This is a genomic window from Companilactobacillus hulinensis (assembly GCF_003946555.1).
GTDB lineage: Bacteria > Bacillota > Bacilli > Lactobacillales > Lactobacillaceae > Companilactobacillus > Companilactobacillus hulinensis.
The window spans coordinates 56,745-114,415 of the sequence record NZ_RHOO01000005.1; the positions used below are offsets into that span (position 1 = coordinate 56,745).

Annotated in this window: 50 protein-coding genes (1 of these 50 only partly in view); 37 read left to right on the forward strand and 13 right to left on the reverse strand. The window is 37.6% G+C overall.

Translation table 11 applies throughout. The annotated features are described in order from the left end of the window. Positions 1-245: the 3' portion of an MFS transporter gene (locus tag EKM66_RS04470; protein WP_125762216.1), read on the forward strand. 928 nt of this gene lie to the left of the window's left edge; the window shows 245 of its 1,173 coding nt (coding positions 929-1,173); its start codon lies off the left edge, out of view; the stop codon is at positions 243-245. Positions 246-300: 55 nt separating this feature from the next. On the opposite strand, the gene EKM66_RS04475 is transcribed toward EKM66_RS04470, so the two are convergent. Further along, complete coding sequence (locus EKM66_RS04475) at positions 301-960, reverse strand: histidine phosphatase family protein (RefSeq protein WP_125762107.1); 660 nt, start codon at positions 958-960, stop codon at positions 301-303. A 47-nt stretch (positions 961-1,007) separates the two neighbouring features. Next, the gene (locus tag EKM66_RS04480) at positions 1,008-1,661 is read right to left on the reverse strand and encodes a histidine phosphatase family protein (RefSeq protein ID WP_125762109.1); all 654 of its coding nucleotides are present in this window, start codon (positions 1,659-1,661) and stop codon (positions 1,008-1,010) included. A 105-nt stretch (positions 1,662-1,766) separates the two neighbouring features. Here EKM66_RS04480 and EKM66_RS04485 point away from each other — a divergent pair, with 105 nt between their 5' ends. The 7 genes from EKM66_RS04485 (at position 1,767) to EKM66_RS04515 (ending at position 8,816) form a co-directional block, all read left to right on the forward strand. Then, complete coding sequence (locus EKM66_RS04485) at positions 1,767-2,387, forward strand: NAD(P)-dependent oxidoreductase (protein WP_125762111.1); 621 nt, start codon at positions 1,767-1,769, stop codon at positions 2,385-2,387. Positions 2,388-2,391: 4 nt separating this feature from the next. After that, on the forward strand, positions 2,392-2,829 hold the full coding sequence (locus EKM66_RS04490) for a flavodoxin domain-containing protein (protein ID WP_125762113.1): 438 nt from the start codon (positions 2,392-2,394) through the stop codon (positions 2,827-2,829). Positions 2,830-2,934: 105 nt separating this feature from the next. Next, on the forward strand, positions 2,935-4,311 hold the full coding sequence (locus EKM66_RS04495; protein ID WP_125762115.1) for a class II fumarate hydratase: 1,377 nt from the start codon (positions 2,935-2,937) through the stop codon (positions 4,309-4,311). Between the two features lie 27 nt (positions 4,312-4,338). After that, positions 4,339-5,739 carry a flavocytochrome c gene (locus EKM66_RS04500; protein WP_125762117.1) on the forward strand — a complete coding sequence of 467 codons (1,401 nt, stop codon included), beginning with the start codon at positions 4,339-4,341 and terminating at the stop codon, positions 5,737-5,739. A 123-nt stretch (positions 5,740-5,862) separates the two neighbouring features. Beyond that, complete coding sequence (locus EKM66_RS04505) at positions 5,863-7,155, forward strand: L-cysteine desulfidase family protein (protein ID WP_125762119.1); 1,293 nt, start codon at positions 5,863-5,865, stop codon at positions 7,153-7,155. A 215-nt stretch (positions 7,156-7,370) separates the two neighbouring features. Further along, complete coding sequence (locus EKM66_RS04510) at positions 7,371-7,958, forward strand: sunset domain-containing protein (protein ID WP_125762121.1); 588 nt, start codon at positions 7,371-7,373, stop codon at positions 7,956-7,958. A gap of 3 nt (positions 7,959-7,961) precedes the next feature. Then, positions 7,962-8,816 (forward strand): DNA/RNA non-specific endonuclease, encoded by an 855-nt coding sequence (locus tag EKM66_RS04515; protein WP_125762123.1) that lies wholly within the window; start codon positions 7,962-7,964, stop codon positions 8,814-8,816. A 556-nt stretch (positions 8,817-9,372) separates the two neighbouring features. Here EKM66_RS04515 and lacD read toward each other — a convergent pair. The 5 genes from lacD to EKM66_RS04540 all read right to left on the reverse strand — a co-directional run bounded on the left by lacD (position 9,373) and on the right by EKM66_RS04540 (position 13,251). After that, positions 9,373-10,353: a tagatose-bisphosphate aldolase gene (gene lacD / locus EKM66_RS04520; protein WP_125762125.1), complete on the reverse strand. Its 981-nt coding sequence runs from the start codon at positions 10,351-10,353 to the stop codon at positions 9,373-9,375. Positions 10,354-10,384: 31 nt separating this feature from the next. Then, a complete protein-coding gene (locus tag EKM66_RS04525) occupies positions 10,385-11,329 on the reverse strand; it encodes a hexose kinase (protein ID WP_125762127.1) in 945 nt (314 codons plus the stop codon). Positions 11,330-11,486: 157 nt separating this feature from the next. Then, the gene (lacB, locus tag EKM66_RS04530) at positions 11,487-11,999 is read right to left on the reverse strand and encodes a galactose-6-phosphate isomerase subunit LacB (RefSeq protein ID WP_125762129.1); all 513 of its coding nucleotides are present in this window, start codon (positions 11,997-11,999) and stop codon (positions 11,487-11,489) included. A 40-nt stretch (positions 12,000-12,039) separates the two neighbouring features. Then, a complete protein-coding gene (gene lacA / locus EKM66_RS04535; RefSeq protein WP_125762131.1) occupies positions 12,040-12,474 on the reverse strand; it encodes a galactose-6-phosphate isomerase subunit LacA in 435 nt (144 codons plus the stop codon). 3 nt (positions 12,475-12,477) lie between these two features. After that, positions 12,478-13,251 carry a DeoR/GlpR family DNA-binding transcription regulator gene (locus tag EKM66_RS04540; protein WP_125762133.1) on the reverse strand — a complete coding sequence of 258 codons (774 nt, stop codon included), beginning with the start codon at positions 13,249-13,251 and terminating at the stop codon, positions 12,478-12,480. Between the two features lie 498 nt (positions 13,252-13,749). Between EKM66_RS04540 and agaB the strand changes: the two genes are divergently transcribed. The 16 genes from agaB (at position 13,750) to EKM66_RS04615 (ending at position 34,221) form a co-directional block, all read left to right on the forward strand. Continuing rightward, positions 13,750-14,244: a PTS galactosamine transporter subunit IIB gene (gene agaB, locus EKM66_RS04545; protein ID WP_125762135.1), complete on the forward strand. Its 495-nt coding sequence runs from the start codon at positions 13,750-13,752 to the stop codon at positions 14,242-14,244. A gap of 36 nt (positions 14,245-14,280) precedes the next feature. After that, complete coding sequence (gene agaC / locus EKM66_RS04550; protein WP_125762137.1) at positions 14,281-15,081, forward strand: PTS galactosamine transporter subunit IIC; 801 nt, start codon at positions 14,281-14,283, stop codon at positions 15,079-15,081. Next, positions 15,059-15,904: a PTS galactosamine transporter subunit IID gene (agaD, locus tag EKM66_RS04555; RefSeq protein ID WP_225426555.1), complete on the forward strand. Its 846-nt coding sequence runs from the start codon at positions 15,059-15,061 to the stop codon at positions 15,902-15,904. The genes agaC and agaD overlap by 23 nt, the downstream gene beginning before the upstream one ends. Before the next feature lie 17 nt (positions 15,905-15,921). Continuing rightward, entirely contained in the window at positions 15,922-16,359 is a 438-nt protein-coding gene (locus EKM66_RS04560; protein ID WP_125762139.1) for a PTS sugar transporter subunit IIA domain-containing protein, read from the forward strand. 526 nt (positions 16,360-16,885) lie between these two features. After that, positions 16,886-17,623, forward strand: a complete 738-nt coding sequence (locus tag EKM66_RS04565) for a metal ABC transporter ATP-binding protein (RefSeq protein WP_125762141.1) — start codon at positions 16,886-16,888, stop codon at positions 17,621-17,623. Continuing rightward, positions 17,623-18,516, forward strand: a complete 894-nt coding sequence (locus EKM66_RS04570) for a metal ABC transporter permease (protein ID WP_125762143.1) — start codon at positions 17,623-17,625, stop codon at positions 18,514-18,516. The genes EKM66_RS04565 and EKM66_RS04570 overlap by 1 nt, the downstream gene beginning before the upstream one ends. Next, complete coding sequence (locus EKM66_RS04575; RefSeq protein WP_125762145.1) at positions 18,497-19,441, forward strand: metal ABC transporter substrate-binding protein; 945 nt, start codon at positions 18,497-18,499, stop codon at positions 19,439-19,441. Before EKM66_RS04570 ends, EKM66_RS04575 begins: the two co-directional genes overlap by 20 nt. Positions 19,442-19,669: 228 nt before the next feature. Then, the gene (locus tag EKM66_RS12850; protein WP_263854125.1) at positions 19,670-19,798 is read left to right on the forward strand and encodes a hypothetical protein; all 129 of its coding nucleotides are present in this window, start codon (positions 19,670-19,672) and stop codon (positions 19,796-19,798) included. Then, positions 19,799-21,982 (forward strand): hypothetical protein, encoded by a 2,184-nt coding sequence (locus EKM66_RS04580; protein WP_125762147.1) that lies wholly within the window; start codon positions 19,799-19,801, stop codon positions 21,980-21,982. 155 nt (positions 21,983-22,137) lie between these two features. After that, a complete protein-coding gene (locus tag EKM66_RS04585; RefSeq protein WP_125762149.1) occupies positions 22,138-23,817 on the forward strand; it encodes a hypothetical protein in 1,680 nt (559 codons plus the stop codon). Between the two features lie 498 nt (positions 23,818-24,315). Further along, the gene (gene glgB, locus EKM66_RS04590; RefSeq protein WP_164505041.1) at positions 24,316-26,199 is read left to right on the forward strand and encodes a 1,4-alpha-glucan branching protein GlgB; all 1,884 of its coding nucleotides are present in this window, start codon (positions 24,316-24,318) and stop codon (positions 26,197-26,199) included. A 30-nt stretch (positions 26,200-26,229) separates the two neighbouring features. Continuing rightward, positions 26,230-27,357 (forward strand): glucose-1-phosphate adenylyltransferase, encoded by a 1,128-nt coding sequence (locus EKM66_RS04595; protein ID WP_164505042.1) that lies wholly within the window; start codon positions 26,230-26,232, stop codon positions 27,355-27,357. After that, complete coding sequence (gene glgD / locus EKM66_RS04600) at positions 27,354-28,526, forward strand: glucose-1-phosphate adenylyltransferase subunit GlgD (RefSeq protein ID WP_125762153.1); 1,173 nt, start codon at positions 27,354-27,356, stop codon at positions 28,524-28,526. The genes EKM66_RS04595 and glgD overlap by 4 nt, the downstream gene beginning before the upstream one ends. After that, complete coding sequence (glgA, locus tag EKM66_RS04605) at positions 28,519-29,958, forward strand: glycogen synthase GlgA (RefSeq protein WP_125762155.1); 1,440 nt, start codon at positions 28,519-28,521, stop codon at positions 29,956-29,958. Before glgD ends, glgA begins: the two co-directional genes overlap by 8 nt. 27 nt (positions 29,959-29,985) lie before the next feature. Next, complete coding sequence (locus EKM66_RS04610; RefSeq protein ID WP_125762157.1) at positions 29,986-32,391, forward strand: glycogen/starch/alpha-glucan phosphorylase; 2,406 nt, start codon at positions 29,986-29,988, stop codon at positions 32,389-32,391. Between the two features lie 12 nt (positions 32,392-32,403). Continuing rightward, positions 32,404-34,221: a glycoside hydrolase family 13 protein gene (locus EKM66_RS04615; protein ID WP_164505039.1), complete on the forward strand. Its 1,818-nt coding sequence runs from the start codon at positions 32,404-32,406 to the stop codon at positions 34,219-34,221. A gap of 287 nt (positions 34,222-34,508) precedes the next feature. On the opposite strand, the gene EKM66_RS04620 is transcribed toward EKM66_RS04615, so the two are convergent. After that, positions 34,509-35,414 (reverse strand): proline-specific peptidase family protein, encoded by a 906-nt coding sequence (locus tag EKM66_RS04620; protein WP_125762159.1) that lies wholly within the window; start codon positions 35,412-35,414, stop codon positions 34,509-34,511. A gap of 700 nt (positions 35,415-36,114) precedes the next feature. Here EKM66_RS04620 and EKM66_RS04625 point away from each other — a divergent pair. After that, positions 36,115-37,422: an LPXTG cell wall anchor domain-containing protein gene (locus tag EKM66_RS04625; protein WP_125762161.1), complete on the forward strand. Its 1,308-nt coding sequence runs from the start codon at positions 36,115-36,117 to the stop codon at positions 37,420-37,422. Positions 37,423-37,476: 54 nt separating this feature from the next. Here the strand turns inward: EKM66_RS04625 and EKM66_RS04630 are convergent, their stop codons facing one another. Further along, positions 37,477-38,691, reverse strand: coding sequence for an MFS transporter (locus tag EKM66_RS04630; RefSeq protein WP_125762163.1), 1,215 nt, complete (start codon positions 38,689-38,691; stop codon positions 37,477-37,479). A gap of 103 nt (positions 38,692-38,794) precedes the next feature. Between EKM66_RS04630 and EKM66_RS04635 the strand changes: the two genes are divergently transcribed. From EKM66_RS04635 to EKM66_RS04655, 5 genes are all read left to right on the forward strand, one after another. After that, a complete protein-coding gene (locus EKM66_RS04635; protein WP_125762165.1) occupies positions 38,795-39,667 on the forward strand; it encodes a LysR family transcriptional regulator in 873 nt (290 codons plus the stop codon). Positions 39,668-39,809: 142 nt separating this feature from the next. Continuing rightward, entirely contained in the window at positions 39,810-41,705 is a 1,896-nt protein-coding gene (locus EKM66_RS04640) for a heavy metal translocating P-type ATPase (RefSeq protein ID WP_125762167.1), read from the forward strand. 56 nt (positions 41,706-41,761) lie between these two features. Next, complete coding sequence (locus tag EKM66_RS04645; protein WP_125762169.1) at positions 41,762-41,992, forward strand: heavy-metal-associated domain-containing protein; 231 nt, start codon at positions 41,762-41,764, stop codon at positions 41,990-41,992. Then, the gene (locus EKM66_RS04650) at positions 41,992-42,549 is read left to right on the forward strand and encodes a ferritin-like domain-containing protein (RefSeq protein WP_125762171.1); all 558 of its coding nucleotides are present in this window, start codon (positions 41,992-41,994) and stop codon (positions 42,547-42,549) included. The genes EKM66_RS04645 and EKM66_RS04650 overlap by 1 nt, the downstream gene beginning before the upstream one ends. Positions 42,550-42,892: 343 nt before the next feature. Beyond that, entirely contained in the window at positions 42,893-43,579 is a 687-nt protein-coding gene (locus tag EKM66_RS04655; protein ID WP_125762173.1) for a Crp/Fnr family transcriptional regulator, read from the forward strand. 124 nt (positions 43,580-43,703) lie between these two features. Here EKM66_RS04655 and EKM66_RS04660 read toward each other — a convergent pair whose 3' ends face one another. Then, a complete protein-coding gene (locus EKM66_RS04660) occupies positions 43,704-44,165 on the reverse strand; it encodes a VOC family protein (protein WP_125762175.1) in 462 nt (153 codons plus the stop codon). A gap of 193 nt (positions 44,166-44,358) precedes the next feature. Here EKM66_RS04660 and helD point away from each other — a divergent pair, with 193 nt between their 5' ends. Next, complete coding sequence (helD, locus tag EKM66_RS04665) at positions 44,359-46,665, forward strand: RNA polymerase recycling motor HelD (protein ID WP_125762176.1); 2,307 nt, start codon at positions 44,359-44,361, stop codon at positions 46,663-46,665. Between the two features lie 231 nt (positions 46,666-46,896). Here helD and EKM66_RS04670 read toward each other — a convergent pair whose 3' ends face one another. The 3 genes from EKM66_RS04670 to EKM66_RS04680 form a co-directional block, all read right to left on the reverse strand. Beyond that, positions 46,897-47,310, reverse strand: coding sequence for a hypothetical protein (locus EKM66_RS04670; RefSeq protein WP_125762178.1), 414 nt, complete (start codon positions 47,308-47,310; stop codon positions 46,897-46,899). 584 nt (positions 47,311-47,894) lie between these two features. Beyond that, positions 47,895-48,533: a GPP34 family phosphoprotein gene (locus EKM66_RS04675; RefSeq protein WP_125762180.1), complete on the reverse strand. Its 639-nt coding sequence runs from the start codon at positions 48,531-48,533 to the stop codon at positions 47,895-47,897. Positions 48,534-48,544: 11 nt separating this feature from the next. Beyond that, entirely contained in the window at positions 48,545-49,129 is a 585-nt protein-coding gene (locus EKM66_RS04680; RefSeq protein ID WP_125762182.1) for an SGNH/GDSL hydrolase family protein, read from the reverse strand. Between the two features lie 71 nt (positions 49,130-49,200). On the opposite strand from EKM66_RS04680, the gene coaA reads away from it, so the two are divergent. The 6 genes from coaA to EKM66_RS12960 all read left to right on the forward strand — a co-directional run bounded on the left by coaA (position 49,201) and on the right by EKM66_RS12960 (position 57,535). After that, positions 49,201-50,127, forward strand: a complete 927-nt coding sequence (coaA, locus tag EKM66_RS04685; protein ID WP_125762184.1) for a type I pantothenate kinase — start codon at positions 49,201-49,203, stop codon at positions 50,125-50,127. 70 nt (positions 50,128-50,197) lie between these two features. After that, positions 50,198-51,754, forward strand: a complete 1,557-nt coding sequence (guaA, locus tag EKM66_RS04690) for a glutamine-hydrolyzing GMP synthase (RefSeq protein WP_125762186.1) — start codon at positions 50,198-50,200, stop codon at positions 51,752-51,754. A gap of 285 nt (positions 51,755-52,039) precedes the next feature. Continuing rightward, positions 52,040-52,264, forward strand: a complete 225-nt coding sequence (locus tag EKM66_RS04695) for an SIR2 family protein (protein ID WP_125762188.1) — start codon at positions 52,040-52,042, stop codon at positions 52,262-52,264. A gap of 126 nt (positions 52,265-52,390) precedes the next feature. Then, the gene (locus EKM66_RS04700) at positions 52,391-53,608 is read left to right on the forward strand and encodes an SIR2 family protein (protein ID WP_125762190.1); all 1,218 of its coding nucleotides are present in this window, start codon (positions 52,391-52,393) and stop codon (positions 53,606-53,608) included. Positions 53,609-53,938: 330 nt separating this feature from the next. Further along, the gene (locus EKM66_RS12955) at positions 53,939-55,270 is read left to right on the forward strand and encodes a type IIG restriction enzyme/methyltransferase (RefSeq protein ID WP_449720063.1); all 1,332 of its coding nucleotides are present in this window, start codon (positions 53,939-53,941) and stop codon (positions 55,268-55,270) included. A gap of 120 nt (positions 55,271-55,390) precedes the next feature. After that, positions 55,391-57,535, forward strand: coding sequence for an Eco57I restriction-modification methylase domain-containing protein (locus EKM66_RS12960; RefSeq protein ID WP_449720064.1), 2,145 nt, complete (start codon positions 55,391-55,393; stop codon positions 57,533-57,535). Positions 57,536-57,671: the final 136 nt, after the last annotated feature.

Consider the following 57,671-nt stretch of genomic DNA (forward strand, 5'->3'; position numbering starts at 1 on the left):
TCTTCAACTTGGGTGCTTGGGGAGCATTGATTGCCTTCACACCAAGTCATTTCTCACAAGAATTCCGTGGTATGGGAGTAGGATTCTCACAATCTATTGGTCGTATTGGAGCTACACTTGGACCTTACTTGATCGGTATGCTTATCGGTATGGGATTCGGTATTCCAGTAGTATTCGGTATGTTCGTAGTAGCATTGATCCTTGGGGTTATTGTCTTGATCTTCGGAACTTCAGAGACTTATTAAATTTAAAAGATTCAACCAAAAAAGCCGCAATTTGCGGCTTTTTGTGTATTCATAATTAGCTGAGCATTTGGTTATAACTAGTAACGCGATTGAAACCATCATCACGTTCGAGCATTGTTAGACTTGAGTTCTTAGGACTCTTAGTGACATCGAAATTACCAGCGTTATAGCGGTCAGTAATTGAACGGATGGTTGTTCCATGTGAAACCAGAAGAATCTTGTCACCATCGTGGGCAACTTTGTCGATCTGTTCGAATCCACGGTTGATACGTGTCCAATATTCTTCAGCATTTTCAGCATCGTGGAATGGATCAGCTTCTTTCATGAAGTCTTTGGTAGCATCAAGTCCATGTTTTGCAATGATTTCACTAAAGGTTGAAGCACCATGTGGTTGTCCGACCATGAACCAAGCTTCTGGTGAATTCATTCCTTCGAAGTAGCCATAGAATTGTTCTCTGAATTCCATTAATTTTTGAGGTGTCAGTTTGTCGTGATTAATATTTGCGTCAGTGATCAACTTACAAGTATCGATTGCACGTCTAGCATCGGATGAAAATGCAGCACTAAAATCTACATCTTTGAGTGCTTGAGCTGCCTGTTTTGCAACCTCAACACCATCAGGAGCTAGTGGTGTATCTGACCAGCCCTGCATTTTGTTGTAACGGTTGAACCAGGTTCTACCATGACGAACCATATATATTTGATATTTTGCCATAAGTTCCTCCTCAAATTTACTATCATAAGTTTACTACATCTATAATCTTAATGAAGCTTTTGATTATAACTGGTAACACGATTAATTCCATTTTCACGTTCAAGAATTGTTAGACTGGAATTTCCAGGTAATTGATTCAATTCGTAGTCACCCGCTTTGTATTTGAAAGCTAGTGAAAGAATGGTTGTACTGTGTGTTACTAATAAGATCTTGTCACCATCATGTGCAATATCGTCAATTTTGTTGAAGCCTTTATCTAAGCGGAACCAATATTCAGTTGCGTTCTCAGCGTCGTGGAAGGGGTCTGATTCTTTGACGAAGTCCATGGTAGCGTCGAATCCATGTTTGTAGACGATCTCTTGATAGTCTTTAGCGTTGTGTGATCCAGCAATTTTGCCCCAAGCATCAGCGATACTGTCGCCTTCAAAAGAACCATAAAACTGTTCTCTGAATTCAGGCATTTTTTGTGGTAGAGGGTGGTTGATATTTGCGGAAGCAATTATCTCGGCTGTATCCATTGCACGTCTGGTATCTGAAGAGAATGCGGCTGCAAAGTCTACATCTTTTAAGGCCTTTGCGGCGCTGTGTGCGACTTCAATACCGTCAGTGGTCAAAGGTGTGTCTGACCATCCTTGGATTTTTTGGTAGCGATTGAACCAGGTTTTACCGTGACGCACTAGGTAGATTTGATATTTTGACATATTGTCCTCCTCAATTTTCATATAACTATTCTACTATATCGAGCCATAATTTTAGAACTTTCAACTTTCTTTGTGTAAAGTTAGAGATAATGGGAGGTATTTGATATGAGGATTGCAATTATTGGTGCTAATGGTAAGGAAGGTTCTTTGATTGCTAAAGAAGCTGAGAAGCGTGGAATTGAAGTTACTTCAATTGTCAGAAGCGAGAAGAAGTCTGTGACGAATGATTATTTAGTGCGTGATGTCTATGATATTACGTCTGATGACCTGAAATCTTTTGATGCGGTCGTTGACGCATTGGGATTCTTTGGTGATATGGTAAAGGAGTATGTTCCTTCAACACAGCATTTGATCGATATTTTGAAGGACAGTGCAACAAGATTGTTAGTCGTTGGCGGTGCAGGGTCATTATACTTGGATCCACAACATACTAAGCAACTGTACCAACAAGCTGATTTTCCAACTGCTGTGAAGCCTTTGAGTGAACAAATGGGTAAGGCTTTGGACTTGTTAAAACAAAGTGATATTAATTGGACCTATATAAGTCCAGCAGCTGATTTCGATCACAATGGTGATCTCACTGGCAAATATGTCTTGGCTGGTGAAGAATTAACCGTGGATGATAATGGTCAAAGCAAGATCAGTTATGCTGATTACGCAATTGCCATGGTTGATGAAATTGAGAATGAAAAATATAAGAATCAAAGAATTAGTGTAAGGTGGTAATTTAATGAAGATATTAGTAACTTATCTCAGTATGAGTGGACGTAATGAAAAAATAGCTAAGCATCTGGCAGAATATTTGAAGAAGTCAGCTGATGTTGACTTGGAACAAATAGTTGACACGGATGCCTATGGTATTACTGATTATGACGCCGTTATAGTTGAGACCTATACGTATGGAGACGGTCAAGTTCCAGACGAAGCTCAGGATTTTTATGAGGATTTGGCCGATGTTGATCTTGAACGGACTAAATTTGCCGTTCTTGGCTCAAGCTCTAAGACTCACATTCATTTCGGTCGTGCGGTCGACTATTTCACAATGCAATTGAATTCAAGTAACGGTGAACAAGTCGCTGACTCAGTCAAAATCGATCAAGATCCTGATGAAGACGATATGAAGCGAGTTGAACGATTAGGTGACTATGTTATTAAAAGTTTGAAATAGTAATAATGAGAGAATACGGTTGGACGTGTTGTGTCACGTTCAATTTTTTTGTCTATAATTATGTTAAAATCAAGTCCTGTTATCAAATAAATGGAGGTCAATCATATGACAGATTTCAGAATCGAATCAGATACTTTAGGAGAAGTTAAGATCCCAGCTGATGCTTTGTGGGGTGCCCAAACGGAGCGTTCAAGAAATAACTTTGTAGCGGGTGAAAAGATGCCCTTGTCAATTATCAAAGCACTGTTGCAGATCAAAAAAGCTGCGGCAATCTCTAATAAGGAACTAGATGCTATTGATCCTAAAAAAGCTGATTTAATTGTGGAAGCTATCGACAAGTTGTTGTCACTGAGTGATGAAGATCTAAGAAAAGACTTCCCATTAGTTGTGTACCAAACAGGTTCTGGTACCCAGACTAATATGAATACTAATGAAGTGGTTGCTCATATGGCAGCCAAAATAAATTCTGACATCGAAATTCTACCTAACGATGATGTTAATAAAGGCCAAAGTTCCAACGATATTTTCCCAACAGCTATGAGTATTGTTGCTTCAGTAGCCGTCAATAATTTGGAAGATTCATTGCAGCATTTAATCGATGAATTGAAGGTTAAACAAGAAAAATATTGGGATGTTGTTAAAATTGGTCGGACTCATTTGCAAGATGCTACTCCATTAACATTTGGTCAAGAGGTTAGCGGATGGGTAAGTATGCTTGAACATGACCTTTCTTACTTAAAGAGTCTTGATCATACACTTGGGGAGTTTGCTATGGGCGGAACTGCTGTTGGTACCGGATTGAATGCTGCACCTGGCTTTGCGGATATTATCACCAAGAGAATGACTGAAGTTTATGGTATCGAATTTACTGCCGATACAAACAAGTTCTACGGATTAGCTGCACATTCTGGATTGAATGTCGTTCACGGTGCCATTAAGACTTTGGCAGCTGATTTAATGAAAATCGGTAATGATGTGAGATTCCTAGCCAGTGGTCCTCGTTCAGGATACGGCGAATTGCATATTCCCGCCAATGAACCGGGATCATCGATCATGCCTGGTAAGGTTAATCCAACACAAGCTGAGGCATTAACAATGTCTGCGATACGGGTTATGGGGAATGATGTTGTTGTTGATATGGCATCTAGTCAGGGTAACTTTGAATTGAATGTTTACAAGCCAGTGATCATCAGTGCATTTTTGGAATCAGCTGAATTGCTTACAGGAACAATGACTGGGTTCGCTGATAAGATGATCCATGGATTGACAGTTAACGCTGACAGAATGGAAGAACTAGTTGATCAATCATTAATGACTGTCACAGCTCTATCACCACATATCGGCTATCATGAGAGTGCAACAATTGCTCAAACTGCTGAAAAAGAAGGAACAACGTTAAAGGTTGCGGCAATTAAGTCAGGTTTAGTGACTGAAGAACAATTCGATAAATGGGTCGATCCACTTAAGATGACGAATATTTAGTAAAGACAAGAAAAGGCAGAGATTATAATGGCGGAAAAGTTTAGATTTGAACCAACAGATATAGAAGAACTCAAAGATAGTTATGACTTGATCATCATAGGTTCTGGTGGAGCTGGATTGACTAGTGCGATTCAAGCGCATGAACTAGGATTGTCACCAGTTATTTTAGAGAAGATGCCATCTATTGGTGGCAATACAACTCGTGCCTCTTCAGGGATGAATGCCAGTGAGACCTCAGTCCAATTGGATCACAAAATTGTCGATAGTATGGACGCTTTTTATCACGATACCTTTGTTGGTGGTGGTAAGAAAAATAATCCGGAACTTTTGAAGTATTTCACTACCCATGGTGCCTTAGCAATTGATTGGTTGGCACAACATGGCATTGAATTAACTGACCTAACAACAGCCGGTGGCATGAGTGTTGAGCGGACGCATCGTCCTAGTTCAATGGCACCAATTGGCGGATTCTTAGTGACGGAACTTCTCAAACAAGTTGCGGCTGAGAAGATTCCCTTGTTTACCAACGTATTAGTGAAGAAGCTACTGCAAGATGATGACAAAGTTACTGGTGTTGAGATTGAAGTTGGCACTAGTAGATCCACTATCAAGGGCAAGGCAGTTATTTTGGCTACTGGTGGATTTGGGGCTAATCCTAAGTTACTTACAAAATATCGTCCTGATTTAAAGGGCTATAAGACGACTAATCAACCGGGTGCAACTGGTGATGGGATTACACTAGCAGAAGCTGTTGGTGCTAAGTTAGTTGATATGGATCAAGTCCAAGTACATCCAACTGTTCAACAAGATACTGATCATCCATTCTTGATTGGTGAGGCAGTGCGTGGAGAAGGTGCTATCTTGGTTAATAAGTCAGCACAGAGATTCGTTAATGAACTGGATACACGTAAGAATGTTACTGCGGCCATTGATGATTTGAATGAGAACGGAGCTTACTTGATCCTTGACCAGACTATTCGTGATCGTGTTAAGGCAATCGAGTTTTACGATAAGGTTGGCTTGGTTGTAACTGGTCAATCTGTTGAAGAGCTGGCGAAAAAGGACGTCCTTGACGCTGAAAAGCTTATTATTACAGTTGATAAGTGGAACCAGTCAGTTGCTGATCATAACGATGCTGACTTTGGAAGAACAACTGGTATGGAAAGAAATATCAGTCAAGGACCGTTTTTCTCGATCCATATTGCGCCAGCTGTCCATTATACAATGGGTGGCGTGGCCATTAATGATAAGACAGAGGTTCTCAAAGAGAATGGACAATCGATTATGGGATTGTTCGCTGCCGGGGAGATTGCTGGTGGTCTCCATGGTAATAATCGTATCGGTGGTAATTCTATCGCCGAAACAGTTATCTTTGGTCGCCAGGCTGGACAACAAGCATTCAAGTTCATTCAGGATTCTAAAAAATAGCTATTTGAGCAACAATAGGCGATCACTTCGAAAAGTGGTCGTCTTTTTTTGTTATTTGTGTTATGTTTAGGCAGGATTGGGTTGGAAACGCTTTCGTTCGAGGGCAAGAAAGGACGCGTTCTCATGAATTTAGAAGAAAATACTCGAAAAATGTTGTTAACATCCTTACGTGTTGGGGTCGTAGCTGCGACTGGTTGTACAGAACCTATTGCTGTAGCATATGCGGCCGCTAATTGTATGGCTTATTTGCATAATAGAGATATTCAAAAGGTTGAAGTGGCGGTATCTCAAAATGTTATGAAGAATGCACTGGCTGTCATTGTTCCTGGTACCGGAAGACCAGGATTGGTGATTGCTGCAGCAACAGGAATTGTTGCCGGTGATGCTAGCGCAGGTTTGAGTGTCATTGCTGATTTAAAGGATTCAGATTTACCAGATATTTATGATTTGACTGATTCTGGAAATGTTAAGGTCAAAGTTGCTGATGTGGACGATGACTTGTACGTTGAGGTTAGTGTTACTGACAAAGAAGATACGGTCAGAGTATGTATTGCCGGAAGTCATACTAATATTTTCCTAGTCCAAAAAAATGGCGAGAATGTATTTGCTAAAGAACGTCCAGCAGCACATGAAGTATCAGCTACGAAGCAGTTCTTGCAGACAATCAAATTAGCTGATATCTGGGAGTTCTGCCAAACAGAACCGTTAGAGAATATCGAATTTATGAAGAAGTCCGCTGATCTGAATATGGCATTGGTGGAAGATGGACTCAAGAATGATTATGGCTTGAAGCTTGGCAAGTCGTTGAATAACCAAACTTTGAATGCTGTAACGGATGACTTATCCAGCAAGATGGTTTCATATACAGCCGCTGCTTCAGATGCTAGGATGGGTGGTTCACAATTGCCAGCCATGTCTAATTCGGGTTCTGGGAATCAAGGTATCAGCGCTACAGTACCAGTTTGTGTTGTGGCTGATTACGTGAAAGCAGATGATGAGAGACTGATCAAGGCCCTGACATTATCACATTTGACGGCATTATATATCCATGCATTTTTACCAGTTCTATCAGCTTTTTGTGCAACTGATTCAGCTGCCATGGGAGCTGCTGCTGGCTCAATATATTTATTGAAAAATGACTATCAAATGGCAATATCAGCCATTCAGAATATGATAGGTGATTCTGCCGGTATGGTCTGTGATGGTGCAGGCTGTTCATGTGCTATGAAGGTCGCAACATCGATCTCATCAATGTATCGTTCTGTTAACCTAGCTATTCAAGGCATTACGATTCCTGCCAGTAATGGATTGATCTATCAAAATGTAGATGATTCGATTCGAGGATTAGGAACTATGGTAACTAAAGGATTCAAGCAAACAGACCCTACTATTTTGGAAGTAATGATGAACAAGTAATTAAATAATAGCGACTCAAGGATTGTTTCCAATTGAGCCGCTATTTTTGATATTATGTGATTGTGGTGGTGTGGTTGACGCTTGCGGTTACGAAATACTTCAGCTGATTTTGTTTAGTAGATGATCGTATTGATTAAATTCTACGATATAAATAATTATCATAGTTGAAGGATAATTAGTATTAATCTGAAATCTTAGAAAGTGGGGAAATGGGGATGCATTCATTCAGTAGACGTTTTAAGTTTATTTTGGCAAGTTTAATTATTGTTATGTCATTTGTTGCAGTTAGCTTTGCTACTGATCTGGATAATGTTGGAGTTAATGTTATTCAAGCTGCGCAAAGGATTAAATATATTGGCAAAGATAAGTATGAAATTGCTCAAAAGGAACATAAGGCTTTGTTGGCTAAGAAGAAGAAATTAACCAAACAGGCTAATAAAACTTCTGATCAAGTAGATGATATTAAAACTCAGGAAGAAAAGGCTAAAAAGGAAGCCGCAAAACAGCAGGCAGCTGCTGAAAAACAACAAAAGGAGCAGGAAGCCCAACAGCAAAAACAAGCCGCAGCTACTCAAAGAGCTCAAGAAGAACAAGCTCAACAGCAACAAATAGCAACAAATTCTAGTACAGGTTCACGCGGGGATATGAATACTGCCAGTACAGGACAAATAGTCGGTAATAAGAATTCCCATATTTATCATGTTCCGGGACAACGTGGATATAATATGAATTCAAGCAATGCAGTTTATTTCCAAACTGAACAAGAAGCCATCAACGCTGGCTACAGAAAGGCTAAGGTGTAGAAAATGAAACGTACATTACAATTCTTAGCTGTTGCCTTATTGGCAGTGTCGATAACGGGATGTTCAGATACTGAATCGACTGATAGTAAAGATACAGCCAAAACTGAAACGGTTAAAAAAGATTATTCATATCAGAAGAAGGCTGACAAGCTAGAAAAAAGTAATAAGAAGCTTAAGAAGTCGATTGCGAAGCTTCAAAACAAGATTGCTTCTGATCAAGATTATTTAAGTGAGCACGACAAGGCTACATATAGTAATAATAATTCTGATACCTCTTCAACTGAGAGCTTGGCAAACCTGGATTATACAGGCACACAAGAAATCGTTGTAAATAATAATAATCCAAATTTCTCTCAAGATGACTTATCGACAGCTCGTGGTTCGTGGGACTCATATGGTAATCTGGATAATCTTAATCGTGCAACGGCCGCAAATGCTCTGTTAAACGTTTCGATGATGCCAACAGCCAAACGGGAAGGGTTAACATGGAATCCAACAGGTTGGCATAATAAGAGAATCAGCTCGGGATGGTTATACAATAGAAGTCACTTGATCGGTTATCAATTAACAGGTCAAAATAATAATCCTAAGAACTTGATCACAGGGACTCGTTCGTTGAATAGCCCTGAGATGTTGGCTCATGAAATGGACATCGCTTATTATTTGAAACAAAGTAATAGTCACTATATAAGGTATCGTGTAACACCGATATTCAGAGGTGACGAGTTATTGGCACGTGGTGTCCAGATGGAAGCTCAATCAGTTGGCAGTGATGCGGTTCATTTCAATGTTTATATCTTTAATGTTCAATCTGGCGTTACGTTGAATTATGCGGATGGTACTAGTCAGGTGGGGTAAGCGTTCTTTTGCCACTTTCGGTCACGAAACTTTTGATCTGCCGTGGGGACCGACTCCAGCCAAGGTCTGGAGTCTCGACTTGAAGCTTTGCTACGCAAATCTCCAAGCTCGTCCCATTCCGTAAGAACGGGTAGATCGCCGTTCAACGGAATTTTCACGGCTGATCAAATATTTCGTGGCCTTCAGCTAACGTGATTTAGTAGGTAACAGAATGGAAGACCGTCTGTGTTATTGATTTTATTTAAGTAATGGGCTATCTGGATTTAGATAGTGATAATTAGATACTAGCTGGAAGTTGAGAACAACAATCTCGCTGTGAAGGTGCTGTTGGCCGGTGATCTGCCGGACTTACAGCACAGGACGACTTTTGAAATCTGCGGGTCCATGCAGAGTTCAAAAGCGAATCTTCAGACCGCTTTATGGCTGAAGATGGTCCAACAGCAGGATTGTTATTTTCAACTGTAGGCGGAAAACCAAAACAAAATAAGACAAAACTAAAAAAGGCAACCTCTTAACGAGATTGCCTTTTAATGTCGAAACATCTATTTATTTATAATTAGTCTTTTGAAACTTTTTCTTTCCATGAAGTTGCTGTTTCAGCTAATACTTCGTTCAATTCATCAATGTTCTTCTTACCTTCAGTGTTCATCCACTTCTTACCGGCTTCTTCACCATCTTTAGCAAATGGTTCTACACCGTTTCTCCATGTGGCACGTCCACAAAGAACACCATTGAACTTAGCACCGGCTTCTTTAGCCATCTTAAGTTCTGTTCTGAATGCTTCAGCAGTAACACCGGCACTCAAGAAGATATAAGGCTTGTCAGTAGCATCTGATTGTTCCTTGAAGTACTTAACAGCTTCTTCCTTAGTATAAACGGCTTTGTTGTCACCATTGAATCCTTCAACGTAGTCAAGGTTAATAGGAACTTCAACCTTCAAAACATCGATCTTGTATTCAGGTTTTGAGAATTCTTTCATTGTTTCAATAACTTTGTGAGGCTTTACCTTTGCATATTCAGCAACGTCACTGATTGAGTCATCGTATGTAACAAGTTCAACGAATAGAGGAATGTCTTCAGCAGCACATTCTGAACCGATTCTTTCAACAAATGCTTCTTTGTGATCAACAATTGTCTTGTCTTCATCTGGATCGAAGTATAGCAAGAACTTGATTGAGTCAGCTCCAGCTTCCTTTAAACGACGTACAGACCATTCTGGGATCAAATCTGGCATTCTACCAGCTTCTGTTGTATCATATCCTGTTTTTTCGTATGAAACTAGAAGTCCTGAACCATCAGCACGTAATTTTGATGCTGGAAGTCCATATTCTGGGTCAAGCAAGATTGATGAAGCATATGGTGTTAATTCCTTAGAAATAACCTTCTTGAATTCAACGATATCATGTTCGTTGGCTGGCTTGCCTGAAGCTGCGGCTAGCATTTTCTTTAGTGAACCACGTTGGTCAATAGCAAGTGCGGCGATAACTCCGTCTTTGTTTGACATTTTTTCAAGTGCTGCATATTTATTTGGTGTCATTTAATTCATTCCTCCGATTTTTTAAAACAATTTAGTAGTTAACTACGTTTACCTTTTCAAAATAATCTTTATATTGATTAATGTCAATATATCCTGTTTTTTCTTGAAGGGTGTTCAAGATGCCAACAGTCATTGCTCGTTTCATAACGTCTTCTGGACTTTCATGATTTACAATACCAGCGGCAAGGCCGGCAACAGTAGAGTCACCCGAACCAACAGGGTTAACGGCGTGGATCTTAGGTATGTTTACTTTAAAGAATTTATCGATGTGTTTTACAAAACAACCTTGTGATCCAAGTGATACTACTACCCAAGGAATATCTTGGAATATTTCTTCGGTTGCTAGCTTTTCCTTCAAGTCGTCCAAGTCGACAACTTCTTTGCCTATAAGTTGAGCTATTTCGTCTTGATTTGGTTTGATCATGAATGGCTTAACGTCAGCTTCGAGTGCTAATCTCAGAGCTTCGTTAGAACTATCTAGAATTACGGGTACGTTATGTTTGGCAGCAACTTTGACCATCTTTGTATAGAGGGCAGTTGACAAGCCTTGAGGTAGACTTCCAGAAATTGTAACTAGTGAGAAACCGCTTACTTGTTCTTCGAAATGTTCCAAGAAGCTTTCTTCATCATCTTCTGTAAGACTAGGACCTGATTCAAGAATTTCAGTTTGATCTCCACCGTCATGCAGAATTGCAATACAGTTACGAGATTCTTGATTGATTTTCATAAATGCGTGATCGACGTTATTTGCGTCGAGTTGATTCAAGATATATTGGCCGATGGTTCCGCCAATAATACCAGAAGCTGTTACTGGAACATCTAATTGCTTTAGAACTCTAGTAACATTAAGACCTTTACCACCAGCAGTTTTTGAAACTTCTTTAACACGGTTGACCGTGTCGATCTTCAAATGATCTAGTGGGTAAGAGATATCAACAGAAGGGTTCATTGTAATTGTAAGAACAGAATTACTCATTGGATAAAGCTCCTTTTCCTAACACAAGAGTAGTGAAAACGAGCTAAGAAAGCCAAATTTCTGCGCCTGCTACGAATAATAAATGTAACACCTTGTGTCACATTTATTATCCTAGGCAGTGCTCAAAATTTCCTGGCTTTCACCGCTCTCTTACTCTCTAGTCGTGATAGTATCCTTCGTTCCATAACTTCATTTCGTGGTCATAGAAGTGTGGATTGTCGTGTTGTTCTGGATTGTCTGGTTCAAGGGCATCGATCTTAGCAACAAGGTCGTCATCTTCACCTTTGTAATCAGCAGCAAGATAAGTTTTAACGATATCTTCAGCCAAATGTTCACCAACAACGGCACCACCAAAACTAATAACATTAGCATTTAAGTGTTCCTTTGCGTATTTAGCAGTTGTTGTATCGTTAACCAAAGCGGCACGAACACCTTTGTTCTTGTCAGCAGCAGTTGAGATACCAACACCGGTACCACAAAGTACAACACCGTAATCGGCTTTTCCATCACGAACTAAGTTAGCAACACGTAGTCCGTATATTGGATAGTGAGTTCTTGTATTATCGTATGTACCAACATCGATAACCTCGTTACCCATAGCTTTTAACATATCTGAAATTTGCATTTTAACACTTGTGACAATATGGTCGTTTCCTAGTGCAATAATCATAAAATATTCCTCCTGTTATGTAATTCTATTGTGAAATTTATTAGATTAATTTTTCTAGCATATCTAGACGGATTTGGTGACGTCCACCAGCATAGTTAACACCTAAGTATGAATCAACGATTCCTTCAGCTTTCTTAGGTCCAACGATTCCAGCACCCATTGCGATAGCCTTAGCACCGTTATGTTGTGTTGTCATGTGAGCTGTATTTTCTTCAACAACGTTAGCTGTAACCATTCCATGAATCTTGTTACTTGCCATGGCTGAGCCTGTTCCATATTCATCGAACATAACGCCACGATCAGCTTTTCCGTCAAGGATGTAGTGTGCAAGTTCAACTGATGAATCTACGAAATCAGCAGCTGGCTTTTCACTTAGGTCAACAACTTCATAACCTTTGCCTTCGCCTTGTAAGTAACTCTTGATATGTTCCTTTAATTCAAATCCTGCTTTGTCTGAAGCTAATGCAATTTTCATAAATTAATTCCTCCTGTTATCGTTGATAACTCTTACATATTGTTGATAGTAATCTATCGTTTCGTAAGAAGCACTCTTGTTAGTAATCAGATAATCAATATCGTCTAAGCTATAAAAAGTATAAAAATCATTACGATTTAATTTATATTTGTCAGCCACGATGTATTTCGTCTGAGAATTGTTTAAAGCAACGCTTTGGATACGTCCTTCTTCAGTGTTTGCGGTCATAAGTTGTGAATTCTGAATACCGTTGACACCGACGAATGCCTTATCGAACTTCAGTCCACTAACAGCATTACTTGCTAATGCACCTATCAAAGTTCCTGATCTGCTCCGGTAAATTCCGCCAGCTAAGATCAACTCACATTGAACGTCAGCGTTTTTAAAACTTTCAAAGATAGGAATACTTATGGTTACAATCCGCAAAGAATTAACGTTCTTAATATAAGGAGCAATTAATTCTAATGTTGTACCAGGACCGACAAAGATAGTATCGAAATCACGAATTTCATTGGCTGCTAATCTGGCTATTTCCTGTTTCTCTTTAATATGAACTTCACGTTTTTCAAGATGCGAAGCTTCTTCTAATGGAGAAACATTGATCTTTTGGGCACCACCGTGAATACGGATAAGTTTTCCGGATTCGGATAATTCCTCAAGATCACGACGTATCGTCATATCGGATACATCTAATAGGGAAGTTAGTTCATTAACAGTGACGATGTCATTCTGGTCTAATTCCGACAAAATCTTTAGAAAGCGTTCCTTTTTTAACAAAAGATCACCTCTTTTTGTTTACTATTGTTCGTTACAAACATAATTTAGCATCGAAACTGTTCGTTGTCAACATGAATCAACTTTTTTTGAGAAATATATCTGCTAGGTACGCCTGTTTAAAAATATTTAAGATAGTTACAAGTGATTTGAACAAAAGCAATCAGCACAACTTGTTATCGAACATATTTTCTACTGGTTGGTTCTTTTCTACCTATATTAGTAATGGAATTTCATTTTATTAAAATACCAGTTGGCTTTTTTGAGCATAATATAATTATATTTATTTCACAAAGAAGTTTTTACGTCATGGTTCAACTGGAGTGACTGGCTTACAGACAATGATGACTTGTGAAAGCGGTTCTATGCGTTGACATACCGTTAAGCTGGAATATAATGGAACCGTTATCATAAATAAACAAATTTACACAATAAGAAACAAATATAGAACATTATATAACATGTTTAAATAATTGTTTCGATTGAAGGGAGGTGAAAAATATGGCTGCAAATATCTTGTTAACTCGTATTGATAACAGATTGGTTCACGGACAAGTTGGTGTTACATGGACAAAGTCCTTAGGTGCAAACTTGATCCTAGTTGCTAATGATGCTGCTGCAGATGATACACTTCAACAAAAGTTGATGTCTACTACTGCTGATTCATCAGGTGCCGGAATTCGTTTCTTCACATTGGAGAAGACAATCAAAATTATCAGTAAAGCTGCTGATAGACAACACATATTTATCGTTGTAAAAACACCTGCTGATGCACTTACTCTAGTAAAAGGAGGTGTGCCAATCAAGGAAATCAACGTTGGTAATATGCACTTTGCCCAAGGCAAGACTGAAATTACGAAGAAAGTTTATGCAGATGCTACTGATAAGGACAATCTTCTTGCTTTAGCAAATGCTGGTGTCAAGATTTACATTCAAGATTACCCAGGAGACAAGCAATATCCTATTACTGATGATCTTTTGAGCAAGGTTGAATAGTTATAAGTTTCGAACTTATTTACGGGGGTGAATTAAGTGACGATTACATTAACACAAGGAATCCTGATTGCAGTTTGGGCAATGATTGCTGGACTTGATTGCTGGTTACAGGCATTCTACATTTTCAGACCTATCATTGTTTGTACAATTACAGGATTAATATTAGGAGATCTACAGCTAGGTGTTATTGCCGGTGGACTTACTGAATTAGCCTTTGCCGGACTAACTCCTGCTGGTGGTACACAACCACCAAACACAGTACTATGTGGTATTATGACCGTTGTTATTGCTGCATCAAATAACACTGCACCAACAACAGCTATTGGTCTATCATTACCATTTGCTATGCTTATGCAATATATTCTTTTGTTCTACTATTCATCATTCTCACTTTTCATGTCAAAATTTGACAAGTATGCTGAAGAGGGAGACGCAAAGTCATTTAAGCGCTTGAACTATATTCCGCTTATTATCGTTGTATTGTCATTCGGTATTGTTGCATTCTTGAGTGCCTATGCTGCTCAAGCACCAATGCACCAACTAGTTACATCAATGCCTCAATGGTTAACACACGGATTTGAACTTGCCGGTGGTATTTTACCAGCCGTTGGTTTTGCTATGTTACTAAAAGTTATGTTGAAACCACAATACTTCCCATATCTATTGATCGGATTTGTTGTTGCTTCAATGATTCCATTTAGCAACGTTTTACCTGTTGCTTTGATTGGTGTTGTATTCGCAATGATCGAATACTACAGAAGTCGTAGCGATGCGAAAACTGAAGCTAAGTTGAAAGAACTTGAGACGAAAGGTGATGACATGGAAGATGGTATCTAAAGTTGAAGATGTAAAGTCTGATAAAAAAGACGGAAAAAAGAAGAGTTTATTTACTAATCATGAAATTTCCATGTTAGGTATCCGTTCAAACTTGGTTCAAGCATCATTCTCTTATGAACGTATGCATGCCCCAGGCTGGACATGGGCCCAACTCCCATTCTGGGAAAAGATTTACAAAGATGATAAACAAGGCTTGAAAGATGTTATGACAGATAACATGGAATTCATCAACAGTTCACCACCTTTGTACCCTATCCTTATGGGACTTCTACTAACAATGGAAGAAGATCACGTTGATCGTACAACTATTAAAGGTTTAAAGAACGCTTTGTTCGGCCCTATGGCTGGTATTGGTGATGCCATATTCTGGTTCACTATCATGCCTATCGCCGGTGGTATTGCTGCATCAATCGCTAAGAATGGTAACGTCCTTGGACCATTGCTATTCTTCGCCGTATACGTATTCCTATTCTGGTCACGTATTCCATTAGCTCACTTAGGTTATAACTTAGGTACTAGAGCTATTGATGTTATCGAAGATAATTCAAAGATTATCTCACACGTTGCATCAATTCTTGGATTAACTGTTATCGGTGGTTTGATTGCTTCATACGTTAAGATGTCATTGACTATTAATATCGGTGCTGGTAACGGAGCTATCAACCTACAGAAACAATTGCTAGATAAGATCTTTCCAAATATCCTACCATTTGCCTTTGTATTCTTACTATATTGGCTATTAAGAAAGAAAGTTAACCCAATCTGGTTGATCGTCTTAACTTTCGTACTTGCCATTGTAATGTCTGCACTTGGTTGGATGTAATAGGAGGTAACTAATTAGTGACTGAAATTAATCTAATTGTAAGTGGTCATGGTGGATTCGCATCTGGTATGCAAGCTGCGCTGCATTTATTGAGTGCAATTCCTGATAATTGGTCATTCATTGACTTCAAGGATGGTATGTCAGATAAGGATCTTAAAAAAGAATTTGAAAAAGTTTTAGATGCTGCACCTGATCAACAATTTGTCATGTTTACAGATTTAGCTGGAGGAACACCATTCAAAGTTGCTGCTGCTATCTCATATGAGAATAAAAATATTCAAACAGTTGCTGGATGTAATCTGGGATCATTGCTTGAATCAATCTATTCAACATATGAAGATGCCAATGACATGGCGGATAAGTTAGTATCCATCTCTAAAGAGGGTACACAACATTTCGTTATGGATGATGACTCAACTAATCAAAACGATGATGAAGAGTCGGATGGTATTTAGAATAAAAGAAGGCAGATATCTCCTGATATCGGTCTTTTTTTTGTCTTGTTTTGTTTTGCGTTTGGTTTCCGTCTCCAGGAATGAGAATCTTCACCTGCTATGCGGAACGGATCGAGCCGTGGTCTCGATCCTCGGTTTGAAGCCTTGTTAAGTTCGACAAGTCTCCAAACTCGCCCGGTGTTGTAAGAGCTAAAGCTCTAACATCACTTTCATAGCAGGTGAAGATTCTCATTCCTTGCGACTAATTAATTCATGTAAACAAACGGAATTGTACCTCACTTACGCTTGTTACGAGATTAGGTACGACTCCGTTTTTGTATACAAAATATAAAAAGTTAAAGTGTTTAAGTAAAGATATTGCAAACTTATAATTTAAATTCATTCAAAAATTATTCGGGAGCACCTAGCCACTTTGTACCAAAATTACGGAAAAGTTAATTAAGCCTAACAAACGGTTGAAACGGATTCAGCTTTCTTGTTATGATATGAATAAGCAATTAGGAATAACTAAAAATGGAGGGTCACTATGATAGATATTAGAGACCTCACCGTTGCTTACGATGACACACCGGTTTTTACTGATGTTGCCGTTCAATTTAACGCAGGCAAAATAACTGGAATCATCGGGCCAAATGGTGCAGGTAAGTCAACACTTATTAAAGCAGTACTAGGTCTGATCAAATCGCAAGAAGGGACGGTCACTTATAATGACCGCCCCTTTAGTGAAGTTCAGAAAAAAGTAGCATACGTTGAACAAAGAAAGGAACTGGACCTTAACTTCCCAATTAATGTTTTGGATGTCGTTATAACGGGTACTTATGGTCAATTGGGACTGTTCCGCAATCCTGGTAAAAAAGAGAAACTTGCCAGTCAAGAAGCACTCAAACAAGTCTCACTAGAGGAGTTTGCTAGTCGACAAATCGGTAATCTTTCTGGTGGACAGCTTCAAAGAGTGTTCGTTGCAAGAACCATCGTTCAGGAAGCTGACATTATCATTATGGACGAGCCATTCGTTGGAATAGACCTCCAGAGTGAAACAGCAATAATGAAGATTATGAAACAATGGCGAGATGACAATAAGACAATTATCGTTGTTCACCATGATTTGAATAAGGTTTCGAAATACTTTGATGATTTGGTTATTATGAATCACGGCATCTTGGATTATGGTCCAACTGCTAGGGTCTATAATGCTCAAAACATTGAGCAAGCCTTTAGTTCTGACCTTTCTGACGTACTATTCGAAGAGGAGGTAGGATCATAATGTTAAATTCAATAACTGAATTCATTACAGCTCTTGGTAAGTATGATTTCCTACAGAGTGCATTATTAACAGCCGTTATGGTTGGTGTGATGTCGGGAATCATCGGTAGCTTCATTATTTTACGCGGAATGTCACTGATGGGAGACGCTATCTCTCACGCAGTTCTTCCAGGTGTGGCGATTGCCTACATGCTTGGCATCAATATATTACTGGGTGCATCAGTCTTTGGTATTCTTGCTGCAATTCTGATTGGATTTGTGGCATCGCATAGTAAAATCAAGACGGATACTTCAATTGGGATAGTCTTCAGTGCCTTTTATGCGTTGGGATTCATTCTGATTTCAATGGCGGAAAGTACAACTAACCTGCATCATATCTTGTTTGGTAATATCTTGGCGGTTAGTGATAGCGATATTATGACTACAGCTGTGGTATTAGCATTAGTGATTTTATTTGTTTCAATTTTTTACAAGGAATTACTCGTTACGTCGTTTGACGAAACCTATGCCAAGACATATGGTCTTAAGACGCAAGTAATCCACTATGCATTGATGCTGGTCTTAACATTAGTGACTGTATCGGCGTTACAAACGGTCGGTATCATCTTAGTAGTCGCAATGTTGATAACCCCTGCGGCCACGTCATTTTTGTGGACAGATAGACTATCAATAATGTTATATTTATCAGCTGGAGTTGGAGTGGTTTCATCAGTCACAGGTCTTTATCTGAGTTACACGTTCAATTGGGCATCTGGTCCAGCAATTGTTCTGGTTGCTGCAATGTTGTTTGCAGTCTCGTTTGTTGTTTCTCCAAAACAAGGGTTCTTATTTAAGAAGCGTACCCGCAAAACGGAGGTAGAGGAGGGACTCAAGTATGAAACGAATATTGACTAGTTTTATTGCTGCAATCGCTATTGTCGGTGGAGTATTCTTCTTTCTCCACAATCGATCGAATACTACCTCGGTTGAAGCTGATAATCAGAAATTGCGAGTAGTTACGACTAATTCGATTCTGGAAGATATGGTTCATAATGTTGGTGGTGAAAGGATCGAGCTGTACAGTATTGTTAAGCGCGGCACTGATCCGCACGAGTATGAACCACAACCAAGTGATGTGTCCCAAGCGGTTGATGCCGATGTGATATTTCATAACGGTCTGAATCTTGAAACTGGTGGTAATGGTTGGTTCAGCAAGCTGGTCGAAACCTCTAATAAAAAATTTGATGAAGACGTCTTCGCTGCAAGTGATGGTGTTAAGACACAGCATCTAACAACTAATAAAGATGAAATCGATCCTCATGCTTGGCTGGACTTAGAAAATGGGATCATCTATGTTAAGAACATCACCAAAGTGCTGAAAAATAAGGATCCTAAGAATGCTGACTATTATCAGAAGAATGCCGATGAATATATTGTTAAACTGACAAAGCTCCACGAGTCAGCACAGTCTAAGTTCTCAGATATTCCAGAAAGCCAGCGTTTGTTGGTAACTTCAGAAGGAGCATTCAAATATTTCTCCAGAGCCTATAATTTGAAACCAACTTATATATGGGAGATAAATACTGAATCACAAGGAACTCCTGAACAGATGGAACAATTACTCTCAAAAATCAAAAATTCGGATGTAAAAAGTTTGTTTGTAGAAACATCGGTTTCTCCGAAATCAATGAATAAAGTATCTAAAGAGACAGGGTTGCCAATTTATTCAAAAGTGTTCACTGATTCGTTAGCTAATGAAGGCACAATCGGTGATACATATTACACGATGATGAAGTGGAATCTTGATAAAATTCATGAAGGATTATCTGGAACAAAATAAAGAGTCGCTGATTAAATTCGGCGGCTCTTTTGTTTTGCATAATAGTACGTTTACTAAACGAAAATGAATAATAAAATGACCATTCAAGCATATAAATAGAAAAATATTGATAATTTCCTGCTTGCCAAATATTAAATTGTTAATATCCTGTTATAATTAAGTTAACGTACATTATGACGTATATACCACTATAAGCCATAAAGATTATATCTTTGAGGAGGGATGAGTATGCTTGATAAAACTAAGGTTGCTAGATATGTTTCTATCATTTTTGTTCAGTTATTTGTTTTATTAGGTGTGTTTGTTTTTGGAGGTCAGGTTGTTGAGGCTTCGTATTTGTCTGAGACGCCACCATAAATGGACATTACTCAAGTAAGAGAAGCGCCTGTTTATGAAAAATATCCTAATGGGCAATATGATTACACCAAACCATTTATTGGTTACTCCCAAGGGGTATTTGCTAATTTACATAAAGATCTTACGAGTGATTCTCAAGGTGTTAAAGAACAAGATGACAAGCTGCTTACTTTGTTAACCGGAGGCGTTAATAGTGCCATGCCATCACAGTCAGGATTCCCTAATGTTAATAATAATACCTATCCTGCCTCGTTAACATTTGGTGGAAGTAATAATAAGCAAGGTGTTCTTTGGAGCAATGATGCTAATATGCTTGATTTAACTAAAAGCCAGACGTTTTCATTTTGGATAAATTCTAGTTATACGACTATGGAAGGCGGAATTGCGTTTGTACTTCAAAATGATCCTAATGAAATACAAGCGTTGTCAACTGTAACTAATAATTCGGCGTTATCTCTAGCACCGCAGGAAACATTGGGTGTTTGGGCATCAGATACGGGTAATCTTCTTCATACATCTGGAGCAATTCAAAATAGTTGGGCTCTTGAAATTGATAATGATGTAAATAATCTAGGGTCAATTAATAATTCATTTGATATGGGTTTGACTCCAGGAAAAGCTCACATTATAACTGGATATCCTGGTAAAGAAAGTAGTTATACAAAATTATCTAATGGTGCTTATCAATTGAATCAATCTAATCCGGATTATCATTTACTTGGCGGTGAAGGTTCCGGATATTATTGGCATCATTTGGTTGTTATGTATAATCCTAATAGTGACGGAAAAACTGCTGAGATAACTTATAAATTTAATGATATTTTGGAGAATGGTAAGAAAAATAATAACACGGGTACTGAGACTATAACTAATCCTATTGAATCATCACGACATGAAACAATTAATTTAAAAAATACATTCAATTTGGCTGATAGCCAGAAGAAGATTAGGTGGGGGCTAGTAGGATATGGAAATGCAACAATGACATCAGTAACACTTGAAAATATTTCTACATTGCTTGATGCAGATATTACCTCACAAGTATTAGATAATACACAGAATAAAACTTTAAATGACGAAAACAACTATGTTAATGCTGGAGATTCCGTAACTCTTAGATATAATTTAAAGTACACGGACGGACAATCAGATTGGGATAGAATATTTGCTAATATTAATATTCCACAAGGATTAACCGTTACAGGTGGAACTATAACTTATGCCAACGGGGTTAAAGAGCTATTGAGTTCTTCTGAAGTTTCTGATGGAAAGTTTGGTCATTTAATGTCTAGTGCTTTAAATAAGTCAAATGATACTGCAGTTGTAGATATAAATACTGTTGCACCAACTCTGGTCACAAAAGATACGGATGTCAAAGGTGAGACAGCTACTTTTGAAGGAAATTCATATGTTGGTAGCACAACAACTCAAGATTTTGTGATTAGAAATAATGTCACCAAGAAGTTGAATATTTCTAGTACAAGTCCTTCATATATATCAATTGAAAAATCTAAGGAAGCTACGATTAATGGTAGTTTAGAGTATGGAGACGGATCTGATTTTGATGATTACGGTGCAGATTTGTATGTGAGTGTTAACGGTGAAAATCAAGAACCAGTTCAGATTACGACAAACAATGATAAAGCAAAAATTGATTTTGGACAGGTACTGTCTGGCAGTAATTTAAATACTGGAGATAATGTTGTAAAAATGTATGCAAAGGATTCTTATGGAAATACTTCAGAAACATTAACTTTTACAATAAATGTAACGGATAAATATGCCAACGTGGAAGCCAGTCCAAAGTTTGAATTCAACGATATGAACAGTACTTATGTTGGAACAGTCAAACGCAAGGGCGACTGGAATGTGGTAGTCACTACCGCCAATTCTCCATGGGAGTTAACAGCATCTGCAACTAAATTGACCGGTAACAATGGCGATAACTTCTCTGGATCGATTGTTTACAAAGATGGCGATTCTGTGCAAACTATGCAGGACCAAACGGTAAAAATCGGTGGTTCGACTGAACCTCAAACAGGAACAATTGATATTGAAAAAGACTTTTGGAAGAATAATAGCGATGAAGGTATTCTGTTGCAGTCGACTGATGGTACTAAGATAAGTGATAATTACACAGGAGTAATTACTTGGAATTTAACTGATGCCCCCGAAAATAATTAATAATCAAAAATTGGACTCTTAATTTGTGAATTGAGAGTCTTTTTTTTATTTTCATGATATTTATGTAAATTGAAATTACGAAAGATGAAATGTATACATAATTGATAAGACTATGATGTTAATGGAAGAAATAAAACATTGGGGAGGGAACATTTATGAGAAGAACTATGCGAATTTTATTGTCCCTTTTCGCAATTATGTTGGGATTAGTACTGACGATCGAGACATATAATGTTGAAGCCGCGACAACGCAATCTAATCTTATAACTGCCAAAATCAACACACCTACTATTGATAATAATAATGAAAAAGCACAAGTTGATTTCCAACTTTCAAATAAGGGAAGTCAGCTTATTTTGCTTTCTCCAGATTATGAGAATTTAAATATTGATTATCTGCAAAAAGAATTAGGTAATAGTAATGTTGTTGAAGACAAAAATGATAACTATGTAATTGTTAATCTGAAGAATCAAATGAATAGCAAATATAGCGGTTCATTTAACGTAGAGATGAAACAGGCAAACAGCGACAATTTGGTTATTCGAGATATGAATAATGATGACTTGTTTGTTAAAAATCTTACTCAGATCGATAGCAATAATGAGATAAAAACAACTAATGTCGATGTGTCTAACAAACCGGTTTTGAAAATAAACAATCTTGGGACCACTGACAGTTCTGTTAAAACAGGGACTAGCTATGAAGTTACTGGTAGTTGGTATGATTATGACAGTCAAAATGTTCAATTGTATTATGGTTTGGACGATAGCAATTCTGATAATGCTAAGAAGCTGGTTAATTATACACAAAGTCAAAAAGATAGTAATAATTTTGTGGCACATCAAATTGATGAAAAAATCAATTTGAATGGGCAGACTGGTGTTCATACAATTTATTTCTGGATTAAAGATGCTGAAGGCCATTGGTCTGATGTTTCCAGCAGCGATATCAATATAAGTAGTTCTACTACTGTGGTTGCTGTTAAATCTCGAATGATGATGGCTAGGTCTTTGACGGCGTCATCTACAATTTCAACATCGGGATATAAGGTAAGTGCTCTGTTAGTCAATGGATCAACTGCGACCGCAAATACAACAACTGCCGATAATCCATATATGAGTAAGTCAAGTTCGTTCAAGTTGAATTTCAATGTTGTTACGCCAAAATATCCTGATGATTTTGTTGCAGTGTATTATTCCACAGATGAACAAAGCCAACAATATAATTCGGCGTTAGGTTCTGGTATGAGCCATGAAATGTATAATCCTGTGAATATCGATACTTCTGAATATACAGACAATACGTTGCATCATGTAACAGTAGTAATAAGAAGGATTCAAGATCAAGCAAATTTAAAGCCGGATCCTGATGGACCGATTCTAGCTAGCGATACATTCTACTTCAGAACTGGATATAGCTTAGCGGTTGAACCACCAACTAATATTGATTTCGGTTCATACATGCCTGGAAGTAGTTCATCGACGTTGTTAAATGCTAATTTGGACGGTTCCAAGTTGACGGTAGTTGATGGCCGTTTGACGGATACTAAACAAAAACTGCAACTAGTAACTAATAATTTACAAAATGAAAATGGTACTAAACTGAATGGTTCTATCTATTGGGGCAATACCCCTTATCAATATGGAACTCCAATTGATATTAAGACGATTGATTCTCCATCTAGTGATAACTCAATTAAAACTTATGATTTAAGTAGTTTATTAGAACAAAATTTAAAAATGAAACTTGATCCTTCAAACTTATCAGCAGGTGATTACAAAGCAAATAATTCGTTAGGTAATGTTTGGACGTGGCAATTTGTATCAAGTGTTTAATATTTAGAGAGCACAACAAAACACGGTTAACTTCTGAGTATAACCTAAAAAAATCTCGTATTTACATAGTAAATGCGGGATTTTTTGTAGTTAAGCGGAAAAAGTTGTGTTTAGTCGCACGTTTAAGCCGCAAATTCAACGAATTTTATAGTTACACGATTCCTTTTACACTTTTCAAGATTGGTATACTTCTTTACCACAAAAATAATTCTCCTTTTGTGATTTTTTGAACTTTACATTTTATCAAAATTGTAAATTGACTTTTCAAGTTTCAAAAGGGAGAACTTTCAAAATCATTTTAAGTTAAAAACACCCAATGAATACTGATATATCAGTATACAATCTGTATAGTAGACTTCTTGTAAAAATGGGATATTTATCAATAAAAAAATGAATATAATTGATATGAACTTCTTTGTAAAGAGGCTATAATAAGAGTCCAAGAGTAATATTGTTTGTATTTTCACGAATTATCGAAGGGAAGTGATCTTTTTGGTATTGAAGGAAACTATTGAAGATCAAGGCTACTTATTTAATACTGGTAAATCATTCAAAAGTTATGGATTTTTGGGGTGTCATGTTCAAGATAATGGTCAAACAATGTTTAATGTTTGGGCACCAAACGCTAAGTCGGTTGCTCTTGTTGGCGACTTCAACGATTGGAACGATGCCAAATTAGATAAGGTAGGTACAACGGGAATCTGGAACGGTTCTTTTGAAGGTGTCAGTCCAGGGGATCTGTACAAGTTTGCTGTAACTGGTCCAAATGGAGAACGAAATCTAAAGATTGATCCGTATGCGACTCAATTCGAAAAGAAACCTGGGGATGCTGCAGTTGTACCATCTTCAAGTAATCATCGTTGGCATGACGGATTGTGGTTAGGTCGACGTAAACGAAGCAATCCTAGTCAGCGTCCGATCAATATTTATGAAGTACATTTAGGATCTTGGAAGCGCCATGATGACGATAGTTATTATAGCTACTCCGAAATGGCCGATGAACTGATTCCATATGTTAAGGCAATGGGATATTCACATATTGAATTGATGCCGATCATGGAGCATTTACTTGATGCTTCCTGGGGGTATCAACAATTAGGATACTTTGCCGTTACTAGTCGCTTCGGTAAGATGGACGACTTCTTGAATTTTGTGGACAAATGTCATTTAGCCAATATTGGTGTCATAGTCGATTGGGTTCCGGGACACTTCATTAGGAACTACGATGCATTGTATCAATATGACGGAACTCCGACCTTTGAATATCAGGATGAAAATCGTGCCAACAATAGTCGCTGGGGTGCCTGGAATTTTGACTTGGGTAAGTCTCAAGTGCATAGTTTCTTGATTTCTAGTGCCATGTATTGGATTGAGCAGTGTCACCTGGATGGACTTAGAGTGGATGCTGTTTCCAATATGCTGTATCTCGATTATGACGATGGCAAAGAAGGCCTGACTAACAGGTATGGTGACAATCACAATCTCGAAGGTATCGAGTTTTTGCAGTTATTGAATGAAACTATCCATACAGAGCATCCTGACACATTGATGATTGCTGAAGAATCTTCTGCTTATGCTGGTGTAACGGATTCTGTAGAACAAGGCGGTTTAGGCTTTGATTACAAGTGGAACCTAGGCTGGATGCACGACACATTGAAGTTCTTTGAGATGGATCCATTGTATCGTCACGACAATTTCAATCTGCTGACCTTTGCCTTTGTTTATATGTACAATGAGAAGTTTATTTTGCCGTTTTCTCATGATGAAGTGGTTCATGGTAAGAAGTCACTAATGCACAAGATGCCGGGGGATCGCTACAATCAATTCGCTAATTTACGTACGATGATGACTTACTTGATGGCTTTTCCGGGTAAGAAGTTAACCTTTATGGGATCTGAATGGGGTCAATTTTTGGAATGGCGTGATTGGAGTCAGCTTGAATGGGTCGATTTGAAGGATCCAATGAACAACAAGATGCATGAATTCACGCAATTATTAAATCAGATCTATCACGAGCAAAGACCAATGTGGGAACAGGATTATGTTCCTGAAGGATTAAGTTATACCAACACTGATGACGCTGAGAGCTCAACTATGGGCTTCATACGCCAAGGTAAGAAGAAACGACAGTTTACAGTTGCTGCATTCAACTTTGTACCAGTTGAACGGCAAGATTATCGTATCGGCGTACCTTTTGCTGGGGAATACGAATTATTGCTTAATACTGAAGATGAGCGCTTCGGTGGTACTTGGACGAAGCTTCAAACTCACTTCGTGGCAGACGCTACTCCATACAAAGGACAGCCGGCAAGCTTCACCGTTACACTTCCAGCAATGGGAGCATTATTGATCAAACCGATTAATTTAAAATCTATCAAGTAGAGGGTGAGCCAAATGAATGAAAATGATGAAATGTTAGCCATTATTCTAGCTGGCGGACAAGGAAGCCGTTTGGGCAAATTAACTAAGTCTACTGCAAAACCAGCGATTCCTTTCGGTGGTCGTTATCGTATCATTGATTTTACTTTGAGTAATTGTGCTAATTCAGGTATTGATACTGTTGGCGTTATAACGCAGTATCAACCATTGGAATTGAATGCCCACATTGGTAATGGATCTAGTTGGGGACTAGATGATCAAAATGGCGGAGTTACTGTATTACAGCCATTTTCATCGACAGAAGGTGAGAAGTTCTTCGAAGGAACTGCTCACGCTATTTATCAAAATATTGAATATATCGACCAACAGAATCCAGAGTATCTGCTGGTTCTATCAGGTGATCACATCTATAAGATGGATTATCGTAAGATGCTGGAATATCACAAGGCTAAGAAAGCTTCATTGACTGTTGGCGTTATTCCAGTCACTACTGAAGAGGCTAAGCGCTTTGGGATGATGAATACTGATGAGACTGATCGAATCATTGAGTTTGAAGAGAAGCCTGAGCATCCAAAGAGTAACAAGGCTTCAATGGGTATCTACATCTTTAATTGGCCTACTTTGAGAAACTATCTCACAACAAGTTTCAGTACTAATAAGAAGCTAGAAGACTTCGGTAAGAATGTTATTCCAATGTATCTAGCAAACAATGAGTCAACATATGCTTATTCATTTGAAGGCTATTGGCGTGATGTGGGTACTATTCACAGTCTCTGGCAAGCCAATATGGAATTCTTATCACCACATAACAGTCTTAATATTGGTGACCACAACTGGCGTATCAATTCTAAGGCACAAGTCCTTCCGCCAATGTTTTTAACCAATACAAGTAATGTCAATAATTCAATGATCGTTGATAGTTGCTATGTTTCCGGTGAGATCGATCATTCAATTCTTTCTCAACGTGTATCTGTCGGGTCAGGCAGCAAGGTCGTCGACAGCATGATCATGCCAGGGGCAACTATTGGTAAGAATGCTGTGGTCGATCATGCACTGATAGGTGAAGAGGCTGTGATCGGTGACGATGCAGTGGTAAAAGGAACAACTGATGATATCGCCGTCGTAGGTTATGGCGAAGTTCTGGGGGTTAAAAAATCATGAAACACAATACTGTTAGCGCAATTATAAATTTGGTTGAACCATGGGAATCACTAGAACCTTTAACAACGGAACGTCCAGTGGGAACTTTGCCATTTGGTGGCCGTTATCGTCTGATAGACTTCCCATTATCTAGTATTGCTAATGCCGGGATCAGGAACGTTATGATAACTTCACCACGTTCAGGTCGTTCTGTATCAGATCACCTTCGTAGTGGTAATGACTGGAACCTTGATACTATTCGTGGTGGCTTATTCAACTTCCCATATAACGACTTATCACTTGTTTCTCCAGAGAAGAGGGACAATCTGATTCATCATTATTACGACAATACAATTCTGTTCCTAAAACGCAGTAATAGTGAATACTCGGTAATTATGGGGACACGTAATATTTGTAATATCGATCTAAGTGCATTGCTTCGTTATCATCAGGAGCGTGATAATCCTGTGACGACAGTCTATAAGAGTATTGAAGCAGATGACATTGAACCAGATACAACGGTACTTCAAGTGACCGATAACGGAATGGCCACTGCAATTGTCCCAGCTTCTAATACGAATGTTTCGCCAACTGACAATGGCAAACTTGCTAAGAGCTTAAATATTTACTTGATGAGTACGGTCGATCTGATCGATATTCTGAAGGAAGCTAATATGCGTGGTGACTTGATCAGCTTAGAGCGTTTGATGTTGCAAGCTGTTATTCAACATAATGCTAATGCCTTCGAATACACGGGCTTCTATGCCAATATTCATGATATTAAGAGCTATTACGATGCTAGTATGTCAGTTCTTAGTGAAGATAACTTCAGAGCCTTGTTTTATAGCCAACGTCGTATCTATACTAAGGTCAAGAATGAGATTCCAACCTTTTTTGCCAAGAGCTCACAAGTCAAAGGAAGCTTGTGTGGTACTGGTGGATATATTGAGGGCAAGATCGATCATTCGGTGATTTTCCGTAATGTATTCATCAATCGCAATACTGAAATCGCAGATTCTGTCATTATGCAGGGGACTAGGATCGGCGCTGGAACAACGATTGAGAATGCTGTTATAGATAAGAATGTAGTAATTGGTCCAAATTTAAAGCTGAAAGGAACCCCTGATAATCCTTTGGTGATCGGCAAGGGTAAACGGATATTTCGGCAGACGGAGGTAACAAATGACTAAGGTTTTGTTTGCATCGGCGGAGGCAGCACCATTTTATAAGACAGGTGGATTGGGTGATGTCGCCTATGCTCTTCCTAAGGCATTGAACAAGGATGTTGATGATCTGCGAATAGTAATTCCATACTATGAGAAGTTGTTTCCAGAGAAGTATCGCAAATTATTAAAGGATTGGATGTATTTTCAAGTTAGGGTAGGCTATGAAAACAAATATTGTGGCATCAAGACTTTGGAACTTGATGGACTTAAGTATTATTTGATCGACAATGAGGAATATTTCGGTCGAGACAATTTGTACGGTTATTGGGATGATGGCGAACGATTTGCCTTCTTCCAATTAGCCATTTGTGAAATGATGGAAAAAATCAACTTTATACCTGATGTGATGCACTTGAATGACTGGCACACATCATTTATCCCTGTCTTATTGAAGGACAAATACAATTGGATACAAGCTTACTCTCATATTAAGACTGTCCTGACGATTCATAATATTCAATTCCAAGGCGTCTATGATCCAATTATTTTGGGCAGCCTGTTTGGAATTGGTACTAGGACCTTTGATGAAGGAAGTATTGAGTTCTATGGCAATGTCAATTTCATGAAAGGTGGTATAACATACGCAGATGCTGTTACGACGGTGTCGCCGAGTTATGCTTCAGAAATCCAAACTCCAGACTTTGGTGAACATCTTGAAGGGATATTAAAAGATAATTCATATAAGCTTCAAGGTATCGTCAACGGAATTGATATGAAAGTCTATGATCCTGCAGCCGATGCATCAATTCCTTATAACTTTGATGCTGAACACATGGAGAATAAATTGAAGGACAAACATGCGTTACAAAAGGCAGTTGGATTACCAGAAAAGGACGTGCCAGTTTTTGCAGTGGTATCGAGATTGACTCGTCAAAAAGGTATGGATTTGTTGTTAGCTGCTTTGAATGACTTCTTGCACAAAAATGATGCGCAAGTTGTTATTCTTGGAACCGGAGATCCAGACTTGGAAGCTGGTTTCAAAGGCTACCAGGAGGCTTTCAAAGACAAATTTGCGGCCAAGATTCAATTTGACGTCAAATTAGCGCAGATGATTTATGCCGGAAGTGATATGTTCTTGATGCCGTCCGCTTTTGAACCTTGTGGTTTATCGCAAATGATGGCTATGCGTTATGGAAGCGTGCCAATTGTTCACTCAGTTGGTGGCTTACGTGACACAGTTACTCCATTCAATAAATTCACCAAGACGGGGACTGGTTTTGGGTTTGATGATTATCGTTTTGAAGTATTGGGAGAAATGATGAATTCAGCTTTTGAGTTGTACCATGATGATCCTAAAACTTGGCAAAAACTTAGAAATCAGGGAATGAGACAGGATTTCGGCTGGCAGAAGTCGGCTAAGAAATATCGTCAATTGTATCAAGAATTAGCCGACTAAATCTGGTTACTACAGGAGCAAAAAAACATGAAATTAAAAGAAGCTAAGTTTACTACGGATTTTATCAATGAAATCAAGGCTATGTATGCTGTTGATCTAAAAGAGACGTCCTCATTGGAACAATTCATTGCATTAGGACACTTGATCAAGCGTTATGACGCTGATAATTGGACTAGAACTTCTAAGAGCTATCGAAAAAATGATGACAAGCAAGTTTATTATTTTTCAATTGAATTCTTGCCAGGTAGATTACTACAGTCTAACTTGTTGAATCTTGATATTTTAGATACCGTCAGCAGTGGCTTAAAGAATCTCGGTTTGGATTTTGAAAAGATTTGCGAAGCTGAACCAGATCCTGGACTAGGAAATGGTGGATTGGGTAGACTTGCTGCATGCTATATGGATTCAATGGCTAGTTTGGGTATGGCTGGTAACGGTAATGGTATTCGTTACCGTTATGGATTATTCAAACAAGTATTCATGAATGGCTATCAAGTTGAATTGCCGGATGATTGGCTTCGTAATGGTAATGTATGGGAAGTCCGTCGTGAGAATCGTGCTTGTTTAGTTAGATTTGGTGGACACGTTTGGTTACAAGAGCAAGAAGACGGAGCACTTCGACCAGTTTACGATCATACCGATGATGTCTTAGCTGTTCCATATGATATTGGGATGGCCGGATATCACAATGATGTGACTAACACCTTGAGGTTGTGGTCAGCTGAGTTACCTCCAAGTGCTGATCAAACCTACTATTCACAACAACAACGTGACAATATTGATGATATTACCAAGGTATTATATCCTGATGATTCCAATGCTGAAGGCCGCTCACTGAGATTGCGCCAAGAGTATTTCTTTTCATCAGCTGGGATGCAGAGCATTGTTCGTCACTACTTCTTGGATCATACTAGTCTGAAGTATTTCGCTCAAAAGGTAGCGGTTCATATTAACGATACCCATCCAACTTTGGTTATCCCCGAACTCATGCGAATTTTACTTGATGAATATGACTGTTCATGGGACACGGCTTGGCAAATAACGGCCGCAACGATGAGTTATACCAATCACACCATCATGCAAGAAGCACTTGAGAAATGGCCAATAGATATGTTCAAGGGACTGCTTCCAAGAATCTATCAGATTGTTGAAGAGATCGACCGTCGCTACCGAGTTGAGAAGACTCCTATATTCGGCGACAATGTCGTTGACCGCACAGCTCCATTGGGTGATGGACAAGTTAGAATGGCCTATCTAGCAGTTATTGGTAGTCACAGTGTTAATGGTGTAGCGCCGCTACATACTGAATTACTGAAGAAGGATGTCTTGGCTGATCTTTACCGCATCTATCCTGAAAAATTCAATAATAAGACTAATGGAATCGCCGATCGTCGATGGCTAGAGTTAGCTAATCGTCCATTAACCAAGTTGATCGATCACAAGATCGGTACTGACTGGCATTCAAATCCTAAGCAATTACAAACTTTGTCGGCGTTTGAGAACGATACCGAGTTCTTGCATCAATTGGCTGAGGTTAAAGCTATAAATAAGCAGAAGTTAGCTGATTATGTGCAAGAGAAAATGAATATTACTCTTAACACTAGTGCCATTTTTGATGTACAGATCAAGCGTCTCCACGCTTATAAGCGTCAACTACTTCATGCATTAGAAATAATTCGTGAGTATTTGGATATCAAGGATCACCCCAAGAAGGATGTCACTCCAAGAGTTCACATTTTTGGCGCCAAGGCTGCTCCTAGTTATCATTACGCTAAGTCAGTTATTAAGGTTATCAATGCCTTAGCTGACTTGGTCAATAATGATCCGACCATTGGCGATAAGTTGAAGGTCGTCTTCATTCCAAATTATGGTGTTTCATTAGGCGAGTTGATCATTCCTGCCGCAGATATCAGTGAGCAGATCTCAACTGCATCTAAGGAAGCATCAGGAACTAGCAATATGAAACTAATGACTAATGGGGCTCTTTCTCTAGCTACGATGGATGGTGCCAATATTGATATCGTTAAAGCCGCCGGCGCTGAGAATGAGTATACCTTTGGATTAACAGCTGACGATGTCTATGGTTATTATCATCGTGGCGATTATCGTGCTAGAACATTCTATGATGATAATCCCGAATTACAGCGAATCGTTGGTTCCTTAATCGATAATATGATTCCCGGAATTACCACTGAAGGTCATGAAATTTATGATTCACTATTGCAATACAATGATGAATATTTTGTCTTAGCTGATTATGCTGCCTATGTTGCCAAACAAGAGAAGATCTCACATGACTTCAATGATGTTGAGGCATGGCAGAAGCGTTCATTGGCTAATATTGCTGCATCCGGTACCTTCTCCGCAGATTATGCAGTTGCCCGTTATGCGGAGGATATTTGGCAAGTTCCTTATAACCGGATCCTTAAGTAAAGAGGTAGTTCGATGAGTATTGTTATAGAATATGATTCATTTCAAACAACAAAAAAAGTTCCGTTCGGCGCAGTAGTCGAAGGAACTAATGTAGAGTTCCATATTAGAGTTCATTCCAGTGATACGATCAAACAAGTCACGTTGCACGTGGCACAAGATGGTCATTGGGACACAGAACATCAACTGCAAATGGCACCAGCAAAACTCTGTTACCATACAGATTTCACACCCAAGAATTCAGGATTGTATTTTTACTATTTTGAAGTTGTTACTGACCAAGAAGATTGCTTCTATGGTTGTATGGATGGTGGATTCGGTGGTGAGGGAGTAGTTTACCTCAAGCGTTCAGACGTTCAGATGTATCAACTAACCGTTATGAATCGAGTTGAAACTATTCCTGAATGGTATCAACATGGGTTGGCTTATCACATCTTCGTTGATCGTTTTAATAATGGTAATCCTGATGGCCACATTAATGCGCCTAAACCAGACAGTTTTATTTATGGACAGAAGTCAGATTTGCCGATGTATATTAGGAACAACAAACAAGAAGTTGTTCGTTGGGACTTTTATGGCGGTAATCTGTTGGGTATTCAGAAGAAGTTGCCGTATTTGAAGCAATTAGGTGTAACGATAATTTATTTAAGTCCGATTTTTGAAGCTCGAAGCAATCACCGTTATGACACAGGGGACTATTTAAAAATTGATCCTATGTTAGGAACGTTGGAAGATTTCGATAATTTAGTCGCCGCAATTCACGATAATGGTATGCGAGTAATTCTGGATGGTGTCTTCAATCATGTTGGTGTTACTTCAAGATACTTTAATCAAGCCGGATTATATGACACTCTGGGAGCTGCTCAATCTAAGGATAGCCGCTACTATCCTTGGTTTACTTTCACGAAGTATCCACAAGAATACGATAGTTGGTGGGGAGTAACTGACCTGCCTACTGTGGATAAGGATAACGAAGATTTTCAGAAGTTTATTTATGGCAACGATGATTCAGTTATCGATTATTGGACTTCCCGTGGGATAGATGGCTGGCGACTCGATGTTGCGGATGAATTACCAGATGAATTTATTTTGGGAATCAGACAGGCTTTGGATAAGTATCCGGATAAGATTCTAATTGGTGAAGTTTGGGAAGATGCATCTCACAAACTGGCTTATGGCAAGAGACGTCACTACATTGAAGGCGGAATGTTGCAGGCCGTTATGGATTATCCACTGCGTAAGTTGATAATTCGTGTTTTGACAGGAGATTTGAAACCATCAGAGTGGTGGCTAGAATTGATGACACTAGAAGAGAATTATCCAGATTCTGTATTTAGATATAATTTCAATAATATTGGTAGTCATGATACTGTTCGTATCTTAACAGAGTTACATGGTAATCGTGATTGGTTGCAGCAAGCTTTCGGATTGCTGTTTGCTATGCCAGGAGTTCCATGTGTTTATTATGGTGATGAAGCAGGATTAACTGGTGGAAAAGATCCAGATAATCGTGCCTTCTTCCCATGGAAACATGCGGATAAAAACATACAACAGCTAGTAGAACAGTGGTATCACTGGCGTGCAAATCATCAATGGATCGACGACGCCAAGTTTGCTCCATTCTATCTTGATAGTTATGGAATTGGATTCGTTTATTGGAAAGATGACCAGAAGTTATTGGTTGTTTTGAATACATCACCTAATAATCGTCAGGTCAATGCTAATGACTTTATGTTGGATGTTGTCCCATCAGGATTGACAGTCGAAATCAAGAAGTTTTTGACGGGTAAGAATTTGGAACATGGTGATATTAAAGTATTTGACGAATTCTAGAGAGTGGAGGGAGGACGGTCAGATCTTGAGCATTACCTAGGCAAATAATAGTGCCAACGAAGTTGGTGCAATTATTGGGCGTAGTAAGCGCAGAGGTTTGTCCTCCCGCAACTCATTTCGGCAATATAAAAAGGACTAGAGAATTTGATCTCTGGTCCTTTTTTCGTGCTTTTGAAACGAGTTGCGAAAGTCAGATTCCAGCGCTTACTACGGCTAGTAACTTCACCACTTTGTGGTAAAGCTACTAACCTAGGTAATGCTCAGAATCTCCCGACTTTCTCCACTCTCTAATCGTTAAAATTACCTGATTCAACATCTTTAATAAATGTCTTCAAGTGATCGAAGTAAACTGGTGCGTTATCGATCATGTGGTGGTGTCCACCGTTTGGTGTTGTAACTAGTCTTGCATGAGGAATCTTCTCTTGCATGATCTTAGCTGTTGATATTGGCATACTTTCATGTTCACCAAATGTTAGTAGTGTTGGTACTGTTATTTCGTGAAGATGTTTTCTGAAGTGCCAGTCTTTTAATTTACCTGTAATAACGAATTCATTGTCTCCTTGGAATGCGTTATAAACTGGTGTAGCGGTTGTATCAATCAAGTGAGAGATAGCAGCTGGTTGTTTTCTGTCGATGTATTCTTTGTTCAATACGTCAACATAACTTTGATATGTAGCATCATCAAGGTCATTTTCAGCTTCCTTTTTCTCCATGTACTTAACCTTGTCAGGACCAAGAGCATCCATACGACATTGGTTGATACTTGTAACGTATTCATCAATTTCATCAACCATACTTGAGATGATAGCACCTTTAAGGTGTTGTCCATATTTAGCAGCGTACATTTGTACTAAAGCTCCACCCCATGATTGACCGATTAAGTAGAAGTTGTCTAAGCCAAGCTTTTGTCTAACTTCTTCAACTTCGTCAAGGAAGTAGTCATAACTCAGATACTTTTCAGCAATTTCGGGATCGCTGTAGTCGGGTTGATCTGAGTACCATGAGCCAAGTTGATCATACATTGATACTTGAACGCCTAGGTCGGCAAGTTCTTCACCGAAGTTTTCCCAGTATTCATGATTTCCACCAGGTCCGCCGTGTAGGCAAAGTAATTGGATATCGCCATGACCTTGGGTATTTGTCCATAAATGGTAGCCATTATCGAGTGTGATAATTGTTGTGCCTTGTTTCATAAGTTTTCACCTTCCTATTATTATTAATAACAGTATATATCTATATTGTTTGCAGTCCAAACACAATTGTAATATTTGACTAAACATATTCGAATTATTTTCTAATAGGTAGAATAATAAAATTAAAATTTGATATAGTGGTTTTGCCGTTTCCGATTACGATAAAGTTTTATTGACCGTGGAGACCGATTCCAGCCAAGGTGCGGTCTGGAATCTCGACTTGAAGCTTTGCTCCGCAAATCTCCAAGCTCGTCTCGTGGTGTAAGAACGGAAGTACACCGTTCAACGCCACCTTCACGGTCAATAAAATTTATCGTAATCTCCAACTAGTGTTGCACCTTTCTACTGCTGTTCAAGAATACCTATATGTAAGGTAATAGAATCAGTCGTAGGTTTGAAATGCTGGAGTCAGCAGTGGCAGTGGTGTTAGGACGGTGATTTATACCGTTCTTACAGCACAGGACATCTTTTGAAATCCGTGGGTTTCGGAGTTCAAAAGTGAGATCTCAGACCGTTTTTTGGCTGAGGTCGGTCCACACAGCAGGCTCCAGCATTTCAAACCGGAGACCCAAAAACAAAGTAAATTAATTTTCTTGATATAAATCAAATGATATAATGTTAGCTTACTAATACAATAGAATATAATAACTTTATAAATTAGATTATGATAAAATTACTGTAGATTTGGGGAGGCGATATTATGAAGAGGGGTCTTGTCAAAATCTTGGCCGCAATTATATTACTCGGGGGAGTTTCTACTATAACTGCGTCTGATTTGACAACAGCATCAAATATCCAAGTTGTACGTGCTACAACGGAGGATAAAGATTCACAAGCTATTTCGTATGATGTATACAAATCAGGAACTGATGAACTTGATTTGAACGGTGGATATTTCACAAAGTCAGCGAATGTTTCACAGAATACTGATGGAACTTACAAGGTTACATTGACGATTCAAGTTCCAAAGTTGAAGACATTCGATGTTTCATCTATTGATGGTCAAACACCAGTTGTATCATCTGATTATGATGATGGTGGAAGAACTTACCGTGATATTAGTTTTAACGTTAATAGTTTGGATGCTTTAAATAATCGTATTGCCGGTACGGTTGAATCTAAGACTAAAGTTTTGGATATCGAAATGACTAAGTCAAATGTTGACTTTAGTTTTGACACTGCGACTGCATCTGGTGGTACTAGAGATAGAAGTACTTTGCTTGATAATTTGAAGTCAATCACTAATATGACTAAGGATGCGACTGGTGCAACTGCTTCAACAACGACACCAGTTACATCTGATGATACAGATTCTTCATCGTCGAAGGATATCTTGATTGAGAATCCGAAAACTAACACTAGTACCAATATTTCCAAAACTAGTGATGGACAATCAGTTACTTATAAGGTTGTAAAGAATGATGGAACTGGTTCAGCTGCATCTAACTTCCTAACTAATACTGCAACGATTACTCCTAATAGTGATGGGACTTATAATGTTGTTATGACAATTGCCTATAATAAGAAGTTAGGCGATTCAGCCGTTAACGTTAACATGGTCAATAACAAGACGGTCGATCCAAATAATATTCTGAAATACACTAAGGGTGATAACGATTATTTGAAGTTTAGCTTCAATGTCGATAACTTGGGTGACTTGAGCAAGTTGATACCAGCACAGCTTAGTCTGAATAGTCCTGATTTTGGATTGGATTCATTACTCAATTTCAACTTGGACTTCGATGGATTATCCTCATTAGATTTATCCAAGTTGGTCAATAGTTCTGATATTCCAGGAATGATTGACGATTTGAGTGATTTATCTGGTGATCTGAAGTCGATTCAAAGTGGCAATGTGACACAAGTTGCTAAAGATAAAGCTAGTGACACTGCAATGACAATATTGCCACAGACTGGTAATAGCGACAGTGGTATCTTGGTAATTATTGGTGTGACAGTATTGCTATTATGGATAATTCTCTTACGTGGAACTTATTTAAAAAATTAATGATTAGATGGGGCAAGCTTAGGCTTGTCTCTTTTTTTGATGTTTCGTAATTGGCTACCTGGAGGATGTTTTAACTTTAAGATGCTTATTTGTTCTTGTGAATGGAGCTAGTAACAAACCAATCAATTCCAAGATAACAACGAACAAAAACATACTGGCATATCCCAAATAAGCAGAAACAATACTACTGAGCATCATTCCGAAGACGTTTCCCAGTGCTTGAAAGGTCTGATTATAACTGAAGATTCTACCAAGTGATTTGTGATCAGTATTCTGAGTAAGGATTGCTTGTGCTGATGGCAATAATGCAGCGATGGAGAATCCTGTTAGAAATCTCAAAATGCTAAATATCCAAATATTGGTAATGAATATTTGTGGGATGTAAGTGATGGTTCCGATGAATAGTGCCCAGCCCAACAGTTTGGTTTGTCCGAATCGATCGCCTAGATGTCCTAAGTAAGTGGCCGAAAGTACGGTTGCAATTCCGGGGAGAGCTGAAACTAATCCACTTATCAACGTCAAATTGCTAGGATTATGTAATATCTTACTCAAGTACATACTAATAATAGGATTAACGGCATTGTTGGTTGCCTGAATTAACATAGTAATGATGAAAACAATAATAATAACTTGGGGGAGTTTCTGTGCACGCAGGGTCTCAACAATTCCAAGAACAGATTTTTTGGGAACTGGATGAAAGTCTTCTTTGACGAGAACCAAACTCAAGATGAATACGGTAGCCATCAGTAATGCCGCAATCAAGAATGTTCCTCTGAATCCGAAGAATGTTGCCAAAACACCACCAATAATTGGTCCAAGCAATAATCCGGCAGTATCACCGGTCGCAAGTGTTCCAAGGGCAAGACCACTTTTACTAGCAGGAGCTTGGCTGGCAATCATCGATTCAGAATTATTGATATAACCTGAGAAGACACCTTGAATTGCTCGAGCAATAAAAATAATCAGAATATTAGGTGCCACTGCGATTAATAGACAACAAAAAGCTAGTCCTCCGGAGGCCTTTAACAACATGGGCTTGTGTCCTTTTTGATCTGATATTTTACCCCAAAGTGGTGAAATGACTGCCTTAACTAAAAAGGTAATGGAGAAAATCAGGCCTGTAAGCAAGTTGACTTCTTTTCCTGAGTAATTTCCTAGTGTTCTCAAAAATAATGGCATTATTGGGACAATTATGGAGATTGCGCCTTCTGACATGAAGGCACCGAACCATAAGATTATTAAATTTCTGCGCCAAACTTTTTCTTTCAAAATATCACTCCAATGATTAATAAATGTAATGTTTAGATGCTATCATTGCTGATAAAATATAGTCAAAAGGTGAATTACTATTACATTTACTTATGGAGAAATTATGAATATACGTGATTTACAATATTTTCAGCATCTGGTTCAAACACAGAGTTTTACTCAAACAGCATATGATTATCAAGTTAGTCAGCCAACTATTTCACAAGCTATTAAACGAATGGAAGATCAATTAGAGACACACTTGATTATCCGTCAGGTCCACTCAAAAACCTTGTTGTTAACACCTAGTGGACAACAATTATTAGTCACGGCGAATGAAGTCTTGGCTAGTTGGAATAGTGGATTGGAATTAATTGAACGGCTGAAAAATCATCATATAAGATTAGGCATTGAGTCGTCGATTAGTGAAAGATACTTTCCTATTATCGCTAAGAAATTATTAGATAAGAAGTTACTGAATGAACTTGAAGTTGAAGAAGAAGGTTCCAAAGTATTAATAAATATGTTAAATGATGGGACAGTTGATTTGGCATTAATTGGTTCAGTTGAGGATAGTAACAATAATAAACTTCAGATGGAGAAGTTGAATGAGTTTCACTTCAACATTTGGGCACGCAAGAAACATCCACTGGCTTCTAAAGAGTTGATATCTTGGCAAGATATATTCCAATATAACTTCATAACATTGAACGATTCATATTTGAGTCACGAAGTATTTAACAACATCATGGTAGATTCGCAACCAAAGGTGACTTTTCAAAGTGATAATACTGATCTGGTATTGCAACTTATTCGGAATAATGATGATTTAGGATTTGTCTCAGATTTGATTGGAGAGCATGAAGATATTGTTCCAATGAAGTTTCAGAATAAGATATTCCCCACGGCATACATCAGTTTGGCTTATTGCAAAGATCAGGTTATGACAAATGAATTGAAGACACTGATGGATGTCATTAGGGATGTATGCCAATAATTTAATAGATAAAGTAAATCGAGACTAATTATCTTTTAGCGTATTCGAAAACTTTTTCACTTTCTTTCAAAACTTGACCTGAATCAAGTTGAACTATCTTCAAACCTAATACAATGTATTTGTGCTTAGGAGGAAAGACAATATGAAATTTAATATATGGGTTCAAAAAAATCAAAATAGAATGACTGCGGCAATCGCAATTTTAATCGTGATCAGCTTCGCCGCAAAGTTTTTACACTTACCAATGGTGGAAACACCAGCGATGATCATCGCAAGTATCATCGGTGCTATTCCAGTATTCTTACATGCTTGGACAGCTCTGATGAACAAGGTTATCAGTATTGAATTGCTTGTAACGATTGCTGTTATCGGTGCTTTCGTTATTGGTGAATATGAAGAATCAGCCGTAGTTACATTCTTGTTCTTATTCGGTAGTTACCTGGAACAAAGAACTCTACAAAAGACTCGTTCCTCTGTTAAGAATCTTACAAAAATGGCTCCAACAACCGCAGAAGTGGTTGATGAAGATGGAAATGTTTCAACAGTTGACGTTGATGACGTTGATGAAGGGGACCACGTAATTGTTAAACCCGGTGGTCAAATTCCTGTCGATGGTGTGATCGTCGAAGGAAAAGGATATATGAATGAAGCTTCAATCACTGGTGAATCAACACCAGTTGAAAAATCTATTGGTGATAAGGTATTTGCCGGTTCACTTACAGATAATGGTACTATCACCGTTGAAACAACTTCAGTCGGTGAAGATACAACATTTGGTAAAATCATTGAACTTGTTGAAGAAGCTCAAGATAGTGCTTCTCCTGCTGCTAAGTTCATTGATAAGTTCGCTACATATTACACACCAGCAGTTCTAATTATCGGTATTCTGGTTTGGATATTCACACAAGACTTCCCACTAGCTATCACAGTTCTAGTTCTTGGATGCCCTGGTGCTTTGGTTATCGGTGCTCCTGTTTCAAACGTTGCTGGAATTGGTAATGGTGCTAAAAATGGTATCTTGATGAAGGGTGGAAACGCTGTAAATACCTTCTCAAAAGTTGATACATTAGTTCTCGATAAGACTGGTACTCTAACAACTGGTCAAATGAGCGTTACAGAATTGACTCACTTTGGTAGTGACAAGGAATCAGATATGGCATTACTAAGTGCCGTTGAAGGAACATCAGATCACCCATTGGGTCGTGCAATCGTCAAGTATATCACTGGCGAAAATGTTAAAGCAGCATCAGATCTTCCAGAACTAGACACTGTCAAAGGTCAAGGATTGCAGAGTGCTGACGCTGATATCTTAGTTGGTAATGAACGTCTAATGAAAGCTAATAATGTTGTTATTAGTGATGAAGCAAGAAAAGCTATGGATACACGTGTTAACCAAGGTGATTCAATCGTCTTGATGGCTGTAAATAAAGAATTGAAGCTCGTCGTTGGTGTTAATGATCAACTTAGATCAGATGCCTTTGAAGGATTAACAGCTCTTAAAAAAGCCGGTATCAAGCGTGTTGTAATGCTTACTGGTGATAATAAAACTTCTGCACAACATGTCGCTGACAGATTACCTATCGATGAAGTACATGCAGAATTGTTACCTGAACAAAAAGTTGATTTCGTTAAGAAGTTTACTGATGAAGGACATCATGTAGCCTTCGTTGGGGATGGTATCAATGATTCACCATCACTAGCTACAGCCGATATCGGAATTGGTATGGGTACAGGTACAGATGTTGCTATCGAAACAGCCGATGTTGTTCTAGTTAAATCAAGCTTCGATGCACTAGCACATGCTTATGTATTGGCTAAGAAGACAGTTGCTAATACACAAGAAAATATCATTATTGCCGTAGGTACCGTCGCACTATTACTAATTGGTCTATTAGTAGGTGTTATTCACATGGCAAGTGGAATGTTTGTCCACGAATTCAGTATCTTGATCGTTATTTTCAACGCTATGAGATTGTTGAGAATAAAATCTTTTAAAAAAGCTCCAAAACTTGATGTAAATCAAGTTAAGACAGCATAAAGCAAACTATCATATGACTTGTAAGTTAGTTAAAGAGATTTAGGAGGAACTTAAATATGGCAAAAGTAGTATTACAATTAGGCGAATTAACATGCCCATCATGTATGACAAAAATTCAAAAGGCCGTTTCAAATCAAGACGGAGTTTCAGATGTAAAAGTTATGTTCAATGCAGGTAAAGTAAAAGCTGACATTGATCAATCAAAAGTTTCAGGTGAAGATTTAGGTAAAGTTATTACTGAATTAGGTTATGAAGTTAAGAAGATCAAGACAAAGGAGATTGCATAATGACAGAATTAACAATTGACGAGAAGTTTGCCGCAGAACAAAAACAAGCTGACGCTGATCACCACAAACCAACAGCAGGTGCTATGACAGGACACATCGTTTCTAATCACGCATATATAAACGTTAAGTTGCACCAACTAAAGTGGTTCGTTAAAGGACCAAACGCTGAGAATTACAAAGCAGTTTTGAGTGATACAATTGATGAAAATAACGCTTGGTTCGACAAGATTGCTGACCAATTGTTAGATGAAGGCGAGTTGCCACCATCAACAATGAAGGAATACTCAGACTACACAATGATCGAAGAAAATGGTGCTAACAAGTATTTGGATGCTGAAAGCATGATTCAAACAGTAGTTAATGATTTTGCAACTGACAATATGTTTGTCACACGCGCAATCAAGTTGGCACAAAATGAAGATCGCCCATTCATGGCACAAGTTCTAGTTGAATTACTTGGCTGGAATAATCACCAAATCCGTATTTATCAAGCTTTACTTGGTAATGATGCTAAGGCAGGATTTGAAGAAGACGATGATGAGGACGACGAAGACTAGAGAGTGGAGGGGAGACGGTCAGACCTTGAGCATTACCTAGATTGACGATTTTGCTACGAAGTAGCAAAGTTGTTAATCGTAGTAAGCGTAGAGGTTTGTCTCCCCGCAACTCGTTTCAGAACCGAATAAAAATAAAAAGTTCCGATACAAAAGTTAATAGAAGGGCCTAATCGGTCCTTCTATTGCTATATACAGACAGATTGCCACTTCCACTTAGGTACTTCTTAGCTGAAGGTTAGGCAATATCCTTTGAATAGTTGTTTAAAAGAATTACTATCAAAATAGATGATTTATAAATTATTAAATATGAAGACAAAAAGTACAAAATGAAAAGAGGAACAACATGGCACATCTAGCTCATAATCACACAGCTGAGGATTGTGTGGAATTAGTCACAATTTTCCAATCACTTTCTGAAGAGGATACTAAAACAGTCGCATCACTAGTTAATGACAAGCACTTTGAGAGTGGCGAATACATTTATCAAGCTGGCGATCCCGCTGATACTTTGACAATTGTTGCCCATGGACAAGCAAAAGTATTTCAAATTGCTACCAATGGTAAAGAACAAATGTTGAGAATCCTGCAGACTGGTGATTTTGACGGAGAGGCCGCACTTTTCAGTAACGAAGATCGTACTAGTTTCGCACAAGCTCTGATGCCTACCGATGTTTGCCAAATCAGACGTAGTGATTTCCAAAAATTGATGAAATCATCACCAGAACTAGCTGTTAATATGGTCAATGCCTTTGGACAACGTATCGTACAACTTGAGCAACAGACTACTGAAGCTGCAACTTCAAGTGTTGAGAGCCGACTCGCTAGTTATTTGTTAGAAACTAGTGCTGGTTTGAAACAAGAAGAGTTCGAGTTGCCATTGAAGAAAAAAGATATCGCAACATACTTGGGAACAACTCCCGAAACAATCAGTCGTAAGCTAAGTTCACTAGCCAAAGATGAATTGATTGAGAAGAAGTCTAATACTTTGATCAAGATTCTGGATGCCGATGGATTGGCTATGGTTGAATAGTGAGTAATATATTTTTACATTAAAAAATGGAGTTAACCCGTTGTTATTGAGTTAACTCCATTTTTGTGTGTAATACGTAAATGCTTGAAGATGTTAAAACATGGCATCAGATATTTAATAAGCCTTACGAGTGATCAACACTTTGTGACCAAGGGGATGTATGCAACATCCAATTAATACCATATTTGTCAGTGAAACCACCCATTTTACCACCCCAGAATTGTTCTTCAAATGGCATAGTAATGTCGACTTGTCCTGATTCTTCCAAGTGTTTGTAGAATTCATCAGCGGCCTTTGCACTCTCTGGATCTTCGCTATTGATATCTAACAATAGTGAGATTTGTCCAGATGGTTCAGCGTTACCAGTGAAGGCGTCAGCACACTCCACTTTCATACCGAGAATAGTGAACCCAGCATGCATTGTCATACTTTCTAGGTCCGCACCCTCAGGAAGACCAAATTGCTTGGCTTGTTCAGGTTGTGGGCTTAAGCGATAAACATCAGTTGCACCGAAGACGTTTTGGTAGTATTCAATGGCTTCTTTGGTATTCTTAAAAGCAAAATATGGATAAATTTGTGATTGCATCGGAATCATCTCCAAGTATTATTTGACCATATTATAGCAGGCAGAGTATACAAAATGTATGAAATTTTCAATAAAAAATGTCAAATAATAGAGTGTGGTATATCAACGTTTCAGGGTGTTCTGATAAGTTATAATTTTTGAATTCTTCCTATAAAAATGGTAATATTATTTAACTAAAAATTTCGAGGTTAATATGACAGAAAAATCTGAAATTAAGCAATTAGATGAAAAAATGATCGAGCAGGACCACCTCGATGATGTGGTTGAAAAGATCAAGGTCTCTGAAAAGAAACTTCAAGAACATATCGATATTGCCGAAGATGACTTGAAAGTCATTAACGGTGCCTTCGATGATATTCATGTTGGTATGGATGGTGATGCGATCTCAATGGATTCAGCATTGTCGATCCATGCCCAGCAACAGATGCTTGACGAACGTAATAACAGCTGGCAACAATCCAAACAACGATTGGGAATTCTCAAAAAACTAGAGAAGAATCCGTTCTTCGCTAGATTGGACTTCCAAGAAAAAGGTGAACCAAAGCGTGAAACGATTTATATCGGATTAACTTCATTCACTGACAAGACAGACCATTTCCTAGTTTATGATTGGCGTGCTCCAATCTCTAGTATTTACTATGATGGTAAGCTTGGCGATGTTGAATACCAGACACCAGATGGTTTACAGAATGTCGACTTATTCTTAAAACGTCAATTCCTAGTTGAAAATGGCAAGATTCAAGCTTATTTCGACACTCAAGAAACTATCGGTGATCAGATGTTACTTGAAGTCTTAGATGGTAAATCTTCAACTCATATGAAGGGTATCGTCAAGACTATTCAGGCAGAACAAAACAAGATCATTCGTGATACTAAGTCGAAGTTGTTGTTTGTTCAAGGTGCTGCCGGTTCTGGTAAGACTTCAGCAATCCTACAACGTATTGCGTTCTTACTATATAGATATCGTGGTACTTTAACATCCAGTCAAGTTGTTATGTTCAGTCCCAATATGTTGTTCAATGATTATATTCAAGATGTTCTACCAGAAATGGGTGAACAAAATATGGTTCAAATGACGTACAGCCAGTACTTAGCACGTCGTCTGCCTAATATCTCAGTTGAGAATCTTTCACAACAGTTTGATAAACAAGAAGATCCAGTTAAGAAGAATATCTCGAAGTTCGCTTCAGATATCGAATTCTTTAAGATTCTGACAAACTACGGTAAGTTGCTTAATCAAAGTGGTGTCAGCTTCAAGAATATTAAATTCCAAGGTAATATCTTCATTCCAAAAGAAAAGATTGCGGAGATCTATTACAGCTTTGGTCCACAATATAACTTGGGTAACAGACTAGATGCCACGGTTGAGCGTCTACAAAAGATGCTTCGTCGTAAAGTTGGAGCAGAAATGCGTTCAAAGTGGGTTTCTGAACAGATTGAAGACTTAAGTCAGGAACAATTGAAGATGCTCTACAATACTGCTGATCAAGAGTTCAAGAATGGTGACGAAGAGCACAGGTTCCTAGCTCGTAAGATAGTTATGGCAGCTATGCAAAAGGTTTACAGCCAAATCATTCACTTGAGATTCTTGAATGTTTCAGTCAACTATCTTAACTTCTTGAAGTCAGTGCCAAAAATCACTGATTTGAGCAAACAAGGGATTACTAACGACCAATGGAAACAATATGTTGATGACTTCGTTGACCTGTTCAATAACAAGCAGATCTCAATGGATAACTTGAGCCCATACTTGTACTTATACGACATGGTAACTGGTAAGCACGGCGAGTTGGATATGAAGTTTGTCTTCATTGACGAAATTCAAGATTACACACCATTCCAGCTAGCTTACTTGAAGGATAAGTTCCCAAGAGCTCGTTACACAATGTTAGGTGATCTGAATCAATCGATCTTCACTAAGAAAAACAGTCAGACACTATTATCAGAAGTTCAAGGATTGTTCAATGCGGATGAAACCCGTGTGGTTCAATTGACGCATTCATATCGTTCAACTAAGCAGATCACTGATTACACCAAGGCTATTTTGACAAATGGTCAAAAAATCGAGCCATTTAACCGTGAGGGTGACTTGCCTAATCTCATGACTGCACAAAGTGTTGCTGAGTCATTGCAACAAGTTATTGGACAATTGGATAAGAATAATCAAAAGAACTTCACGACTGCCATTATTACCAAGTCATTGGAAGAATCAGAAAAGGTTCAGTCAATGTTGCACGATAATGGAGTAGAGGCAACTTGGATTCGTTCTGAAAATCAACGTTTGGCTACTGGTACTTTGGTTCTACCATCATACTTAGCTAAAGGTTTGGAGTTCGATGCGGTTATTATGTGGGATGCATCGAAGGATAAGTTTGATGAGGATGAACAACAATTGGTTTACACGATTGCCTCACGTGCCATGCACAGACTAACAATTACGACAATTGGTGAGTTATCACCATTGTTGCAACGTGTACCGGAAAAATATTATACAGAATAGTCGTCTACAGATCTGACCTGCTATGCGAACCGCTTCGAGCCTGAAGTGCGGTCTTGAATCTCGGCTTGAAGCCTTGATAAATCACAAGTCTTCAAACACGTTCGGTGGTGTAAGAGCTAAAGGTCTAATGCCACTATCACAACAGGTAAATATTCACAGCTCTTACGACTAATTTGTTTATATTATCAAGAGTAGTTTCATGAGTATTTTGTTTAAAAATTAATTACTAAGTCACATCAAAAAAGCAGCCATCTTCTTAGTTGAAGAGGCTGCTTTTCTCATTAATTCGATTTTTTCAATGTGAAGGACTGGATTGTAATCTTCCAGTCTATTTTGATTTGCGGCGAATTTCACGTAAATTTTGAAAGTCGTATTCTGTTTGGTTTCGCCAATAAAGTAGGCCCCTTTTTCGTCGCTGCCTTGGAAATCAGTTAGCTTTTTTAGTTTGAGGTAGGGATGGGATTGTAGATATGATTTGGTAGAAGCATCATATCCATATTTGGCGGAGTCATTACGGTCTAAGACGGTAGTGGCTTCACGAAAGGCACGATCACGAACAGCTACATCGGACGAAAACAGCAAAGTTACTGGAATCAGGGCGATGAAGAAGATAGTCACTATGGTAGATACTATTATTTTGTTCATAACATTGCACTCCATGGTCGTATTTTCCCGCCTTTATCGTACCATGGTGGATGCAGCGCAATGATTTTAATGACTATTTAAATTTTGTTGAAAAGTATAATTATTTTGGTGGGTGGTCTCCGGTTGGAAGCGATAAGTCCTGCTGTGGGACCGACTTCAGCCACGGTCTGAAGTCTCGCTTTTGAACTCCGCACAAGCCACGGATTTCAAAAGTCGTCCTGTGCTGTACGAACGGAAGACCACCGTTCTACAACACTGTCACAGCCGGGCTTATCACTTCCAACCTCCGACATAGGATGCGTCATTAAATGATGTCCAAACATATTTAAATTTTTCAGGTTGGGAGAGAAAACGACCAATTTCCAAGTAGAAGTAAATTTAGCTGCAGGGAACAAAAAATCCGACCTGCCGTGAATGTGGCGAAAGCCACAGGACGAGCTTTAAGATTTGCGAAGCAAAGCTTAAAGTCGAGCTTCAAGACCTTGGCTTGAAGCGGTCCACACGGCAGGTTGGATTTTTCGTTACCGGAAGCGTAAATAGAACACCAAAAAACAAAAAAACCGAAGCCAATAGACTTCGATTCCTTATCCTAACAAAGTAAGAATAACCCGGTTCAAACGCTTGGATAACTCAAACAACTTCTCATAAGTTGGATCATCCTGGTTTTCTTCAATATTAGATTTTAATTGCTTCAACTCAAACGGTGTGAAGTATGTCTTCAAATCATGACTACCATAAAGAGTAGCTAAAAGGGCAAATGTTTCAGGTGAAACTTTACTGCCAGTATTCAGGAACTCTTTTCTTACGTCGCTAACAAGGTCTTCTTTGACACGATGGTCAGGAAGATAGTTGTTAGTTTTAAAGACTACTCCGGTCACAGCTTTAGTAACATCGACTTTATCAACTAGTGAATCGCCGATTTCATTATAGATCTGCTTGGTGATGTTTTCCTTTGTTGCCATGGCACGAAGCACGTGTGTAACGCTTTTTCCTTGGTTTTTGTTGATGATTTGGAAGAACTCGTTGAGGTATTCCTTGCCATCAGGCAAAACCTTGTTAATAATGACACTGTTGTCAGTTAGATCGATAATATCGTTTAAAGCTAAGTCGAAAAAAGAACTTTCAGCTAAATAGGCTCTGCGTCGGGTATTTTTGAAAATTCGCACACTACCCTTTTCATTGCACGATAAAATAAAATATTTTTGAGGAATATTTAAATTCATAAAGTGCTCCTTTAGTTCGACACTAGTTCAGTTTGTCTGACTAGCGTTGCTTTAATTTCTGGTACAAGTGCATCCTCTAAGAGAATATAACCATCTTTGGTGAAGTGTAGTCCATCTTTTTGCAACAAATTATCAACAGATGTACAATTCGCCATTTTATGTAGGAGATCGACGTAAGACACCTCAAGTTGCTTAGCGAGATGCTCGGTCACAAGTTCAAATTGTAACTGTCTGGTCCAGGGGCGATTGGGATTCTTGACCCAATCAGTATATGGTGGAGAAAGCAGGATTACCTTTGAAGCACCGATTTCCTTTATAATAGTAGATAAGTTGGAAGAGAACTTGCCCGGTTTGATCTCATCATCAATAGAAATGTCGTTAGCACCGAATCCAAGAACAACAATATCTGGATTCAAACCGACGATATCCTGATCAACACGTGTCACAGCATTACTGGTTTTGTATCCAGGAATGGATACATTCACGACTTCGTCATTAGGGAACTTTTTCTGAATAGCGTCAGTGAGTATATCACTCATAACACCATCATGAAATCCCGCCATGATCGAGTCTCCAAATAATACTATTTTTTTCATATATTAGTTCCTTCTAAAAAGTTCTATACTATATAAGAATACCAGAAAACTTGTTAAGTAGGTTTAGTAATATGCAAAATTTATCTAACTATAATAAATTTTCTCGTGCGCAATGGGAAAATTTCCACGGAGAATATAATAAGCAGGCAATAACTGACGGAGAACTGCGTAAGATCAAGTCTTTGGACGATGAAATATCAATTGATGATGTTAAGTCGATTTACGCACCGATTCGACATTTGCTGCATATTTATTTGAAGAATTATCGTAAACTAACTAAGTTAAAAAGTGATTTTTTGAATAGCAGTAATAAAAAGGTGCCATTTATCATTGGAGTATCCGGATCTGTTGCGGTCGGGAAGAGTACGACGGCTCGATTATTGAAGATAATGTTAGAACGTGCTTATCCTCAATACAATGTATCGCAAATGACAACTGATGGATTTCTTTATCCTAGCAAGATGTTAAAAGAACGTAACTTAATGGATAAAAAGGGCTTTCCAGAAACATATGACATGCCCAAACTTTTGCAATTTTTGAGTGATGTCAAAACAAAGAATGGTCCAATATCGTATCCATTGTATTCACACAATATCTACGATATTATTCCAGATCGACATGAAGAAGTAGAGAATCCTGATATTTTGATTGTCGAAGGTATCAATGTATTACAATTGCCACAGAACACCAATATTTATACGAGTGACTTCTTTGACTTCTCGATTTATATTGATGCTGAAGTAGATGATATTGAAGAATGGTTCCTGAATCGATTTGAGACCTTGTTGGACTTGGCGAGAAACGATCCTAATTCCTACTATTATCAATATACCCAAGTTCCAGAAGATGAAGCTTTGGATATGGCGCGTGATGTGTGGGATAAGATCAATTACGTCAACTTGCGTGACTACATCAAGCCAACGATGACGAGGGCTGATTTGATCCTGCACAAGGCGGAAAATCACCAAATTGATACAATACTTTTGAGAAAATACTAAAAAAGCATTTTCAAAGTATGACAGATAGCAGTTTTTCATATACAATAGAATAAATTAAAACTAGGGGGATATGGATTTGAGCAAAGAATGGCCAGATGCGGACAGCATTATTGTTTTGGATTATGGTAGCCAATACAACCAATTGATCACTCGTCGGATTCGTGACATTGGTATTTATTCAGAATTGTTACCAAATACAATTACTGCCGCTGAGATTAAAGAAATTAATCCAAAAGGTATTATTTTGTCAGGTGGACCAGACTCAGTTTATGACAAAGATGCCTTCTCAATTGACCAAGACATTTATAAGCTAGGAATTCCTATGCTTGGTATTTGTTACGGTATGCAATTGATGTCTTACAACTTGGGCGGAAAAGTTGAATCCGCTGATAATCGTGAATACGGAAAGGCTGATATCAAAGTTACTGATACAGAATCTGCCTTATTCAAGGGATTACCTGAAGAACAAGTTGTTTGGATGAGCCATGGTGACTTAGTACGTGAAGCACCAGAAGGATTCACCGTTACAGCAACAAGTAAGAATGCACCTATTTCATCTATTGCTGATGTAAATCGCAAGATGTACGGTGTTCAATTCCATGCCGAGGTACGTAACACAGAATATGGAATGGATATTTTGAAGCACTTCGCCTTCGATGTGTGTGGCGCTGAAGCTAACTGGACAATGGATGACTTCATTGATCAACAAATCGAGAAGATCCGCAAGACTGTTGGTGACAAGAAGGTTATCTTAGGACTATCTGGTGGTGTTGATTCATCAGTTGTTGGTGTCTTGTTACACAAGGCTATCGGTACACAACTAACAAGTATCTTCGTTGATCATGGACTTTTACGTAAGGGTGAAGCCGATCAAGTTATGGCTAGTCTTGAAGGCAAGTTTGGCTTGAACATTATCAAAGTTGACGCTCAAAAACGCTTCTTAGACAAATTAGCTGGAGTTTCTGATCCAGAAACAAAACGTAAGATTATTGGTAATGAGTTCATTCAAGTCTTCGATGAAGAAGCAACTAAGTTGCACGGAATCGAATTCTTGGCACAAGGTACTCTATACACTGACGTTATCGAAAGTGGTACAAGTACAGCTCAAACAATTAAGTCTCACCATAATGTTGGTGGACTTCCAGAAGACATGCAATTCAAACTTATCGAACCATTAAGAACATTGTTCAAAGATGAGACTCGTGAGTTAGGTGAGAAGTTGGGTATGCCTCATGATCTAGTATGGCGTCAACCATTCCCAGGCCCTGGACTTGGAATCCGTGTTATTGGTGAAGTTACAGAAGATAAGTTAGCAATCGTTCGTGATTCTGACTACATCCTCCGTGATGAAATCAAAAAAGCCGGATTGGACGAAAAGATTTGGCAATACTTCACAGTATTACCTGGCTTCCGTTCAGTTGGTGTTATGGGTGATGGTAGAACATACGATTATACAATCGGAATTCGTGCCGTTAACTCAATTGATGGTATGACAGCTGACTTCGCTAAGATCGATTGGGATGTACTTCAAAAGATCTCAGTTAGAATCGTAAACGAAGTAGACCACGTCAACCGTGTAGTTTATGATATTACATCTAAGCCACCAGCAACAATCGAGTGGGAATAATATTGTCAGTTATTGCTTGAGTGTATTAAAGGTGTAAGTCTTTACGCTTATAGTGATTGTTTACTGATTGATAGTATTTCTAATTAAATATGATATTTGATACCTTAGCCTGATTTTTTTGGTTAAGGTATTTTTTTGTGCTTATGTTTGGGTTGATTAATCTAATATTTGTTATTTAAGCTAAAGTGCTTAGAAAAAGAGGATAGCCGTGATACAGTTAAGTGAAGTATTGTAAGTTCGTCATTAAGATATTTAATTCAAAATAATAGGTTGGAGAAAATTAAATTGGAATTCTTAGAGAATTTGAAAAAAAATAACCAATTTCCAATAATTTTTATTGGTTCTGGGATAACACAGCGTTATTTTTCTAATGCGCCAACTTGGGATAGTTTATTGAAAAAGATTTGGGATGAATCTGAGGCAAGTGAAAATTATTTTTCGAAATATCACGAATTAGAAAATAGATTTGGAGAAGATACATTTAAAATATATACAACCTTAGCCGATTAATTAGAAGAACAATTTGATTCAAGTTTTTATGCAGAGAAAGTTAAATTAAAAAACCTAACTCCGGAAGTTGCACACAGGAAAAGGATTTCACCGTTCAAGACGAGAATTGCGGAGATATTTTCTGATTTGGTATTAAATGATGAGGCAGAAAGTGAGTTGAGATTGTTTAAGTCTATGCTTTCAAAGGCAAGATTGATAGTAACCACTAATTATGATGATTTTATTGAAAGAGAGTTAAATAATGCAATCAAGGTCAGAGTAGGCAATCAGGGCCTATTTGAACCCGCTGGTGATTTAAATGAATTGTATAAAATTCATGGATCAATTAAAAATCCTGACTCTATAGTAATTACGAGTAAGGATTATGAAGGACTAGAAAGAACATCTGCGATAGTTAATGCCAAAATTCTTAGTCTCTTAACAGAGTCACCGATATTATTTATCGGTTATTCATTAACTGATAAGAACGTACAATCACTATTAACTGATTTGGCAAATAATATGCCATTTGAGATTGAAGAAGCTGCGAAGAGAATAGGTGTTGTGAAGTATGAATCAGGTAAGAGTGATATTACTGAATCTATGATGGATACACCCTTTGGTGTTCACTATACTCAATTATCAACTGACAATTACAGTAAGATTTTCTCTGCCATTTCTAAGGTTAATCAAGGATTTTCACCGTTAGAAATATCGAAATATCAAAATGCAATTAAGAAAATAATTGAGGTGAAAGGTAAAAAAGGTGAATTGAAACAAGTACTAACATCATTTGTGGATTTGAAAAATTTACCACATGAATTAGAAAATAAGAATTTAGTTGTTGCACTGGGCGATAATCGTTATCTATATCGTTTTCCAGATTATGTTGACTATGTTAAATCCTATTTTCTTGGAGAGAGCCCAATGCCGACTGAAATTGCAATGAAATTTATAATGTCAATGTCTGTACAGTCGCCTTTACCCGTTTCTAGATTTATAGGTAAGCAACTAGGTTTAAATGAATCGGATAAGAATAAACTTAATAAGCGGCTTCAAAAATTTAATTCTTTGAAAGTTATTAAAGAATATGTAAATGTTCCGAGAACCGCTGAAGATAAATTGAAAGAGTATAGTGAAAAAACACTGGTGGAAATCTTGGAACTAGATGACGGTATAAAAGCTCCTGTGAAACTTGCATTTTTCATTGAGAACATTGAACGTATTGATAATATTGAATTTCAATCTTTAATTGAATATATCTTAAAAAATAAGGATGACGGATTTATCAAAAAAACTAATACAAGAAAGTTATTTATGGCATATAGTCTTAAAACTGAGCCAATCATTAAAAGTATAGATTAAAAAGAAAAAGCCAGACATAAGTGATCTTATGTCTGGCTTTTTCCCCACCAACAAAACAAGCATTACGGAGCCGTAACTGTTTTTTGCTTCCTAAATAATATCAAATTTTTTAGCTTTTTTCAAGGTTATTCCCTTATAACTGGTAACTATTACTAATGGATTTTTTTAGTTTAATAACTCAATTATATGAACACACGTTTGTGATGCTAGATAAATAATATTCTTATTTCAATTACTTTGCGCTGTTCTTCTTTATAAGGTTTTTTTAGTTATAAGTATTTGTAGTGTGTAATAATAAAGTAAATATCATGAATCAGTGGGGATAAAAAAATGGATAGTGGAAATCTATTAAACCTTAAACAGGCCATTAATAAGAATGTTAAGGCTATGATGCCATTAAATGAACAGAAAGTGGAATTTGAACGTAATTTAAATGGTTATTTAAGTCAGTTAATTCATAATGATAAGTCCAGTGAGGAGTTCCAAAAAAATCAATTCAGAGATTTCTTGAAGAGCACTAATATCGATGAGTATATAAATACAAGCGGAAGAATAGACTTAGCAATTTATAATGGTGTATCAACTGATAGTTCTGTTGGTGTTATTGTTGAATATAAAAGTCTAACTAACATGTCAGAAATGATGAAAGAGGAAGATTTAAATGTTAAATCTTTTCGTGAACTTGTTGCATATTATTTGAGAGAACGTTTAATAGATAATAATCTGGAGGTTAAAAGAGGCATCATTACTAATGGATTGTCATTTTTTGTGATTGATTCCAAGGAATTAGAAAAACATTTTATAAAAAATAAACGTTTAGTTGAAAACTTTAAGAAATTTGAAAACAAACAATTGTCTGGAAGTACTACAGATTTTTTGTATAACGAAGTAATAGCTCCAGAAATTGATAGAGCGTTAAAAAGTGGGATTAAAATTGCTCATTTCGATTTACGAGATTTGATGGTAAAAGGGACGTCTGAAATCAGTAAAAACAAAATCACTCAGTTGTACCGCTTCTTTAGTAGAGAGAATTTATTGAATGACGAGATATTCACCGATGCTAATAAATTGAATAAAGGATTTTATGATGAACTTTTATACATAATGGGACTTCAAGAGTCAAAAACATCTGGGAATAAATATATCAGCAGATTGCCTGAGAGTAAAAGGGAACCTGCATCTCTTGTAGAAAATACTATAGAGCAACTCGATATACTTGGGACTGATAAATCTAATCAGTTTGATGAGGCCATGCAACTAACAGTTGTTTGGGTTAACAGGATTCTATTTTTGAAGTTACTTGAATCATCATTAGTTTCTTTTAATGAAAGTGATGAATATGATTTTTTGAATTATAATAAATGTCATTCTTTTAATGATTTAAATGATCTGTTTTTTGCCGTCATGGCAAAAAAATATGACGAACGTATCGAAAGATTGAAAGAAGCATTTCCGCATGTCCCTTATATGAATAGTTCGCTGTTTGAACCATCTGGTCTAGAAAGTTCAAAAAATGGTGTCAGCATAAACTCTTTGAGAGAAGCCGATATAAAAGTTTATTCAAAAACAAAATTAAAAGATAAAAATGGAAAACGCTTATCAGGTAAGTTATCGATATTAGATTATCTATTTAAATTTTTAGATGTGTATGATTTTACATAATCAACAAATCTAAATGAGAAGAATTCCGATCAATTAATTAACGCTTCTGTTCTGGGATTGATTTTTGAAAAAATCAATGGATATAAGGATGGCTCTTTTTTTACTCCTGGAAAGATCACTATGTATATGGCACAGCAATCCATGAGACAAGCGGTTACTACTAAAATAAATGAATTAATGAATTGGAATTATTCTAACTTTGTAGATTTAGGCTACAAGTTAAGAGATTACCAAGGAGTAACAATTGATCAACGAAAGAAAATTAGTGATGGAATTGATTCATTAAAGATACTTGATCCGGCTGTCGGGTCTGGACACTTTTTAGTATCTGTTCTAAATGAAGTTATTTCATTAAAGAGCGTATTAAGAGTCTTATTTGATGCTGATGGAAATTTAATGAATGATATTCAGTGTTCAGTTATTAACGATGAATTGATAGTGCAAGATGACACTGGAAGTAATTTTTCTTATAAAGTTAAAAATACTAGTTCATTGAGAATACAAAAAGCAATTTTTAATCAAAAAAAGATTATTATTGAAAATTGTTTGTATGGGGTCGATTTAAACCCTAATTCTGTAAATATATGTCGATTACGTTTGTGGATTGAACTGTTGAAAAGTTCGTACTATTCAGAAAATGCTGATGGTAGATTAGTACTAACAACACTTCCTAATATTGATGTTAACGTTAAAGTTGGAGATAGCCTTGTTCATAAATTTGATCTTGATTCCAAATTTGATTTAAGACGTTCAAAGTTTAAAGAATATTTAGAATTAGTTAGAAACTATAAAGATACGAGTGACAAGAAAATAAAGGCTAACTTAGATGATGAAATTCAGCAGATAAAAAGTAGCTTCTATGCATCATTTCGGACTCCAGAGGGTGAAAGCTTTAATAAATTACAAGCAAAGGTCAATAAGATTGGTCAAGTCAATTTATTTGAGAAAGCTAATGTGGAAGAATTTAATAGATTGCGTGATAAAGCAAAAAAAGCCTTGATAAGCTTTCAGCAATCAGCACAAAGCCCTATGTACAAAATGGGATTAGAGTGGAGAATGGAATTTCCAGAAGTTTTAGATGAGAACGGCGATTTTGTTGGATTTGATGTTGTTATTGCTAATCCACCATATATTTTTGCTAGAAATAAGTCGTTTAGTGATGACACAAAAAAATATTATGCTCGTACATATGAGGTTAGTGAATATCAATCAAACACGTATACATTATTCATGGAATTAGGTTACAATCTTTTAAAAGATAATGGTACTTTTGCATATATTGTTCCTAATAATTTATTAACTATTCAGTCAACACAAAAAACAAGGGACTTCTTATGTAAAAAAACTGGTGATTTAATTCTAATTAATTCTTTGGATAAATTATTTGCGGATGCTAGTGTAGATAATTGCATAGTTTTCTTTAAAAAAAGTAATCCAAAATATATAACTGTTGGAGAATTATATAAAGGTGAGTATGAAAGTGTTGGGACTGTAAAATCTGATTTTTTTGGTAAAAGTCCTATTTTTAGTATATCAATGGTGAAGTATAGGGAGGTCATTAATGTATTTTGGAAAATGGATAATACTATGTCCTTAGTTGATAAAAAGTTAGCCAATGTTAAGACCGGTATTAAAGCATATCAAACAGGTAAAGGACAGCCGAAGTTAACAAAAGATAATTGTCGAGATAGAATTTATCACTCATATGATAAATTGGATGATAGTTATTTACCGTATTTGGATGGTAATAATGTTAATAGATATTCGTTATCCTGGAATGGTGAATTTATAAAGTATGGTGATAATTTGGCGGAGCCTCGTAAGTCGACAAACTTTAAGGAACCAAGAATTCTTGTGAGACAAATACCGACTCACTCGATATACGCAATCAATGGTGCATATACTGATGATGTAATTATTAATGATTTAAATTCAATGGTAATTGAAAATTTAAAGATAAATCCATATGTGTTACTTGGAATTATAAACTCCAAACCGTTAACCTTATGGTTCTTAATGAAATTTGATAAATTTCAAAGAAGAGTATTCCCACAGTTTAAGGTAAATGAATTGTCGCAATTTCCAATTCCCGATATGTCAGATACATTAAAGGAAAAATTGATTGACATGGTTATGCAAATATTAAAAAATGTACCGTCTGAAAGCGATAATATTGAAACTAATTCCCATATAGATGAAGTTGTAATGGAGGCGTTTGGCTTTACAGAGAAAGAAAAAGAATCTATTAGAAGATTTGCTTTGTAAGATCATACGATAGAATTATTTACAGTATAATTAATACTTAATCAATAATGAGTAAGAGGAGAGAGCAAACAACTGAAATTGAGAGTTTTAAATATCTTCTAAAAATGTTGTAGTCATCAAAATAATGATACTTCTT

Coding starts and splice junctions, on each gene's coding strand:
- EKM66_RS04475 (WP_125762107.1), bottom strand. CDS start 960: ATGGCAAAATATCAAATATATATGGTTCGTCATGGTAGAACCTGGTTC.
- EKM66_RS04480 (WP_125762109.1), bottom strand. CDS start 1,661: ATGTCAAAATATCAAATCTACCTAGTGCGTCACGGTAAAACCTGGTTC.
- EKM66_RS04485 (WP_125762111.1), top strand. CDS start 1,767: ATGAGGATTGCAATTATTGGTGCTAATGGTAAGGAAGGTTCTTTGATT.
- EKM66_RS04490 (WP_125762113.1), top strand. CDS start 2,392: ATGAAGATATTAGTAACTTATCTCAGTATGAGTGGACGTAATGAAAAA.
- EKM66_RS04495 (WP_125762115.1), top strand. CDS start 2,935: ATGACAGATTTCAGAATCGAATCAGATACTTTAGGAGAAGTTAAGATC.
- EKM66_RS04500 (WP_125762117.1), top strand. CDS start 4,339: ATGGCGGAAAAGTTTAGATTTGAACCAACAGATATAGAAGAACTCAAA.
- EKM66_RS04505 (WP_125762119.1), top strand. CDS start 5,863: ATGAATTTAGAAGAAAATACTCGAAAAATGTTGTTAACATCCTTACGT.
- EKM66_RS04510 (WP_125762121.1), top strand. CDS start 7,371: ATGCATTCATTCAGTAGACGTTTTAAGTTTATTTTGGCAAGTTTAATT.
- EKM66_RS04515 (WP_125762123.1), top strand. CDS start 7,962: ATGAAACGTACATTACAATTCTTAGCTGTTGCCTTATTGGCAGTGTCG.
- lacD (WP_125762125.1), bottom strand. CDS start 10,353: ATGACACCAAATAAATATGCAGCACTTGAAAAAATGTCAAACAAAGAC.
- EKM66_RS04525 (WP_125762127.1), bottom strand. CDS start 11,329: ATGAGTAATTCTGTTCTTACAATTACAATGAACCCTTCTGTTGATATC.
- lacB (WP_125762129.1), bottom strand. CDS start 11,999: ATGATTATTGCACTAGGAAACGACCATATTGTCACAAGTGTTAAAATG.
- lacA (WP_125762131.1), bottom strand. CDS start 12,474: ATGAAAATTGCATTAGCTTCAGACAAAGCAGGATTTGAATTAAAGGAA.
- agaB (WP_125762135.1), top strand. CDS start 13,750: ATGGCTGCAAATATCTTGTTAACTCGTATTGATAACAGATTGGTTCAC.
- agaD (WP_225426555.1), top strand. CDS start 15,059: ATGACATGGAAGATGGTATCTAAAGTTGAAGATGTAAAGTCTGATAAA.
- EKM66_RS04565 (WP_125762141.1), top strand. CDS start 16,886: ATGATAGATATTAGAGACCTCACCGTTGCTTACGATGACACACCGGTT.
- EKM66_RS04570 (WP_125762143.1), top strand. CDS start 17,623: ATGTTAAATTCAATAACTGAATTCATTACAGCTCTTGGTAAGTATGAT.
- EKM66_RS04575 (WP_125762145.1), top strand. CDS start 18,497: ATGAAACGAATATTGACTAGTTTTATTGCTGCAATCGCTATTGTCGGT.
- EKM66_RS12850 (WP_263854125.1), top strand. CDS start 19,670: ATGCTTGATAAAACTAAGGTTGCTAGATATGTTTCTATCATTTTTGTT.
- EKM66_RS04580 (WP_125762147.1), top strand. CDS start 19,799: ATGGACATTACTCAAGTAAGAGAAGCGCCTGTTTATGAAAAATATCCT.
- EKM66_RS04585 (WP_125762149.1), top strand. CDS start 22,138: ATGAGAAGAACTATGCGAATTTTATTGTCCCTTTTCGCAATTATGTTG.
- EKM66_RS04595 (WP_164505042.1), top strand. CDS start 26,230: ATGTTAGCCATTATTCTAGCTGGCGGACAAGGAAGCCGTTTGGGCAAA.
- glgD (WP_125762153.1), top strand. CDS start 27,354: ATGAAACACAATACTGTTAGCGCAATTATAAATTTGGTTGAACCATGG.
- glgA (WP_125762155.1), top strand. CDS start 28,519: ATGACTAAGGTTTTGTTTGCATCGGCGGAGGCAGCACCATTTTATAAG.
- EKM66_RS04610 (WP_125762157.1), top strand. CDS start 29,986: ATGAAATTAAAAGAAGCTAAGTTTACTACGGATTTTATCAATGAAATC.
- EKM66_RS04615 (WP_164505039.1), top strand. CDS start 32,404: ATGAGTATTGTTATAGAATATGATTCATTTCAAACAACAAAAAAAGTT.
- EKM66_RS04620 (WP_125762159.1), bottom strand. CDS start 35,414: ATGAAACAAGGCACAACAATTATCACACTCGATAATGGCTACCATTTA.
- EKM66_RS04625 (WP_125762161.1), top strand. CDS start 36,115: ATGAAGAGGGGTCTTGTCAAAATCTTGGCCGCAATTATATTACTCGGG.
- EKM66_RS04635 (WP_125762165.1), top strand. CDS start 38,795: ATGAATATACGTGATTTACAATATTTTCAGCATCTGGTTCAAACACAG.
- EKM66_RS04640 (WP_125762167.1), top strand. CDS start 39,810: ATGAAATTTAATATATGGGTTCAAAAAAATCAAAATAGAATGACTGCG.
- EKM66_RS04645 (WP_125762169.1), top strand. CDS start 41,762: ATGGCAAAAGTAGTATTACAATTAGGCGAATTAACATGCCCATCATGT.
- EKM66_RS04650 (WP_125762171.1), top strand. CDS start 41,992: ATGACAGAATTAACAATTGACGAGAAGTTTGCCGCAGAACAAAAACAA.
- EKM66_RS04655 (WP_125762173.1), top strand. CDS start 42,893: ATGGCACATCTAGCTCATAATCACACAGCTGAGGATTGTGTGGAATTA.
- EKM66_RS04660 (WP_125762175.1), bottom strand. CDS start 44,165: ATGCAATCACAAATTTATCCATATTTTGCTTTTAAGAATACCAAAGAA.
- helD (WP_125762176.1), top strand. CDS start 44,359: ATGACAGAAAAATCTGAAATTAAGCAATTAGATGAAAAAATGATCGAG.
- EKM66_RS04670 (WP_125762178.1), bottom strand. CDS start 47,310: ATGAACAAAATAATAGTATCTACCATAGTGACTATCTTCTTCATCGCC.
- EKM66_RS04675 (WP_125762180.1), bottom strand. CDS start 48,533: ATGAATTTAAATATTCCTCAAAAATATTTTATTTTATCGTGCAATGAA.
- EKM66_RS04680 (WP_125762182.1), bottom strand. CDS start 49,129: ATGAAAAAAATAGTATTATTTGGAGACTCGATCATGGCGGGATTTCAT.
- coaA (WP_125762184.1), top strand. CDS start 49,201: ATGCAAAATTTATCTAACTATAATAAATTTTCTCGTGCGCAATGGGAA.
- guaA (WP_125762186.1), top strand. CDS start 50,198: ATGGATTTGAGCAAAGAATGGCCAGATGCGGACAGCATTATTGTTTTG.
- EKM66_RS12955 (WP_449720063.1), top strand. CDS start 53,939: ATGGATAGTGGAAATCTATTAAACCTTAAACAGGCCATTAATAAGAAT.
- EKM66_RS12960 (WP_449720064.1), top strand. CDS start 55,391: ATGTATATGGCACAGCAATCCATGAGACAAGCGGTTACTACTAAAATA.